The sequence below is a fragment of the Agrobacterium pusense genome, from assembly GCF_013285525.1.
Taxonomy (GTDB): Bacteria; Pseudomonadota; Alphaproteobacteria; order Rhizobiales; family Rhizobiaceae; genus Agrobacterium; species Agrobacterium pusense.
The window spans coordinates 2,400,949-2,457,812 of the sequence record NZ_CP053856.1; the positions used below are offsets into that span (position 1 = coordinate 2,400,949).

The following is a 56,864-nucleotide window of genomic DNA, read 5'->3' on the forward strand; positions in this document are numbered from 1 at the left end:
CGACATATGTCATGATGAACTCCAGAATATGCAGGCCGGGTCTTTGGGCTTCGGAACACAAGCCGTCGCCCGGAATTCAGACAGGGCAATTTCGCAAGTGACGTAATGCCTTTGCTTGCAGATAGCAAGGATAAACAATTCTGAAAAACGGTGCTGACTTGGAGGTTTATTCTAATCTGTACTGCCGTCGCTGTCGGACAGAAACCTGTCGAGCGCTCTGCGCTCCTTTTTCGTCGGGCGTCCGCTGCCCGGCTGGCGCATTGCCTGCTCAAGGAGTGTCAGCCTGTCGGAAGGCTCCTTCGGCGGCGTCTGATCGTCATAGAGAAGTCTGGCTTCTTCATAGGGGCCGCGCCGCGTCCCGCCCGACTTCACCACCACGACCCTGTCCATCCGCTCGAAGCTTATTTCCAGCCTGTCGCCGGGCTTCACCGCATGACTGGGCTGGCGGACGACGACGCCATTGATCTTCACCTGTCCCGACTGAACGTAGCTCTGGGCGAGCGAACGGGATTTAGCCATGCGGGCAAAGAACAGCCACTTGTCCAGACGCTGACGCGTGCTTTCCAGTGGCTGTTCGCTGTTTCCCATAGGCTTACTTCTTCAGCTGCTCCTTGAGGGCAGCGAGCTTTGCGAAAGGCGAATCCGGGTCCAGCGGCTTTTCCTTGCGCGGTGGCTTGGCCTCGAAACGCTGCTGGCCCTGCGGCTTTCCGCCACGGTCGCTGCGCTCCGGCCTGTCCTTGCGCTCGCCACGATCATGACGATCATTATTGCGGTTGTTGCCGCGATCGGGACGGCCGCCGTCACGCTTGCGCTCGCCCTCGCCGCCACGATTGGCTGCATCGCGGTTTGCCCCGTCGCGATTGTCACGGCGGCCTTCGCCGCGTCGCTCGCCTTGCTCGCGCGCTGCCTGCTCACGACCCTGGCCACGATTGCCGGGACGACGGTTTTCACCACGCTGGTTTTCATTGCGGCCACCCGGACGCCACAGAAGCACGGGCTTCGGCTCGGCGGCCTCACCGCTTTCCGCCGGAGCCGCTTCATTTGCAGCAGCCTCTTCACCGGCGGCTTCCGCGACCGGTGCCTCGGTAACGTCGCCTTCCACAACAGCAACCGCTTCGGAGGCCTGCTCTTCGGAAGCCGGCTCGTCCTGCTCGGTCTCAGCGCTATCCTCTTCGCCCGCCGTCGTTTCCGGGGCAGCCGGCGCGGTGGCGCCTGCCTGGCCGGCGAGGAAGGCCTGCGCCTCTTCCGCCGTCACCTGATCGGCACGGTAACCGAGGCCCTTGAGGATTTCTTCCATGTCATCGAGCGTTGCGCCGAGAATGGAAAGCATCGCGGTCGTCGTCGTGAAACGACGGCCATCATAAGCGCCTTCGGGGCGCGGCTGCTGGCCGGGCTTCCACTGCAGCAGCGGACGGATGAGATCCGCCAGGCGTTCGAGAATGTCGATACGCACCGCGCGCTTTCCGAGGAAACGGAAACCGGCAAGCTTGTAGAACATGCGCTCGTAGCTGGCATCCGTAACGACCGAGGTGCGGCCTGCAGCCAGGACGGGAATAAGGTCGCCATAACCCGGTTTGCCAAGACCATCATTCTTCAAGGCCCAGAGCAGCGTCACAAGTTCTGCCGGAGCAGGCTTCAGGAGCGCAGGCAAAAAGACATGATAGGCGCCGAAACGCACGCCGTAACGCCGCATGGAAGCACGCGCGTCCTGATCCAGCGACTTCACGTCTTCCGCGACGTCACGACGGAACAGCACGCCGAGATTTTCCACCAGCTGGAAAGCAAGACCCTTTGCGAGACCCTGAAGGTCTTCCGCGCGGGAGATATCATCCAGCGGCTTCAGCACGGTTGCGATCTGGTGGTTGACGAAACGCTCGATCCGCGCGAGCGCGTGATCACGGGCATTACCGCTCAACTGCTCGTCGGCCAGCAGGATCACCCGCGGCTTCATGATATTGTCGCCGGCCGAAAGACGGGCAACCGGCTCGCCCAGCCAGCGAACCAGACCATCAGAGCTCAAAGCGAGATCGCCATTTCCACTGGCGTGCAGACGCGCGGCACGCGCCTCGTATTCGAGCGCGAGCGCCTTCTGCGCCGCAGCCTGCACGGCCTTCTGATCCGGCCCTTCCATTCCCGGCACCGGCGTGAACCGGAACCCGGCCAATTGGCCGACGTGATGACCTTCTACGAAGACATCACCATTTACACTGATTTCAGCTTCAAGCATCGCATTCTCTCTCAGGCGCCTCATGAGCACAGATGTCCTGCGATCAACAAAGCGTTTCGTCAACCTTTCATGTAGCGCATCGGACAATCGATCCTCGATTTCCCGAGTCTTTTCTTGCCAGTGTGTCGGATCGGCAAGCCATCCTGGGCGGTTCGATACATAAGTCCATGTTCTGATCTGCGCAATCCTCGCAGACAAGGTATCGATCTCTCCATCCGTGCGGTCGGCGCGACGCACCTGTTCGGCCATGAAATCCTCGTTCACCGTACCGCGCTTGACGAGGTCGAAATAGAGCGTGGAGATCAGATCCGCATGCTGCGCCGGCGCGATACGGCGATAGTCCGGAAGCGCGCAGGCCTCCCAGAGCTTTTCCACCCGTGCATCGGTCGTCGTCACGTCGATAATTTCGGGATAACGGGACAGATACTCCAGCGCCTGCTGGTCGATGGCCGGCAGGGCGCGCGAAAGCCCCTGGATCGCCGGCGCAGCGTCAAGGCTCGCACGCAGATTGGCGATAGAGGAAAAATCGAAGTTTTTCGTCCGCCACTGCAACACCTTCACCGCATCGAACTGATGCGTCTCGATCCGCTCCACCAGTTCGTCATCGAACGGGTCGACACGGCCTGTCACCCCGAAGGTGCCGTCACGAAGATGGCGGCCGGCGCGGCCGGCGATCTGGCCGATTTCGCCCGGATTGAGATTGCGGAATTGATAACCGTCGAATTTTCGGTCCTGCGCGAAAGCGACGTGATCGACATCGAGGTTAAGGCCCATGCCGATAGCGTCCGTCGCGACCATATATTCGACATCGCCGGACTGATAGAGACCCACCTGCGCATTGCGCGTGCGGGGCGAAAGCGCGCCTAGCACAACGGCCGCGCCGCCCCGCTGGCGGCGCACCAGTTCGGCAATGGCATAGACCTCATCGGCGGAAAAAGCGACAATCGCCGTGCGCTGCGGCAGGCGGGTTATCTTCTTCTGGCCGGCATAAAAAAGCTGCGACAGACGCGGTCGCTCCACCACGGTAATTCCCGGCAGCAGCTTTTCGAGGATCGGGCGCATCGTGCCCGCCCCCAGCAGCAGCGTTTCCTCCCGACCGCGCAGATGCAGAACCCGGTCGGTAAAGATATGCCCGCGTTCGAGATCGCCTGCCAGCTGCACCTCATCGATTGCAACGAAGGCGGCCGTCGTTTCGCGCGGCATGGCTTCCACTGTGCAAACGGAATACTTGGCTTTTGGGGGTGAGATTTTTTCTTCGCCGGTTATCAGCGCCACATTGGGCGCCCCCACCTTTTCGACCAGACGGGTATAGACCTCGCGCGCCAAAAGGCGCAGCGGCAGGCCGATGACACCGCTGCCATGCGCCACCATACGCTCAATCGCGTAATGGGTCTTGCCGGTGTTGGTGGGGCCGAGAACGGCCGTGACACCGCGGCCGCTCAGGATCATGGGGCGAAAATTCAACGTACTATCCGCGAATCGACTTCATCTGCTTGGCGTGCCACCCACATCAACGGTATGGGCCGCACGCACCACACATGGCAACGCCTGCCGACAAAGGCAATAGGCCTCACCCGCAAAGTGCTACAAGGCAACCAGTCAACGAAATTTTCCATTTCGATTCAGATAGTTGAACAAGAAAAAAGAATCCGGCGAAAATGAAATCGATTCGGCTGCGGAACAGTCTGCGAACGAATCGAATACGAATCGCTGACTCCCCTTGATTCAGCTTTTGTTCTCCGCAATATCTGGTTGGCGAAGTCACGGCCTCTACCAGATTATGAATCCGGATAAGTCCTTGGCCGGATTCGGCATTACGGTAAAACCGCCGGTCGGAAAATCCGGGAATCGGCTGTCAAGCGCCAATCCCCGAAAAGCCGTTCCGAAGCCGGCTCCACAAGCCGAGATCAGAGTGCCTCACCGGTGAGCAAACGCGGCGCATTTGCATCCGTGGTACCGGCGGCCTGGCCAATGAAATAGGATTTGAGACCCGGCAAACGATCCACCACGCCGAGACCGAAATCGCGCATGATGCGAATGGGACCGACATCATTGGAGAACAGCCGGTTCAGCACATCCGTGGTCACCCCCATCCGCAAGGTGTCGAACCGGCGCCAGGACTGATACCGTTCCAGAACATTGAGGGAGCCGATGTCGAGGCCGAGACGGTCAGCTTCAACCACGGTTTCGGCCAGAGCCGCCACATCCTTGAAACCGAGATTGAGGCCTTGACCCGAGATCGGGTGAATACCGTGCGCCGCATCACCGGCGAGCGCGAAACGCGACGCGACGAAGGACCGTGCCAAAGTGAGACCCAGCGGAAAGGCGCGTCGGGGACCGACAGGGCGGATCGTGCCGAGCTTGTGGCCGAACCGGCGCTCAAGCTCCTCCTCGAACACCAGGTCGTCGGCGGCCACAAGCCTGTCGGCATCGGCGGTGCGTTCGGTCCAGACAAGCGAAGACCGGTTTCCCTTCAACGGCAGAATGGCGAAGGGTCCGGATGGCAGGAAATGCTCCTCGGCGCAGCCTTCGTGCGGTCGCTCATGCTCAACGGTCGTCACGATGCCTGACTGATCGTAAGCCCAGTGCACCGTCTTGATGCCAGCCATATCCCGAAGAGCCGAGCGAACACCATCACAGGCAATCAGCAATCGCGCTTCGAGCGTCGATCCGTCGGAAAGGTGAATAGCCGTCGACTGCGGTCCTGCGGTAAAATCGGAAACACTGAGGCCGTGGCGGATTTCTATGCCCAGGCGTGCGCAAAGGCCCCGCAACGCGCCTACCAGAGCGACGTTGGGAACCATATGGGCAAAGGGCCGGCCCTCTTCCACCGCGCCGTCAAACGTCAGGAACACGGGACGTACCGGATCGGCGGTTTTCGAATCGGTAACGATCATCTTGTGGATCGGCTGGGCTTCCGGCTCGATCTCGTTCCAGATGCCGAAAACATCGAGCATGCGGGTAGCCGCTGCGATAATGGCGGACGCGCGAACATCCTTCGCCCAGACATCCTCAGGAGCGGCTTCAATTACCTGCACATTCAGATGCGGGGCCGCCTGCTTGATTGCCACAGCAACGGAAAGACCGACATATCCGCCGCCTGCCACCACAACGTCCAGCATCGCGCTTCTCCTCAAATCTTGTGCACGCATCATCAGCGCACTATAGACCATGTGATGTCTTCCTACAGCCGGAGCAGGCCGAAAAAATGTCGCATCCCTTGCAATCGTCAGACCCGATGGCAAATCTCATCGCCACGCTCGATCTTGAGAAGCTGGAAGAGAACCTTTACCGGGGCGAAAGCCCTCAGATCGGCTGGCAACGGGTTTTTGGTGGTCAGGTCATTGCACAGGCCCTGATCGCAGCGCAAAGAACCGTGGATGACGATCGCTTCGTGCATTCGTTGCACGCCTATTTCATGCGTCCCGGCGACCCGCTGGTGCCCATCGTCTACCAGGTCGAGCGTATCCGCGATGGCGCCAGTTTCTGCACCCGTCGCGTGGTCGCCATCCAGCACGGCAAAGCCATTTTTTCCATGTCGGCGTCGTTCCAGATATTCGAGGACGGTTTTACCCATCAGATCAGGATGCCTGATGTGACGCCGCCTGAAAAACTGATGAGCGAGGAACAGATGCAGGCGGCTTTCCTCGCAAAGGCGCCCGCTTCAATCCGCAACTACTGGAGCAACAAGCGGCCGATCGAGATCAGGCCGGTCTCGCTGACCCACTACATCTCAAAAGAAAAGCTGGAGCCGCAGCAGGATATCTGGGTCCGTGCCGTTGGAAGCGTACCAGACGATCCGCGCCTGCAATCCGCCATTCTCGCCTATCTCTCCGACATGACGCTGCTGGACACCTCGCTCTATGCCCATGGCACGACGATCTTCGATCCTTCGATCCAGGTGGCAAGCCTGGACCACGCCATGTGGTTTCATCGTCCCTGCCGGCTGGATGACTGGCTGCTCTATACACAGGACAGCCCCAGCGCCTCGGGCGCGCGTGGTTTGACCCGTGGCAATATTTTCACCAGACAGGGTGAACTGGTCGCCTCCGTGGCGCAGGAAGGTTTGATCCGCAAACGGGCAAATGATTAAATAAAGTGCGTTTTCTAAAAATCGCACATTTTATAGACGCAAAATTCGCCGACAAATGCCCCTTTTTCAGACGTCCGTCATATAAACATTACATTTCAATAAGTTAGCTACACACTCAAAACTGGCACGCCCTTTGAATGTATGTCCGCAGTCGCTGTTACTGATCTGCCAGCGGCAGGAGAGTCGGCTCCGTGCCGAGGACAAACAAAGGATGGGAAACCAGATGAAAATTGTGATGGCCATTATCAAGCCGTTCAAGCTGGATGAAGTGCGCGAAGCACTCACCGGCGTCGGCATCCAGGGCCTGACCGTGACCGAAGTAAAGGGTTACGGGCGCCAGAAGGGACATACCGAGATTTATCGCGGCACGGAATATGCGGTGAGCTTCCTTCCCAAGCTAAAGATCGAGATCGCTGTTCCATCCGACGTCGTGGACAAGGCCGTCGAAGCGATCGCATCTGCGGCAAAGACCGGGCAGATCGGCGACGGCAAAATCTTCGTTTACTCAATTGAACAGGCCGTGCGCATCCGTACCGGCGAAACCAACACAGAAGCGCTTTGAAGCACGGCTGACAGGGGAGTTTTCTAGCTATGCAACTCAACAAGTTTTTGACGCTCGGCAAGCTGGGCGCAACAGCGACGGCCCTGATGGCCCCGGCCATCGCCTTTGCCCAGGATGCAGCGCCGGCCGCAGCCGCAGCGCCTGTTCCGGAAAAGGCCGACACAGCCTTCATGTATGTCGCCACAATCCTCGTGCTCTTCATGATCCTTCCGGGTCTGGCGCTGTTTTACGGCGGTCTCGTCCGCACGAAGAACATGCTCTCCGTTCTCATGCAGTGCACGGTCATCACCGCTGTCATGATGCTCATCTGGGTCATCTACGGTTACTCTTTCGCCTTCGGCGGCGGCACCGGCCCTTATTTCGGCGGCTTCGGCAAGCTTTTCCTGTCGGGCGTTTCGCTTGACAGCACCTCGGCAACCTTCTCGCAGGGCGTCGTGATCTACGAATACACCTTCATCGCCTTCCAGATGACCTTTGCGGCCATCACCCCGGCGCTGATCATCGGTGCCTTCGCGGAACGCGTGAAGTTCTCCGCCGTCATCCTCTTCACCATCCTGTGGGCCACCTTCGTGTATTTCCCGGTCGCCCATATGGTCTGGGACGCAAACGGCCTGATCTTCGGCATGGGCGCTCTCGACTTCGCCGGCGGCACGGTCGTCCACATCAATGCCGGTATCGCAGGCCTGATCGGCGCGATCATGGTCGGCAAGCGCACCGGCTTCGGCAAGGACATGATGGCTCCTCACTCCATGACACTGACACTCGTCGGTGCAGCCATGCTGTGGTTCGGCTGGTTCGGTTTCAACGCCGGCTCCAACCTCGAAGCATCGGGTGGTGCGGTTCTCGCGACCATGAACACCTTCCTCGCAACCGCAGCCGCCATTGTTTCCTGGTCGCTGGTTGAAAGCTTCACCCGTGGCAAGGCATCCATGCTGGGCGCCGCGTCGGGCATGATCGCCGGCCTCGTTGCCGTCACACCTGCTGCAGGCTCGGTTGGCCCGATGGGTGCCATCGTTCTCGGCCTCATCGTCTCGCCGATCTGCTACTTCTTCGTCTCCGTGGTGAAGAACAAGTTCGGTTACGACGATACCGCTGACGTCTTCGGCGTTCACGGCATTGGCGGCATCATCGGCGCACTCGGCACCGGCATCTTCACCTCGCCGCTACTCGGCGGCACCGGCAAGCCCGAATTCTCCATCGCCTCGCAGCTCTGGACGCAGTTCGTGGCCGTCGCCATCACCATCGTCTGGTGCGCCATCGTCTCGGCGATCCTTTACAAGATCGTCGATGTGATCGTCGGGCTCCGCGTCCCGGTCGAAGCCGAGCGCGAAGGTCTGGACCTCGCCACCCACGGCGAAGCCGCTTACCACTCCTGATATCGGGAAAATGGGGTTCTCCATCCCCATTCCCAAAAGAAAGGCCCGTTTCGACGGGCCTTTTTCTTTGCCGCCAATCTGCCGTAACGCAACCGCTTCAAAGCAGAAATTCGCTCAAACGCTCACCTTAAAACGCTCTGGCATCCTCAAAAAACCGCATGGTTAACACGACATTAACCAGCTGGCGGTTAGTTTTCCCTGTCAATCCGGGATCAGGCCGTGTGCCGGATCTCGCCGAAACCAAAAAATGACGGGTTCAGGGACATGGGCAGAATGCATTCTCCGACATTCGATGGTCGTCACACACGTTTTGTGCTGACGGCGTTTTTCGTGCGGCAGATTATGGCTCTGGCCGGTTTCGCTCTGCTTGCTACGATTGCACTCGGTATCGCCGCGCTCGCGACGTGGAATGTGGCGGATCCGAGCCTGTCCTATGCCACAGGAAACCAACCAACCAATCTCCTGGGCTACGGCGGCGCGATCTTCGCGGATATCGTTATGCAGTTCCTCGGGCTTTCGGCAATCATTTCCCTGCTGCCGGTCATTGCATGGGCGATCGCCCTGATCGCCGGCCGCAAGCTGCAGCGCATACCCGCCCGCCTCGTGGCCTGGATCGCGGGCGCGATCGTCTGCGCCGCCTCCCTCGGCTGCTTTCCGGCTCCCGTCACCTGGCCGCTGCCGAACGGTATCGGCGGCGTGATCGGCGACATGATCCTTCGTTTTCCCGCCCTATTCATCGGCGCTTATCCCACGGGCACCGTTGCGACGATACTTGGGGTAATATTCGCCGCGCCGGCTGCCTGGCTCATGCTGTTTGCCGCGGGCATTGTCGGCGGTCTGGACGATGAACTGGAGCGTGAAGAACCCGCACCGGCCGTCAGCAAGGCCCGCGCCGTCCGCGAGGCGGAAGAGGACGACGAGGATGATGGCGAGGGTTTCTTCGCCAATATTCTCGCCTTCGGCGCACTGACGCACTACTGGTACATCACCCAGGCCCGTTTTCGTCGCCTGTTCGGCCTGAAGTCGAAATCGTTGCATGACGAATTCGAACATCCCTATGATTTCAACGAGTATGAATTCGGCACGCTAAACGAGCCGTCTCGCCTCAAGACGGCGATCAACCGTCTCGACCAGCGCGCGGAACCCTCTTTCGAAGAACGAACTGCATCGCGTCGCCAGATGTCTCCTCCCTCCATCGCGCCCGGTCATGAAGACGATGGGGACGGCGAGCCGTCCTTCGGTACTGACGAGGCCCGCCTGCCAAGTGGCATCCTTTCCGATGACGACGTCGACCAGAAATTCACTGCCCGACAGGCGCCGGGACGCGGACAGACGAAAATAACCGCTCCTTCGGCACGCCCGAAGCCCAGTGAGCGTGTGGCACGCGAAGCACAGGCCTCTTTCATCGCTGCAGACGGTTTCCAGCTTCCTACCGTTCATCTTCTGGCGGAGCCCAAGAACATTGTTCGCGACAATACGCTAAGCGAAGAGGTGCTCGAGCAGAACGCCCGTCTTCTCGAGGGGGTTCTTGAAGACTTCGGCGTCAAGGGTGAAATCATTCATGTCCGCCCCGGCCCGGTCGTCACGCTTTACGAGCTGGAACCGGCCCCCGGCATCAAATCGTCGCGTGTCATCGGCCTCGCGGATGATATCGCCCGCTCCATGAGCGCGATCGCCGCCCGCGTGGCCGTTGTTCCCGGCCGCAATGCCATCGGCATCGAACTGCCGAACCAGACCCGCGAAACCGTGTTCCTGCGCGAACTGATCGGCAGCCGCGATTTCGAAAACAGCAAAGCCAAGCTTGCCATGGCGCTCGGCAAGACCATCGGCGGCGAACCCGTCATCGCCGATCTCGCCAAGATGCCGCACCTGCTCGTTGCAGGCACCACCGGTTCGGGCAAGTCCGTTGCCATCAACACCATGATCCTGTCGCTGCTTTACCGCATGTCGCCGGAACAGTGCCGCCTGATCATGATCGACCCGAAAATGCTGGAACTGTCGATCTATGACGGCATTCCGCACCTGCTTTCTCCCGTCGTCACGGATCCGAAAAAGGCGGTCGTCGCGCTCAAATGGACGGTGCGCGAGATGGAGGAACGCTACAAGAAGATGTCCAAGATCGGCGTGCGCAATATCGACGGCTTCAACAGCCGCGTGCAGCAGGCGCTCGACAAGGGCGAAATCCTCACCCGCACGGTGCAGACCGGTTTCGACCGCCAGACCGGCGAGGCAATCTACGAAACGGAAGAGTTCGATCTGAAGCCCCTGCCCTATATCGTCGTCATCATCGACGAGATGGCCGACCTGATGATGGTGGCCGGCAAGGATATCGAAGGCGCGGTGCAGCGTTTGGCGCAGATGGCGCGTGCTGCCGGCATCCATGTCATCATGGCCACCCAGCGTCCTTCGGTCGACGTCATCACCGGCACGATCAAGGCCAATTTCCCGACGCGCATCTCATTCCAGGTCACCTCGAAGATCGACAGCCGCACGATCCTTGGAGAGCAGGGCGCCGAACAGCTGCTCGGCATGGGTGATATGCTTTACATGGCGGGCGGCGGACGCATCCAGCGTGTGCACGGGCCCTTCGTTTCCGACAATGAAGTGGAAGAGATCGTTTCCTATCTGAAGACACAAGGGTCGCCGGAATATCTGGAAGCGATTACCGAGGAAGAAGACGAGGACGGCGCTGGCGCAAGCCCGGCCGGCGGCGGCAGCTTCTCGGATTCCGAGGACCCCTACGATCAGGCCGTGGCCGTCGTACTTCGCGATGGCAAAGCCTCCACCTCCTATGTGCAGCGTCGTCTCGGCATCGGTTACAACCGCGCGGCATCGCTGATCGAACGCATGGAGCAGGAAGGCATTATCGGCCCCGCCAACCACGCCGGAAAACGCGAAATCCTCGTTCCCACGGAAGCAGATATCATCGAGCGATAATCCGCAACCAAGCGGCGCCGAGAAGCGTTATTACACGCTTTCACGTCATGAAGCCGCCGCGTTTTTCGCGGACAATCGCTGCGATGAAGGAGAACAGAATGAACGACCTGACCACCGGCGAAACGGCCAATGCAAGCGCAGCGCAAAATGGCGTGACGCGGCGTGGGGTGCTGACGGCATTTTCCATGGCTGCCGTGATCGCTGGCATCTCGCCGCTCGACGCCTTTGCCCAGGCAGCCGGCAATACCGCAACGGCACAGAAGATCGCGAACCACTTCTCGTCGGTAAAAACCATGATGGGTGAATTCGTGCAGTTCGGCCCGCGCGGAGAACAGACCGGCGGCAAGTTCTACATCGAACGGCCAGGCAAGCTCCGCTTCAATTATGAAGACCCATCGCCGATGCGCGTCATCTCCGACGGCAAGAATGTCGTCATCGGCAATATGAAGCTGAAGACATGGGATCTCTATCCCCTGTCGAAGACTCCGCTCAGCCTGCTTCTCTCCGACAAGATCGATCTCAGCAACCAGAAGGTCCGGGATGTGAAGGAAGAATCTGACCTGACCACCATCATCCTCGGTGACAAGAGCGTGTTCGGCGATTCCACCATCACGCTGATGTTCGACCCGAAGACGTTCGATCTGCGGCAATGGACCACGACGGACGCCCAGAACAAGGACACGACCGTCATGATCTTCAACGTTCAGACCGGCGTGAACCTCGATGAACGTGTCTTCAACATCAATTATGAAGAAGTACGCAAGCGCGGCTGACGCTCCCTGTCGATGTATACTGTGTGAAGGCGGCTCTCAGGCCGCCTTTTTCATTTTGCCGCTAAAAGACATTCCCGTTTTCGTCACGATGTTATAAGCCTGCGCCCCGGAAACAGCCTTGAGGCCTTGCTTCGAGGCGATAAAGCGGAGCTCATTTATGTCGTTTTCGATAACCACCTGGAACATCAACTCGGTCAGGCTCAGAATGCCGATCGTCGAGCAGTTTCTGGTGCGTTACAAACCCGACATTCTCTGCCTGCAGGAAACCAAATGCCCGAATGGCGAGTTTCCAATGAAGCCGTTGAAGGCGCTGGGTTACGAGCACGTGATCATTCACGGCCAGAAGGGCTATCATGGTGTCGCCATCGCCTCGAAAATCCCGCTGACGGAAGATCATCGGCAGGATTACTGCGGAATTGGCGACGCGCGCCACATTTCCGCGATTGTCCAGGTGGGATCGCGCCGCATCCGGCTCCATAATTTTTATGTTCCGGCAGGCGGCGACGAACCTGATCGCTCAATCAATCCGAAATTCGGCCACAAGCTGGATTTCATTGAGGAAATGAAGACATTGCGTGCCGATGGCGTGCCGGGCACCTCTTCCATCCTCGTCGGCGACCTCAATATAGCGCCGCTCGAAAACGATGTCTGGTCGCACAAGCAGCTTCTCAAGATCGTCAGCCACACGCCGGTGGAAACCGAGGGTATGCTGGACATCATGAAGAAGGGCAACTGGCTTGATCTGATGCGGCTGAATGTGCCGGCGACGGAAAAAATCTATACGTGGTGGAGTTACCGCGCCAAGGACTGGGAAGCGGCTGATCGCGGCCGCCGCCTCGATCACATCTGGTCGTCTCAGGATCTCGGCCCGTCGCTTGACAGGATCGAGATATTGCGGGAAGCCCGCGGCTGGAACCGACCATCCGATCACGTTCCAGTCACCGCCCATTTCCGGTTTTGAACCAATGCCGGACGCGGTGATCTGGCGCGCGGTCACATGAAGCGGTTCTGCAAACGGGCGGCACCGGCGGCCAGAGACGCGATATTGTCGCGAATGCGCGCCGAAACGATGTCGGCGACCTCAGGAAACTCTTCCACCAGACGGTGAAAGAGAATGCGCGTTATCCGGATGACTTCGGAATCCTCCGCAGCCACGGCAGTAAATTTTCTTTCGCAAAGGGTAAAAAGCGCAAGTTCCGAAAGCAGGGCGCCCTTTCCGGGCGTTGCCTGCAGCACAGGCTTACCGTCCCGGCCGGCTGAAAAAAGCTCGAAATGACCTGACGTCACGGCAAAGGCGCATTCGGCGGGGGAGTGTTCGCGAAACAAGGTCTGTCCCGCCGCGACACGCCGGCGCTCTGCGCCGAAGGCGATGAGCCGCAGCTGATCATCACTGAAGCCCGCAAACAACGGCACTTGCCCCAGCAGCATGATATCGTCGGTCAAGGCCATGTCGATTGTTACTCCGGAAAACCGCCTGCGTTGCTATAGCGGTTTTCCAATATCGGCCTTCAAAACACAAGGTGCTAGAGCAATGCTCAACAACTCGGGGGGACCCCCCGGGGGTCTATCAGGGGACGATCTTGTAGCCGCCGTTCTCGGTTACGAGAATCTCGGCATTGGAAGGATCCCGCTCGATCTTCTGACGCAGGCGATAAACGTGCGTTTCGAGCGTGTGTGTCGTGACCCCGGAATTGTAACCCCAGACCTCTTCCAGCAGGACGTCGCGCGTCACGACCGTGCTGCCTGCCCGGTAGAGATAACGAATGATCGCGGCCTCTTTTTCCGTCAGCCGGATTTTCTTGCCGTCTTCGGTCGTCAAGAGCTTCTGGCTGGGCTTGAACTGATAAGGACCAACGGTGAAGACCGCATCCTCGCTCTGTTCATATTGACGCAACTGGGCCCGGATGCGGGCGAGAAGCACGGCGAAGCGGAAAGGCTTTGTCACATAGTCATTGGCGCCAGCCTCAAGGCCGAGGATCGTGTCCGAATCCGTATCGTGACCCGTGAGCATGATGATGGGCGCCTTGAAGCCGCCCTTGCGCAAAAGCTTCACGGCTTCGCGGCCATCCATGTCGGGAAGGCCGACATCCATGATGAGTAGATCGACCTGCGAAGTTTTGGCGGTCTGCATCGCCTGTGCGGCGTTTGCGCCGCTCAACAGCGAGAATTCCTCATAGGGAGACAATTGCTCGGTCAGCGTCTCCCGAAGATCGTCGTCATCGTCCACGAGAAGGATAGTGCGAGCCGTCATTCGGATTCTCAGCCTTTCTTACTTTAATCGTCAGCCAATTCAGCGGTTTGCCGGTAAAAGGTCAACCCATTGCCATCACATGATGAAGTGCTATGACTTCACGTTAAATAACCTGCAAAGCAAAATCTCGTGAAAAACATGAGCAAACGTCCCGTAGAACAACGTAAACGCGCATCAACGCTCATGGTTCGGCCAGCTCCTTTGAAAATCAACCGGGCCATCGTTCAGCTCGGCCATCTCACATTTCCGGCCGCCATCGGGCGCAATGGCCGGACCGCACGAAAACGGGAAGGTGATGGAAGGTCGCCGATTTCCGTGACCCGCCTGCTGCATGGCTTTTATCGCGGCGACCGCATGTCCGCCATCACGACTGCCCTACCGATGCAACGCACGCGGAAATCGATGCTGTGGTGTGATGAGCCCGGCAACCCCAATTATAACAGGCTGGTCAAGGCACCTTTCGCGCCGAGCCACGAGGACATGATGCGCACAGATGGCCTTTACGATGTCTGTCTCGTGCTGGACTGGAACGTCACCTCAAGAAGCCGCAACCGCGGCTCGGCAATCTTCATGCATATGATCAGGCCGGGATATGAACCGACAGCAGGTTGCGTCGCACTTCATCCCCGCGACATGCGGCGCGTCCTGCCGCATCTGCGCAAAGGCACGAAAATCCGCATCTTGTGAATTAAGCCGGCACTTTGACAACAAAAAACCCGCCATAAAGGCGGGTTTTTTTAGAAGGAAGAGGCCGGCGATTACGCGGCTTCGTCCTGAGAATCGTCTTCTTCGACAGCCTTGCCGCGCTTGGGGCCCTTGGCAAGGTTAACTTCCACCAGGCGAACAGCCTCGGTTTCGGACATCTTGTTGACAGCGGCGATTTCGCGCGCCATGCGGTCGAGAGCGGCTTCGTAAAGCTGGCGCTCGGAATAGGACTGCTCAGGCTGGTTTTCCGCGCGGTAGAGATCGCGAACGACTTCCGCGATCGCGATGAGATCGCCGGAGTTGATCTTCGCATCATATTCCTGCGCACGGCGCGACCACATGGTACGCTTCACACGTGCCTTGCCCTGCACCACTTTCAGCGCCCGCTCGACAAAATCGCCTTCGGAAAGCTTGCGCATGCCGATGCTGACGGCTTTGGCGACGGGAACTTTAAGACGCATCTTGTCTTTTTCGAAATCAATGACAAAAAGCTCAAGCTTCATGCCGGCGACTTCTTGTTCCTCGATGGCAGAAATGGTACCGACACCATGAGCGGGATACACAATCGCTTCACCGGTTTTAAAGCCGTGATGTGCTGGAGATTTCTTCTGCTGGGTCGTCATTCGTTCTAAAAACTCCCTGTTACATACCCGGGGATGCCGGGGTTGGGTCGGTCAGGCCCTGATGAGACGGGGGAACCGTCAGGTGATTCCGCACTGGTCCAGCCGTGCACGCAAAAATACACCTTCCCGCCTCGCGGGGTTCGATAACGTAAACGCTCGATATGTCACGGAAACCGCGTGCAAAAGAGGTGTTGCTTTCGTGGTGTTTTTGGGCACACAAATGCCGCGCTGTGGATCAGTGTTGTTGGTGTACCACAAAAATAGGCGCAAATCAATAATTTGCTTCAACCGTGGCCGCAACATCACATTGCGGCTCAAGAACCGCTTAAAAATTAGCCGCAAAAATACTGTCGTATGCTTCTAAACTGAGCCTCGCGAGAAAAGAAGCAAAAAAATTTCACTTACCGCCTGAAGAAACACGATAGCCTCTTAAACTCTTCGTAATTCCACGCCAATATCCGATTCGACTGAAAAGGCAAAATCCGCAAATTGGCGATGCTTTTTTATATTAAAGTGTGATTTTTGGAGGAATCCACGTCAAATGGGCTACAGAAACAATCCAAAACGCGAAAAACAGATCGAAAAAGCGCGCCAGCAGGCAATTGCCGAAAATGTCGAATTTCTTGATCCTGGTATTCTTTATGGAAGGGCAAGTGTCGACGATATAGAATATTATTCCGCCGAGATGCTGGCGGCGAGTGCCGCCCACAGTTTCCAGGCGCTTTCGCGATGGACCGGGGACACCCCTCATATCAGCATTTCCCAAGTCGAGGGTGTTTCCCCGCGGGACGTGCCGGTAACGGTTCTGACCATTATCGGCCGCAACATGCCCTTCCTCTACGATTCTGTTATGGGCGAAGTCACCAGCAGTTATCGTGGTCTTTATCTTGCCGTGCACCCGATCCTCGTCCGAGACGATGATGCGAAGGGTGGTTACCGCCTTGCCGAGCCCGATGATGATCCGGCCGGCAATATAAGTCTTATCCAGCTGCACATCGCACCGCTTTCGCAGCAGGGAGCCTCGGCTCTGGAGGAGCGGCTTCGCTTCGTGCTGAAGCAGGTGGAATCGGCCTATCGCGACTGGCGGCCCATGCTGGCGAAGCTAGACGAGGCGTTGGATGAACTGTCGAAACGCGGCTCGTCGCGGCGCAAGGCCGAACGGACGGAGGCGGTCGAATTCCTCAACTGGCTTCGCAACGACAATTTCACCTTCCTGGGCATGCGTGACTACACCTATTCGGGCAAGGGGAAGAACGCGAAGATCGAGCGCGGTGACGGCGTCGGCCTCGGCAGCCTCAGCGACCCGGATGTCCGCGTGCTGCGCCTCGGCAAGAATGCCGTGACGACGACACCGGAAATCCTTGCCTTCCTCGATGGCCCGGATTTCCTCATCGTTACCAAGGCTAATGTGAAGTCCATCGTGCATCGTCGCGCCTATATGGACTATATCGGTATCAAGCGCTTCGACGAGGACGGCAATGTCGTTGGTGAGCTGCGCATCGTCGGCCTTTTCACCGCCACCGCCTATACGCGTTCGGTCAAGCAAATTCCCTTGCTGCGCGCCAAGGTCTCGGAAGTCGAGCGGCATTTCGGCTTCGATCCAAACAGCCATTCGGGCCGCATCCTGCAGAACACGCTGGAAGCCTATCCGCGTGACGATCTTTTCCAGATCGAAACCGACCTTCTGATCCGCTTCATCGAGCAGATCATGGAGCTCAGCGACCGTCCGCGTGTGCGCGTGCTCGCACGTATAGACCGTTTCGACCGCTTCGTTTCGGCCATCATCTTCGTTCCGCGCGAGGAGTATAATTCCTATGTGCGCGAGAAGATCGGCGATTATCTGAGCAGGGTCTATGACGGGCATATCTCTGCCTATTATCCTGCCTTCCCCGAAGGCGCCGTTGCCCGCGTCCATTTCATTGTCGGCCGCACGGAAGGCAAGACGCCCCGCATCGCCCAGGACAAGCTCGAAGATGCCGTCAGCGATATTGCGGCACGCTGGATAGATCACTTCGTCTCCTTGTCCGAACCGGGCGCACCGGTGCTGGAAGTGGATCAGGCCTATCAGGAAGCTTTCACGCCCGAAGACGCGATCGGCGACATGCCTGATATTCTGGCCGCTGTGAAAGGCGACCCGGTCCGCATTGAATTCTATCAGCAGGAAGGCCAGCCGGCGGGAACGCTATCCCTGAAGATTTTCCACCGCGAAGGCCATCTTCCGCTTTCACGACGTGTTCCGCTGCTCGAAAATCTTGGTTTTAATGTCATCAGCGAGCGCACTTTCGATATCGGCGTCGTGGCGGATGGCGAAAAGCACGACATCGTGCTGCACGACATGGAACTATCGGTCGCGGCCAGCACGACACTCGACCTGCCGCATTACGGACAGAAACTCGAAGAAGCTTTCCTTGCTGCTTTTTCAGGAAAGGTGGACAATGACAACTTCAACCGACTGATCCTTGCCTGCGGTCTCACAGTGCGCGAAGTCTCGGTGCTGCGCGCCTACGCGCGGTACCTGCGCCAGACCGGAATCGTCTATTCGCAGGAACATATCTCCGAAACGCTCTATAAATATCCTGACATCTCCAGGAATATTTTCGCACTGTTCAAGGCCGGCTTCGATCCATCCATCGAAGAGAAGAAGCGGCTGAAGAAACTCGCGGAAATTCATAAGGCAATCGAAGCAGCCCTGAGCGGCGTTCCCAATCTCGATGAGGACCGCACCCTCCGGCGTTACGTCAACGCCATCGATGCAACCCTGCGCACCAATTACTTCCAGAAAAATGCCGACGGCACGCCGCGTGACATTCTGGCATTCAAATTCGATCCCAAACATCTGGACGGCCTGCCCGATCCGCGCCCCTTCCGCGAAATCTTCGTTTACGGAACGGAGGTCGAAGGCGTGCATCTGCGCTTCGGTAAGGTTGCACGCGGTGGTCTGCGCTGGTCGGATCGCGGCCAGGATTACCGCACGGAGGTGCTCGGTCTTGTCAAGGCGCAGCAGGTGAAGAACGCGGTCATCGTGCCAGTCGGCGCCAAGGGCGGTTTCTTCCCGAAGAACCTGCCCGCCGGCGGCTCCCGCGACGAGGTCTTTAATGCCGGCCGCGAGGCCTATAAGACCTATATCCGCACACTGCTGTCCATCACCGATAATATTGTCGACGACGCCATCGTGCCGCCGGCTGACACATTGCGGCTCGATGGTGACGACCCCTATTTCGTCGTCGCCGCCGACAAGGGAACGGCCACCTTCTCCGATACGGCAAACGGCCTTGCCCATGAAGCCAGCTTCTGGCTGGACGATGCCTTTGCATCGGGCGGTTCGGCCGGTTACGACCACAAGAAGATGGGCATCACCGCGCGTGGCGCATGGGAGACGGTGAAGCGCCATTTCCGGGAGATGAACACCGACATCCAGACCACACCCTTCACGGTGGCGGGTGTGGGCGATATGTCCGGCGACGTCTTCGGTAACGGCATGCTGCTGTCGGAGAAGATCAGGCTTATCGCCGCCTTCGACCACCGCGATATCTTCATTGATCCGGATCCCGATACCGACAAATCCTTCGTCGAGCGCAGGCGGCTGTTCGAATTGCCGCGTTCCAGCTGGCAGGATTATGACCGTTCGGCTCTCTCTGCCGGTGCGATGATCATTTCGCGCTCAGAAAAATCGGTGACGCTGACTCCGGAAGCCGTGGCGGCCATCGGCATCGACAAGTCAGTCGCCACACCGTTCGAAATCATGACCGCCATCCTGAAGGCCCCGGCCGATCTCCTCTGGTTCGGCGGCATCGGCACCTACATCAAGGCGGCGGTGGAAACCAATGCCGAGGTGGGCGACAGGGCAAACGACCCCATCCGCGTCAACGCCACGGAGGTGCGCGCCAAGGTCATCGGCGAAGGCGCCAATCTCGGTATCACCCAGAAGGGGCGCATCGCCTATGCGCTTTCGGGCGGGCGCTGCAATTCCGACGCCATCGACAACTCGGCAGGCGTGAACTCCTCAGACGTCGAGGTCAATATCAAGATCGCACTCGCCTCCGCCGTCAATAGCGGTCGCCTGACGATGCCGAAGCGTAACCAGCTTCTCGCCTCCATGACGCCTGAGGTGGCGCAGCTGGTATTGCGCAACAACTACCTGCAATCGCTGGCGATCTCGCTGACCGAGCGGCTGGGCCTTTCAAACCGGGAAGAACTTGGCCGCCTGATGAGCGCACTGGAGGCAACCGGGCAACTGAACCGAAAGGTCGAAACCCTGCCCAACAATGCCGAGTTCAGCGAGAGATACGCCACCGGCAAACCGCTGACCCGGCCAGAGATCGGGGTGCTCCTGTCCTATGCCAAGCTCACTTTGTTTGATGCACTGGTGGCAAGCACGCTTCCCGACGAACCCTATCTCCAGCATCTGCTGGTCGATTATTTTCCGGCCAAGATGCAGAAGAACTATGCCGATGATATCAAATCGCATCGCCTGCATCGCGAAATCGTCGCGACCGCACTTGCCAATGCCGTGGTCAATCGCGGCGGCCCCGGCTTCGTGCAGAAACTTGCCGATGCAAGTGGTCTGCTTGCGGCCGATGTCGTCAAGGCAGCGGTAATCGTTGAAGATGGCTTCGGTCTCAAACGACTGTGGAGCGAGGTCGATGCGCTTGACGGCCAGATCGGGGGCGAAGTTCAGAATGGGCTTTATGCCACGATCACGCGTATCTTCACGGATGCGAGCAGGCTCTATCTGCAAACCGGGAGCGCGGGTGCGACCCCGGGCGACATGGCGACGGAAATCGAGCGTCTGAAAACCGCGATCAAGACGCTGTCACCGGCAGCGGCGAAATATCGCCGCGAACTCGGCATCACGGAAATCGACGGGGTTCCTTCCGCTCTTCTGGAGGAACTCGATACGCTCTCGCTGCTCGTCTATGTGCCTGAAATCATGCGCATCGCCGAGAGTGCGGGCACAACGCTCGCGCGCGCCGCTGAAAGCTACGCCACCGTCTCCTCGACCTTCCGTGTCGCGCGCCTGCTGGATGCCAGCCAGCGCATCACACCGGCGGATCACTACGAGAGCCTGGCTCTCCTGCGCAGCCAGGACCAGATTTCCTCATCGAGACGCCGGATCGTTATCTCCGCCCTGACAGAATATGCCAGGGAGAAGGATCCGGTTCAGGCCTGGTATGCGGCGGATCGCGTGCGGGTCAATCGTATCGTCTCCGAACTCGGCGCGCTCAGCGAGAGCGGCGATACAAACCTCGCGCGGCTCACCGTGGCGGCGGGCCTGCTTGGCGATATCGTTCAGGCACGCTGATTGGCCGCCTTAAAAACGCCATCCGGGTCACCACCCGGATGGCGCCAGACAAGACGATGCACCGGCATCGCGCCGTATTTCCCAATTTCCGATAGGACGATGAATGACTAGCCCTGCCCCAAATGCGCAAGCAGTCGTTACCAAACGCGGCATCTGGGGCTGGGTGATGTTCGACTGGGCGGCGCAACCCTTCTTCACGGTTGTCACGACCTTCGTTTTCGGGCCCTATTTCGTCGCCCGCCTCACCGACGATCCCATTGCGGCGCAGGCGACGTGGAGCAATGTGGCGACGGTATCGTCGATCATCATCGCCCTCTTCTCCCCTATCCTCGGCTCCATTGCCGACCAGTCCGGCGCACGCAAGCCGTGGATCGCCTTTTTTGCCGCCATCAAGATCGTCAGCCTGTGTCTCCTTTGGTACGCGGCACCGGGATCGCCGGTCATTCTGCCCGTTATCTGCATGATCCTCGCCTCCATCGCGGCGGAATTCTCGATCGTCTTCAACGATTCCATGATGCCGCGGCTCACCAACCCGCAAAATGTCGGGCGCATTTCCAATCTCGCCTGGGGGCTCGGTTATCTCGGCGGTATGGTGGTGCTGATCGCCGTGGTGACGCTGCTGGCGGCCAATCCACAAACCGGTGTAACCATCGCCGGCATCAAGCCTCTGTTCGGCCTCGATCCCGCAACCGGTGAGGATGCGAGAATAACCGGTCCGCTCGCTGCGCTCTGGTATCTCATCTTCATCCTGCCGATGTTTCTGCTGACCCCCGATGCTGAAAAAGGTCTGCCCTTTGCAGCGGCAATCCGCTCGGGATTGGGGGAACTGAAGACCACGTTGCGCGAATTGCGCCACCGCCCGATGCTGTCGCGGTTTCTGATCGCACGCATGCTTTATCAGGATGGCGTCAACGGCGTTCTCATTCTCGGCGGCGCCTTCGCCGCCGGCATGTTCGGCTGGGCGACGATGGAAATCGGCCTCTTTGGAATTCTGCTCAACGTCGTCGCCATCGCGGGGTGCTTTGCCGCCGGGCGAGTTGACCAGAGACTTGGATCGCGCGTCACCATCCTCATCAGCCTCGTGCTTCTGCTCGCAGCCACGCTCGGCATCGTCTCCACCGAAAAGGGCTCCACCCTGTTCGGCCTGATACACTTGTCGACGGCGGACGATGGCAGTATTTTCGCGACCGGCGCCGAAAAAGCCTATCTGTTGTATGGAGTAATGATCGGCCTTGCCTTCGGCCCGGTTCAGGCGTCGTCCCGCTCTTATCTCGCCCGCAATATCACCGTGGCGGAGGCAGGCCGCTACTTCGGAATTTACGCGCTCTCCGGACGCGCGACCAGCTTCATGGCGACGCTGTCGTTTTCCATGGCAACCTATATGAGCGGCTCTGCTCACATTGGCATGGCATCGCTCATCCTGTTTCTGGGGTCCGGATTTCTGCTTTTGCTGCGCGTGCCGGAAAGAACGGCAAGCTGAAAGCGCGAGGCAGCAGCCGATGCGGTCTGGTCAATCCGGCATCGGCGCACAGAGGATAGCGTCAGAGCTGGTCGAGCTTTTGCTGCAATGCGCGCAGCTGCGCCTTCAGCTCATCGATTTCGGATGCATTCGGCTTGCGGGCCTCTTTCGGCGCCTGTGGCATTGCAAAAGGCGTGAAACCCTGCATTGCCTGCCGGAACAGTTCCGTATTACGGCGGATCTGCTCTTCCATCATCTGCAATGGCGCCTGAAAATTGCGGGCGAGCGAGCCGTCACCGAAAGCCTTGGCCATATGCTCCTGCATCTGGCTCTGCTGGTCGGAAAAGGTCTTCATGGAATGTTCGAGAAATGTCGGCACGACCATCTGCATCTGGTCGCCATAATAGGAGATCAATTGACGCAGAAACGCCGTCGGCAACAGCGTATTGCCGGTTTTGGCCTCCTGTTCGACGATGATCTGCGTCAGCACGGCGTGCGTGATGTCTTCGGATGACTTCGCGTCCTGAACCTTGAAGTCTTCACCACGCTTGACCATCTGCGCCAGATCATCAAGCGTTACATAGGTGCTGGTGCCGGTATTGTAGAGCCGCCGATTGGCGTATTTTTTAATGATCGTTTCGCCGTCGTGTTTCGCCATGCCCGCCTCCTCGCGATGATGGTATTTTTTTTGTTTTTTGGTGTTATTGCTCTTCCCGGCGCAAAGTGTATGCGCAAAATGCGCTGTCTGACAAATGTTTTGTGCATCGCAACAGTTTGTTTTTTGCGCAGCAATTTTTAGCAAGATTCCAACGTGATTTAGCAATATCTTTTAAAGCAACTTTCGTCATTTGACTTGGATTGAAAGCTTTGCCAGTCTCCGCCCGCAAGTGAGGAGAAAACAAATGACCCTGCCTTCAATCGTGATTGCCAGCGCTGCGCGCACCGCCGTCGGTTCTTTCAATGGCCACTTTGCCAATACGCCAGCCCACGAACTCGGCGCGACCGTTATCAGTGCCGTGCTTGAACGTGCCGGCGTTGCGGCGAACGAAATTGATGAAGTCATTCTCGGTCAGGTGCTCACCGCGGGCGAAGGGCAGAACCCGGCGCGGCAAGCGGCAATGAAGGCAGGCATTCCGCAGGAAGCGACCGCTTTCGGCCTCAACCAGCTCTGCGGCTCGGGACTGCGCGCCGTGGCCCTCGGCATGCAGCAAATCTTGACGGGTGATGCGGGCATTGTCATCGCCGGCGGTCAGGAATCCATGTCCATGGCACCTCACTGCGCCCATTTGCGTGGCGGCGTGAAAATGGGCGACTTCAAGATGATCGACACCATGCTGAAGGACGGCCTGACCGACGCCTTTTACGGCTATCACATGGGCATCACCGCTGAAAACATAGCCCGCCAGTGGCAACTCTCCCGGGATGAGCAGGACCAGTTTGCGGTCTCATCGCAAAACAAGGCTGAAGCCGCACAGGCTGCCGGACGTTTCGTGGACGAAATCGTCGCTTTCACCGTGAAGGGCCGCAAGGCCGATATCGTCATCGACGCCGATGAACATATCCGCGCCGGCGCCTCGCTGGAAACGATGGCCAAGTTGCGCCCTGCCTTCGACAAGGACGGCACCGTGACGGCGGGGAACGCCTCAGGTCTGAACGACGGCGCAGCCGCCACGCTTTTGATGTCGGAACAGGAAGCAGAAAAGCGCGGCATCAAGCCACTAGCCCGTATTGCCTCCTGGGCGACGGCGGGCGTCGATCCGCAGATCATGGGCACCGGCCCCATTCCCGCCTCCCGCAAGGCCTTGGCCAAGGCCGGCTGGTCGGTAGGCGATATCGGCCTCGTCGAAGCCAACGAAGCGTTTGCAGCCCAGTCCTGTGCCGTCGTGCGCGGGCTTGGCCTTGATCCTGATATCGTCAACGTCAACGGCGGAGCGATTGCCATCGGCCATCCGATCGGCGCTTCGGGCGCCCGCGTCCTGAACACCCTGATTTACGAGATGCGCCGCCGTAACGTGTCCAAGGGTCTTGCGACACTCTGCATCGGCGGCGGCATGGGTGTAGCCATGTGCATCGAGGCGCTCTGACGCGCGGGCCGCCCGCACTTGCCAAAAAGCAATTCCGGTTCAGCGGACAATAGGATAGAAGCGGCCTCCCATTGGCCGCATTTCTGTGGCGGTTGAGCACGACGAACAAGCACCTGCACAACTGCAGGCGCTTCAATGACAGGTCATGGAGGCCTAGATGAGCCGGGTTGCTTTGATTTCCGGCGGGACGAGCGGTATAGGTGCCGCCATCGCCCGCGCCCTGCAGGCAGCCGGCTATCGGGTGGCCGTCAACTATGCATTCACGACGGACCGGGCCGAGACATTCCAGACGGAGACAGGCATTCCTGCGTTCCAGTGGGACGTGCGCGACTACGGCGCGTGCGTCAACGGTATCGCGAAGGTGGAGGAAACCCTCGGGCCGGTCGAAATCCTCGTCAACAATGCCGGCATCACCCGTGACGCCATGTTTCACAAGATGACACCGCAGCAGTGGCGTGACGTCATCGACACGAACCTCACCGGCGTCTTCAACATGACCCACCCCGTCTGGCCGGGCATGCGGGAGCGCGGTTTCGGCCGCATCGTCAATATTTCCTCCATCAATGGACAGAAGGGTCAGGCGGGCCAGGTCAATTACTCCGCGTCGAAAGCCGGCGATATCGGCTTCACCAAGGCGCTCGCGCAGGAGGGCGCAAGCCGCAATATCACCGTCAACGCCATCTGCCCCGGCTATATCGGTACGGAAATGGTGAGAGCGATCCCGGAGAAGGTTCTGGCCGAGCGGATCGTGCCACAAATCCCCATCGGACGGCTTGGGGAACCGGAGGAGATCGCGCGTTGCGTCCTGTTTCTCGTCTCGGACGAGGCTGGCTTTATCACCGGTTCCACAATGACGGCCAATGGCGGTCAATATTTCGCCTGACATTTACACGCCTGCTGCTCCGGCCGGTTCAGATCAGTAAACTTCTCGTGATGTCGTGACAGCACATTTTGGCGCGCACGAAAACTTGAGCAAAACAGGACGTAAAAAAGAAGCAGCTAAACCAATGAAAATACGACATTTTTCGTATAGTTTAGAACGAGTCTAGAAATCGTTATGAATTTGAAAAGAGGTTTTTCTTGACATTCGCTGTCCTGTTTTGGTTTAAGAATGAAAACAACGTGTTGCGTCATACAGGCAGTCCATCATGCTGGTTTGCAGCTGCAATTACATCACCGATCATGAGATCAAGGACGTTATCAACGAGCTCCTCGATGAGGACTGTTGGCAGCTTATCGTTCCCGCAAAAGTGTATCATGCCATGGAAAAGCGCGGTCGCTGCTGTGGCTGTTTTCCGACCGTTGTCGACCTGATTATCAAAACCACGGAAGAATATCACGCCCGTCGGCACTCGACTGAGGCCGATGTTTTTGATTTTATGTCCCGCCTGAAGCGATTCCACGAAGAGAACAGGAGAGCGGACATTGAAAGGCGACAAAAGAGTCATCGAGCGGCTTAACGAAGCCCTTTTTCTCGAACTCGGTGCAGTAAACCAGTATTGGCTTCATTACCGGCTTCTGAATGACTGGGGTTACACCAAGCTTGCCAAGAAGGAGCGTGCGGAATCCATCGAAGAGATGCAGCACGCAGACAAGCTTATCGACCGGATCATCTTCCTGGAGGGCCATCCCAACCTCCAGACCGTTGCTCCCCTGCGTATCGGACAGAATGTCAAGGAAGTGCTCGAAGCCGACCTTGCTGGTGAATATGATGCACGGGCGTCTTATAAGAAATCCCGCGATATCTGTCATGAGGCCGGCGACTACGTTTCGATGAAGCTGTTCGAAACGCTGCTGATCGACGAGGAGGGTCATATCGACTTCCTCGAGACCCAACTCGAACTGCTCGGCAAGATCGGCGAAGAAAAATACGGCCAGCTCAATGCGGATTCCGCCAACGAAGCGGAAGACCACTGAAATACGGAAAAGGCGGCCGCCGGCCGCCTTTTTTATTTATCGGAAAGGTGCCGGAATTCGGCAACCACTTTCTCGTAGACGCCGCGCTTGAACGGAACGATGAGTTCAGGCAGGCTCTCCATCGGCTTCCAGTCCCAGGCATCGAATTCGGCTACGTGCCCCGTCGGTGGCGGATCGATCTGGATTTCGCTTTCGTCGCCTTCGAACCGGAATGCGAACCAGCGCTGTGCCTGGCCGCGATATTTACCCCTCAATCCGATGCCGATCAGTTCCGGCGGAAGATCGTAGTGGATCCAGTCGCTCGCTTCCGCCAGCAGCCGCACCGTTTTCATTCCCGTCTCTTCGTGAAGCTCGCGAATGGCCGCGGCCAGAGGCCGCTCGCCCTCATCAATGCCCCCCTGTGGCATCTGCCACAAATGCGGCGAGCCATCATATTCGGAATTGCCTTCCTTGATGCGCCGGCCGGCCCACACCAGGCCTTCGGCGTTCAGAACCATCATCCCCGCACAGGGACGATAGGGCAAATCTTCTGCTTTGATTGTCATGGGTTTCCCGCATTGTCTGAGCGCCACAAGGGCGCGGAAATGGCCGCAGGCAAGGTTTACTGCCCCGCCGGCTCCGAAACAAGGGCGGAAACGCCGACGATCTCGATACCGCGGCCCGCCGCTTCCCGGGACCACCGCGAGATCGCCGCAATGCTTTCATCAAAAGCAGAAGCCACCCCGATCGCCTGACCATTGCGGCGCGCGACCCGCTCCAATTCGTCCAACTTCCGCAAGATGGAAGCTTCGGTCACTTCGCCGTCGAGCAGAATATCGGCAAAACCCTGAGGGGCAGAGATGGCCTTTGCAATCCCGCCACTCAGGGACTGCGCTGACGAACCATCGTCCAGAAATAGCAGACCACGTTTGCCGATATCACGCATCACCGGCTCCAGCGCCGCCTGCTCGGCGAGAAAGCGCCCGCCGAGATAATTCATGATGCCGGTATAATTGGTGATTTTGGCCATGGATCGATGCAGCCGGTCGAGGTTTACCTTGGCGGGATCGGCGGCAATCAATGTATCCGGGCCGGGATTGGTGCCGGGATAACCAAAGGGCTCCAGCGGTATCTGGAGAAGAATTTCGTGCCCCTCACGGCGTGCTTCCTGCATCCAGCGTTGCAGGCTGTTGCCGCTGGCGGCAAAGCCAAGCGTCACCTCCGGCGGCAGTTCCCGTATCGCCTTTTGCGAGCCTGTCTGGCTGAGGCCGAGACCACCGACCACGATCGCCACCCGCGTGCCCCGCGCTCCCGACCAGGGCCGCGCATATTGCTCCATCGGTCGCAATCCGTCGGCACCCACCACTGGCAACCTGCCAAAGGCCGTATCCTCAAGCAATTCCTCGTTGGGCCGCGTGGCCATCCGCGGGTCCTGGCCATAGGTCTGGCCGCTCATCAACACAGGCCCGTCATTATCACGGGGCCGAGGAGAATAGACTGAGACAACGTTACCATCGGGCATGGTCGCACGATTGATGTTCGCGCCAGATCGGCCACTTTCCGGTTGCAGACCAGCCGTTTCGGCCTCCTCGGCCGGTACGGATGGTTCAGCTTTGTTTTGCGCAGGCTGCAGTTCAAGGTCCGGCCCGGCCGCCGTCCTCTGCAGATTGCCGGGCGAGAGCGCCGTGTAGACGGACAGTCCGCCGATGGAAAGAACCGCAAGCGCCGCCAGAACCATAATGACGGAAAAGCGCCGGTTGATACCGGCGCTTTTTTTCTGACGACCCAGAAGCGGTTTTCGCAGGTCCGAAGGCAATGAACGATCCGTCCAGAGGGTTTGTCAATCGAGATGGAGTGCCGGAAGCCGGCACAACGCTCTTATTGCTTGTTGACCACAGCCTTTTCCGGGTTGGGCGGGAAAGACGGATCCGTCTTGACGCCACGCAACAGGTCAAGCGCATAGTTAAGCTGGATGTCGTCCTTGGCCTCCGGCGGAACATAGGCCGAAGAACCCGAACCTTCGTCCGTTTCGCTCTGACCCTTGATGTGCCCGGAGAGACTGGATTCGCCTTCTGCCGTAACGCGACCCTGCAATTCCGGCGGCAAAGGCTGCTCTACCTTGATATCGGGCTCGATACCTGTTCCCTGGATCGATTTGCCAGACGGCGTGTAATAGAGCGCGGTGGTCAGACGCAGCGCACCGGCCTCGCCGAGCGGAATGATCGTCTGAACCGAACCCTTGCCGAAGGAGCGCGTGCCGACAACGGTCGCGCGACGCAAATCCTGCAGAGCGCCGGCAACGATCTCAGACGCCGAAGCCGAACCGCCGTTGACGAGCACGATCACCGGCTTGCCGTCGGTCAGATCGCCGGCCGTTGCGTTGAAGCGGCGGGTCTCGTCGGGGTTACGGCCACGGGTTGAAACGACCTCACCACGCTCAAGGAAGGCGTCGGAGACATTGATCGCCTGATCGAGCAGACCGCCCGGGTTGAGGCGCAGGTCGAGCACGTAACCCTTCAGCTTGTCGGCAGGAACATCCGCCTTGATCTTCTTGATCGCCTTTTCGAGATCGTCGTAGGTCTTCTCGGTAAAGGAGATGACGCGCAAATAACCGACATTATCGCCCTCGACACGCGACTTGACCGCGCGAACGGCAATCACGTCGCGCACAACGGTAATTTCAAGCGGCTTGTCGGCGCCCTGGCGGATGACGGTCAGCTTGATGGGCGTCTTGACTGCGCCGCGCATCTTTTCGACCGCCTGCTCCAGCTTCAGTCCGCGAACCGGCGTACCATCGATTTCGGAGATGAAGTCGCCGGCAAGAATGCCCGCGCGGGATGCTGGCGTATCATCCATCGGAGAGATGACTTTGACCAGTTCGTTTTCCATCGTCACTTCAATGCCGAGGCCGCCGAACTCACCCTTGGTCTGGGTGCGCATGTCGTTGGCGTCCTTCGCATTCATGAAGCTTGAATGCGGGTCGAGCGAGCTGAGCATGCCGTTAATGGCATTTTCCACCAGCTTCTCGTCATCCGGCGGCGTCACATATTGCGCACGCACGCGTTCGAACACGTCGCCAAAGATCGACAGCTCCTTATAGGTCGAAGGCCCGGCCGCCTGTGCCGGCATGCTCGCCGAATAAATCACGCTCATCGCCGTGGCGCCCATAAGCCCACCGATAAGGAGAAGCGAAACCTTACGAATCATTGTGCGCCCTTCCGGTATTTTTTGCGGTCCACCACGGTTGGGAATCAACCGGTACACCATCTTTCCTGAACTCAATGTAGAGCGTTGGCCTGTCGGTTTCCAGCGCCAATGCTGCTGCACTCGCTACTCTTTTTGCCCCCATGGAGGCGATCGGCTCTCCGGAGAACACGAACATGCCCTGCCGGGTTCTTACATTATCCATGCCCGTCATGACCACGTGATACCCATCGCCGGTATTGAGGATGACCATGCGACCGTAGCTGCGAAAATCGCCGGCAAATACCACGAAACCGTCCGCAGGCGCCGTCACGATGGCCTCCGGCCCGCTCGCGACGACAACTCCCTTGGAAAAATGGCCCGTACCATCCGCATCGCCGAAGCGCCGCAGCACTTCGCCCGCCACCGGAAACTCCAGCTTTCCCTTCAAACTCGCGAAGGGATATGCGGGCGCAATACGGTTTTTATCGGGCATTCCAGCCTCGGCCGCGGCGCGCTGCTTTTCGCGTTCCGCCTCCGAAAGACGGGCCAGACGCTGCTCTTCCGCACGCGCCTTTTCCATCGCCTCCCGTACCGAGGTAATTTCGCCTTCAAGCGAACTGACCAGCCCTTCGAGGCTCGTCGCCTTGCTCGCAAGTTCTTCGGACCGCTTGCGCTCCGCCTCCAGTTCCGCCGCCGTCTGGGAATTCTTGCGGTCGTTTTCGGCAATCAGCAGGTCGAGGCGTTTTTCCTCTTCAAGACTTGCCGTCATCATACCCGTAAGATCGTCCTTTTCGCGAGCGATTGCCTGTCTGAGATCGGTCAATTCTTTGAGAGCGGCGACCAGCTTGTCCGTTTCACCGCGAATGCCGGGCACAACGGCGCCAAGAAGAATGGCGCTGCGAACGGAAGCAAGTGCATCCTCCGGCGAAACGAGCAGGGCGGGCGGCGGATTTCTGCCCATGCGCTGCAACGCGGCCAGAACCTCAGCCAGTACACCGCGCCTCTCCCGTAGAGACGCCTTGACGCCGTCCTCGCGCACCGAAAGCTTGGCCAGGCGATCCTCACCATCGCTGATCTTGGTTTCCAGCGCCTTGCGTCTCGCAGCCGACGCAATCAACTCTTCCCGGATACGGGCGCTGTCCTGATTGAGGGATGCAATGCTCTCCTCGAGCTTCCTTGTTTTGTCCTCGGAAAGTCCGATACTGTCGACCAGCTCCTCCAGATCCTGACGGTTCTGGTCACGACGCTTCTCCAGCGACTGCAACTCATCTGGAGATAAATCGCCATTCTCGGTGGGAACGGCGCCTGCATCATCGCGCGAATAGGTCGGACCGATCCCCACAACGAAAGCAGCGAGAACCGCGCCCGCAAGGGCCGCGTGCCGTTTTCCTGGAGACTTCTTGTCCATCTGAACTTTCTTTGATGCCGAAGCAGGGAGCGCCGATATTAGGGATTTTACCGCGATCTTCCAAGAGGCCTTTAAGGCGGCCGACGACCATCCCCATGTCAGCCGTGTCGCCGAGTTTCATGTTGAAATTGCGACGGCACCCGCATCCGTCCCCGCGTCATACCCGGTGATAGGGGTGACCGGATAGGATGGTAACGGCGCGGTAAAGCTGCTCGGCAATCAGGATGCGGACAATCTGATGCGGCCATGTCAGTTTGCCGAGATTGAGAACGGCTGTCGCCCTGTCATAAAGGCCGGGATCGAGACCATCGGCCCCGCCGATGGCGATAACAAGTTCGCGCTTGCCGCTGTCGCGCAGATCACCGAAAAAGGACGCGAAGGCCGGGCTGTCCAGCGCCTTGCCACGCTCATCGAGTAAGATGAGCACTGCGCCATCGGAAAGATGCTTTTCCAGCATCGCCGCCTCTTCGCGCTTGCGGGTTTCTGCGTTTGATGCACGACTTTCCGCGACTTCGATGACCCGCGAAAATTCCAGCCCGACCGCCGGGCCAGTCTTGGCGAGGCGCTCGATATAACGGGTCGCAAGATCCTTTTCGGGGCCGGATTTCAGCCGTCCCACCGCAAAAATTGAAATCCGCATCGCAAACCTGCACGTGTCGTAGCCCAATGGGCCACGCTCTTAACAGCATAGCGCGCGGATTCCTATGCGGCCGAACTGATTTCCGGCCAGAAGCATCGCTCCGAAGTCACAGGCGATCTTCGGCAAAAACGATGCCTTCGCTCAAAGGCTCACCGCATCAATGCAGCGTCTCTTCCGGCATGTCCGGCGTCGCCCACATTTTTTCGATGTTGTAGAAAGCGCGGATTTCCGGTCGGAATACATGAACGATGATATCGCCGGTATCGATGAGAACCCAGTCGCCGGTCTCAAGACCTTCGACGCGGGCGTTTCCGAACCCTTCATCCTTCATGTCTTTCAGAAGATGCTCGCAAATCGCCGAGACATGCCTGTTCGACCGCCCGGAAACCACAACCATGTAGTCCGCAAGCGCCGATTTTCCGGCAATGTTGAGAGAGACGATATCTTCAGCCTTGGAGTCCCCGAGGCTCGCGAGGACGGTGTCGAGGGCATGGCCGGCGGCATCGGCGCCACTGTCCTGGCCCTTCGGGATAGCAACGAATGCTCTTCCCTTGGCGTGTACTGTTGTCAGAGGTTTTCCTTTCCAAGAATGACAAAACAGGCACTGCGCGACGCGATTCTCTGCGTCACACAATGAAGGTGGCATCAAAGCATTAACTTTTCAAGATATGGAGCCTTAGACGGCGGCCACATACATCATTTGTGATCGGCCGTGTCATTTGCGGCCGTTACGTAGCGCAGTGGAGCTGAGCGTGGAACGCGGTCCATGAATGAAAACCCAGGCGGGCGCTGGTTTTTTCCATAAAACACCGGCATCGTCCTCATCGATCCGCGCCTGGCTGAAGGCCTGCGCCATGGTGGAGGAGAGGTAGGAAAGCGTCGAACCCGGCCTGTCGATCACCGCAATCGGGAAAGTCTCAGCAATCGTGCGCCATTTCTGCCAGTGATGGAAACTCTTGAGATTATCGGCACCCATAATCCAGATGAAGCGCACGTGCGGATTTTTCGCCTTCACCTTGGCGAGCGTATTAGCGGTATAGCTTATGCCTAGCGATTTTTCGAAAGCCGTGACCTTGATGCGAGGATCGTGAACGAGCTTTTCGCAGGCAGCGATGCGATCTTCGAGAGAGGCCAGTTCTGAGCGGCTTTTCAACGGATTGCCTGGCGTCACCATCCACCACAGCTGATCGAGACCGAGCCTGCGCAACGCAATCTCTGCAACAAGCGCGTGACCGGCATGCGGCGGATTAAAAGAACCGCCGAACAGCCCGACAACCATGCCGCGCTCCACATGCGGCATGGTGAGATAACGTCTGTCGAGGCGCTTATCGGCCGGCAAATATCAGGTCCGTGTCTGGCCGGTGCCATGCACACGGTATTTGAACGAGGTAAGCTGCTCGACGCCGACGGGGCCTCGCGCATGCATCTTGCCGGTGGCGATGCCGATTTCAGCGCCCATGCCGAATTCACCGCCATCGGCAAATTGGGTCGAGGCATTGTGCAGCAGAATGGCCGAATCAAGTTCGTTGAAGAATCGCGCCACCACCTCGGCATCCTCGGCGATAACGGCCTCGGTATGGTTGGAAGAGTAGGTGCCGATATGTTCGATCGCACCGGAAATGCCATCCACCACGGCGACCGAAATGATTGCATCGAGATATTCGGTGCGCCAGTCCTCTTCCGTTGCCGGCGCGAGACCCGCCATCACTTCGCGTACGGCCTGCGAACCGCGCACTTCACAACCGACTTCCATAAGAGCCTTGACGAGCGGCTGCAAATGAGTGGAAACGGCAGCAGCATCCACCAGCAGCGTTTCGGCCGCCCCGCAAATGCCGGTACGGCGCATTTTGGCGTTGACAACGATGCGTTTCGCCATGTCGAGATCAGCGGATTTATCGACATAGATGTGGCAGATCCCCTCAAGATGCGCGAAAACCGGTACGCGGGCCTCCGACTGTACCCGGGCCACGAGGCTCTTGCCGCCGCGCGGCACGATAACGTCAACCGTGCCATTCAGGCCGCTGAGAAGCGCGCCGACGGCGGCGCGGTCGGTCACCGGTACCAGTTGAATGGCATGCTCGGGAAGACCCGCGATCTTCAGACCTTCCACGAGGCAGGCATGGATAGCACGCGATGAATGTTGCGAATCCGAGCCGCCGCGCAGGATCACGGCATTACCCGCCTTGAGACATAGCGCGCCGGCATCCGCCGTCACGTTCGGGCGGCTTTCGTAAATCACACCGATGACGCCAAGCGGCGTGCGCACGCGCTCGATCTTCAGGCCATTGGGCCTGTCCCATGCGGCGATGACTTCGCCGACCGGATCGGGCAGCGCCGCGACGGAACGAATGCCTTCAGCGATACCGGCAATCCGGTCATCATTGAGCGTCAGCCTGTCGATGAAGGAGGGCGCAAGACCAGCCTGATCCGCCGCGGCTAGATCTTTGCGGTTAGCAGCAAGGATCGCCTCTTTCGAGGCTTCAATGGCGGAGGCCATGGCGAGCAGCGCACGGTTCTTCTGGTCCGCGCCAGCGATGGACAACGGTCGTGAAGCAGCTTTCGCCTGAGCGCCGATGGTCATCATCAGCGCGTCAATATCATGGCTCTGCTTCACGGCCTGTTCAGGCATGGACCTCATCCTTCTCTGCACTCTTAACTTTCACGGCGGCCCCGGTCATGACGAGGTCGTCGCGATGGATCATCGCCGCCCGTCCGACATAACCGAGGATCGCCTCGATCTCATTGGACTTGTGGCCGATGATGAGACGTGCCTCTTCCGCATCGTAACCCGCGAGACCGCGCGCGACCTCACGGCCTTCCGAGCCGATGATCGCAACGGCATCGCCGCGCCCGAAATTGCCCTTGACCTGCCGCACGCCAGCGGGAAGCAGGCTTTTACCGGCATAAAGGGCCTTTTCCGCGCCGGCATCCACATGGATTTCGCCAGCGGGCTGCAACTGCCCGGCAATCCAGGTCTTGCGTGCCGTCACCGGAGTCCCGGATGGCGCGAACCATGAGGAGCGCGCACCGTTTTCGATTGCCTTGAGCGGGTTGAGCGTCTTGCCTGACGCGATGATCATGCCACAGCCGGCAGCGGTGGCAATCTTGCCCGCATCGATCTTGGTGCGCATGCCGCCGCGCGAAAGCTCGGAAGCTGCACCGCCCGCCATGGCTTCGATTTCGGGGGTGATGTCCGCAATCGTGTCAAGGAATTTGGCGTCTGGATCGAGATGCGGCGGAGCTGTGTACAAGCCGTCAATATCCGACAGCAGAACCAGCAAATCGGCGCCCGTCATGGTCGCCACGCGCGCCGCCAGACGATCATTATCGCCATAACGAATTTCGGTAGTCGCAACCGTGTCGTTTTCATTGATGATCGGAATAGCGCCGATCTTCAGAAGCTGGTTGATGGTGGCGCGCGCATTGAGATAACGGCGACGCTCTTCGGTGTCGGACAGCGTCAGCAAAATCTGGCCGGCAACAATGTCATGCCGCGACAGGCTTTCCGACCATGCCCGCGCCAGCGCAATCTGGCCGACAGCGGCCGCCGCCTGACTTTCCTCCAGCTTCAACGCGCCCGAAGGCAGGCCGAGGACAGTGCGGCCAAGAGCGATAGCGCCCGAAGACACCACCTGAACATCCGCACCGTTTTTCTTCAGCGCCGCGATGTCCTCGCAGATAGCATCCAACCAGTCTTTCTTCAGGCCGCTTTTGCGGTCCACCAGAAGCGCCGATCCGATCTTGATGACGATCCGGTGGTGGCTACCCAGCGGCTTGCGTGTCAGGCTCATAGGCGGTCGTCCTCTTCCTCGACCTCGCTCTCATGCGGCATGGACCGATCGGGAAGGGCGGTTTCGCCGCCATTGCTTGCCGACACGATGATGTCGCGAAGGGCGCGAAGGGCTTCCGTCATGCCGATATGCGCGGCAGCGGACAGAAGAAGCGGCGGACGGCCGCAGGCCTTTTCCAGTTCCTTGGCCTTCTTTTTCAGTTCCTTTTCATCCAGCACGTCGATCTGTGACAGCGCGACGATTTCCGGCTTGTCTGTCAGTCCGCCACCATAGGCATCGAGTTCAGCTTTGACGGTCTTGTAGGCCTTGCCGACCTTCTCTTCCTGCGCGGAAACGAGATGCAGAAGCACGCGGGTGCGCTCGACATGGCCGAGGAAACGGTCACCGATGCCGACCCCCTCATGCGCGCCTTCAATCAACCCGGGAATATCCGCCAGCACGAATTCACGGCCATCGATGGTCGCGACACCAAGGTTCGGATGCAGCGTCGTGAACGGATAGTTGGCAATCTTTGGCCGCGCGCGCGTCACGGTTGCAAGGAATGTAGACTTGCCCGCATTAGGCAGGCCAACGAGACCAGCGTCGGCAATCAGCTTCAAACGAAGCCAGACCGTCTTTTCTTCACCCGGAAGACCCGGATTGGCATGAGTGGGCGCCTGATTGGTGGATGACTTGAAATAGGCATTGCCGAAACCGCCATTGCCGCCCGCGGCCAGGCGAAAGCGCTGGCCCTCCTTGGTGAGGTCGACGATCAGCGTCTCGTTGTCTTCTTCAAAAATCTGCGTGCCAACAGGCACCCGCAGCACCACGTCGGAACCCTTGGCGCCGGTGCGGGTCTTGCCCATGCCGTGCTGGCCGATCGAGGCCTTGAAATGCTGCTGGAAACGGAAGTCGATCAGCGTGTTGAGACCGTTGACCACCTCAACCCAGACGTCGCCGCCGCGTCCGCCATCGCCACCATCGGGGCCGCCGAATTCGATGAATTTTTCACGCCGGAACGACACGGCACCCGCGCCGCCATCACCGGACTTGATATAGACTTTTGCTTCATCGAGAAATTTCATCGGACTGCCGTTCTGTCGGTTTGCGGGCACAACAACCAATCGTGCTGCGCCAAACAAAAATATCGTCGTTTCGAATACAAGCGCTTCTTCACAAGGTCAAAGACTATCGTGCGGGAAGCTCATGCGCGAGACAAGGCCGGTCTGGATCAAACCGGCCTTGTAATGCTCCTCAAATGCGATGCGGCTTAATGAAATCTTCAGCCGTGACCATCGTGTCGATATGCGCCACCATGGCGGCACGCGCCGTGGCGTAGATCTGGTGACAACCGGTCACCCGGAAGCCGAGCTTCTCCTGCACACGCAGCGAGGCGGGGTTATCCGCAAACACGCCGGAGTGAAGGGTCACTCCCGGCATGCGGCGAAAGAACCGCTCGACGACGGCGGCCACCGCCTCGGTCATGTAACCCTTGCCCCAGTAGAAGCGGTTGAGCCAGTAGCCCAAATGCCACTCGCCATGCCGCAATTCCACCGAGACGACGCCAATCAGCGTGTCGTCACCGCTGGTGATGGCGAAATCCCAGTCAGGCAGGGTGCCGGAGGTGCGCAACACCAGCCACTCCAGCGCATCCTGCTTGTGGTAAGGCGCGGGAACGCGGGCCAGCATTTTCGTTACCGCAAAATCGCCAAGCGATTCCGCAATGCTGCCGGCATCGGAAAGGCGCTGTGGGCGCAGCACCAGACGCGATGTCTCGATGACGGGGCAGGGGCCTGGCGGCGCTATCGCAGGGGCCGCCCGGCGGCGGCTCAGTTCGAGCGTGCTCATCCCATGTCCCCCCAGCTCTTCAGAGAAACCCAGGTCTTGCGGTCCAGCCTGTACCATTCGACCGGCACCATGCCACCGAGCGCCAGCGAACCGACCATGCCGGATCCCTGAAACTGGAAACCGCACTTCTGGATGACACGGCGCGACGGGATGTTGGTGACCCGGCAACGGGCATCGATCTGGTCGATCTCACGCGTACGAAAGGCCATGTCGATCAGCGCATGCGCCGCTTCGGTCATGTATCCCCGGTTCCAGTAGGGTTCCCCCAGCCAGTAACCGATCTCCAGCGTCTTTTCGTCTTCCTGGGGTTCGAGCGCGCAGCAGCCCAGAAACTCGCCATTGTCCATGCGGGTAATCGCATAGACGCACTTGCCAATCTCGCCAGCTTTGGAGCGTCGCACAAAATCCGCGGCGTCTTTGGCCGTGTAGGGGTGCGGCATACGCGATACCATGGTCGCGATATTGGCATTGTTGGCAAGATGGGCAAGGGCGTCGATGTCTTCTTCGTGAGGCTTGCGCAAAACCAGCCTCTGCGACAGTAAAACGGGGCAATCGCTCCTCGACCGATCGGGCCTCGGCCGTTCCTCGGGTGACCGTGATTGGTCAACCCTCAACAATTCAGCTTGCATGGTTCAGTCCCTCCTTGGGGTTAAAGAAAAAGGGGAGTTGGGTGGTGCCCCATCTCCCCTGTTTTCTTGACTGAACCTGATACGCCTCAGCCGGGTCGATGGGACACCGGCTGCATATGACGCTTACCGGCTTATTCTGCGGCTTCCGCTTTCGGTGCCACGGATACGAATACGCGGCCATTGGCCTTCGTACGGAAGTTCACGTTACCTGCGGTCAGTGCGAAAATCGTGTGGTCCTTGCCCATGCCAACATTGGCGCCGGGATGCCACTGCGTGCCGCGCTGACGCAGAATAATGTTGCCTGGAATGACAGCTTCGCCGCCGAACTTCTTTACGCCAAGGCGCTTGGATTCGGAATCGCGACCGTTACGCGAGGAACCGCCAGCTTTTTTGTGTGCCATTGGAGTTCTCCTTTAAACCTTGTTTCCCGTGTCGCGCCGATCAGGCAGCAACGATGTCCGTGATGCGGACGACAGTGTGATGCTGACGATGGCCGCGCGAACGCTTGGAGTTCTGACGACGACGCTTCTTGAAGGCGATGACCTTCTTGCCGCGGTTGTGCTCGACAACTTCCGCCTTGACGATGGCACCCTTGACGAAGGGAGCACCGAACTTGGCGTCGGCACCTTCGCCAACAACGAGAACTTCGGTGAATTCTACAGTTGCGCCTGCCTCTGCTTCCAGCTTTTCGATGGTCAGCACGGCGTCGGCCGCTACGCGGTACTGCTTACCGCCGGTCTTGATGACTGCGAACATTTTTTATCCTTTCATGTTCGTTCCGGCTCTGCCCGCCTTAAGCAAGCTGGCCGTCTTTTTATCAGTCGGAATTTGGTAGAAACCCGTCGGGACAGGATGTCCCTTTGAATGTCTGCCGGTGAAGCCGCCTTTTTGAGGGCGGTATTTAAAAGAAGGCGCACTACGCCATCAATTTGGGTGCCGATTACGCGAGACGCCGGTTTATGTCAAGATGAAGACGGCTTGAAAAGTAACTGTAACGCCAAGAATTTCATGCTTTTTCGGCAGGCGCGGCAGTCAGGTCTCGAAATTTGCCCAGCAAGTGTTTATATGGGCCTTCCAACAAGGAGCAGAAATGGCCCGCATAGACCAGACCGACGATTGGCGGGACCGCCATGCGCCGACACTTTCCGCCTTCGAATCGCTTGCGATCGAGGCCTATGGCCACCTGCCGGAAGAATTTCGCGCACTGACGAAAGATCTCATCATCGAGATCGCCGATTTCCCGACCGACGATGTCTTCGAAGACATGGCGCTCGAAACCCCTTTCGATCTCCTGGGGCTTTTCGAGGGCCGGGGCATCTCCGAACGTTTCACCATGGAAACGGGCGAGATGGTAAACCGTATCACGCTTTATCGACGTCCCATTTTAGACTACTGGGCCGAGAACGAGGAAACACTGGGTGATATCATCACTCATGTCCTCATCCACGAGATTGGCCATCATTTCGGCCTGTCTGATGACGACATGGAGCGGATTGAAGAAAGCGCCGACGAGGCCGCCGCCGATCGCTGATCGGGGCGGCCATGACTGCTTACTGCTCGCCGAGCTTCATGTCGGGATGGTATTCCTTGCCCTCGACCACCTTGGTCACGGCCTGGCCGCAATGCATGACGCCACTTGCCGCATTAAAGGCATAGCTTGGCGAACCCGCGAGTTCCCAGCCTTTGTTCAGCGCCTCGGTAACCCGGTGACAGAATTTCGCGTCGTCCGGTCCGGTGATGAAACGATAGACCTTCACGTCGTTTTTACCTTTCTTTGCGCGATGATATCGGCCATGGCGACCAGCCTTTCGGCCTGGTTTACATGCAGCCGTTCTATCATCCGACCATTCATGTTGATGACATTCAATTTCGCATATTCCGGTTTTGCGAAAGCCGCAATGATCTCACGCGCTTCCGCGACCGCAGTCTCGTCCGGGGCGAAACGCCGGTTAGCCGGCTCGATCTGAGCAGGATGGATCAACATCTTGCCATCGAACCCCATGGCGCGCCCCTGTTCGCATTCAGCTTCGAAGGCCTCGATGTCACGAAAGTCGTTTGAAACGCTGTCGATGACTTCCAGACGGTACGCACGGGCGGCGAGCACAACCTGCATCATCCAGGGTACGAGATACATGCGGTCTGTCAGCGCTGGAACGCGCGTTTCCTTGCGGAGGTCGTTCAGCCCGATGACAAAAGCCGCCAGCCGTGCATCCGGCGTGTGGGCCGCGTCTGCAATCGAGGCGGCGTTCAGGACACCGAGCGGCGTCTCGATCATCGCCCAGATTTTCAGGGCTTCGGGCGCATCTGCTTCGGCCAGAAGATCAGCCACGTCATTGATATTCGCCGGCTGTTCCACCTTCGGCAGCAGGACTGCGTTCGGCCGACAGGAAAGAACAAGCTGCAGATCCGCCCTCCCCTCAGATGTGGAGAGGGGATTGATGCGAATAATGGTCTCGCCGCCGAAAAAAGGGGCTTGCGAAAACAAGGTTTTCAGATTCTCCCGCGCCTTGCCCTTCATGTCGGGCGCTACCGAATCTTCCAGATCGAGGATCACCCCGTCACAATCGAGATCTCGAATTTTTTCCAGTGCCCGGACGTTGATCGCGGGGACAGACAGCAGCGAACGGCGCGGTCGGACAGGAATATTTTCGGAAAAACTGACCATGCCGCACTTGTGTCAAGCTTTTGTGACATCTGCAAGCCGACAATCCACTGAATCCTCTTGCAAGCTGGAAGAAGAAGGCCCACATTCGTCTGGAAAGAAAGGTTTGGATCATGCAAGGCATACGTTCGTTTTTCATCGCCGCATCCGGCATTGCAATTCTGGCCATGGCCGCTCTTTTCACGGCGTCGCTTACGGTCGCTTTCATTGGCGTGCTCGCGGTTCTTAGCGCAGCCCGCCTCCTGTCCGCGCGTCTGAAGCCGGCTCCGATCCCTGTGAAGCCCCGCAGCCAGCGCGACATGCGCGTCTGGAACGACGGCAAGGGTACGATTATCGATCTCTGAGGTCGATGAATTCGGAAAAAGCACCGGCGGTGCGCGCAAGGCGTACCGATGAATGCGGGTTTGCGCTTCTAAAGCGACCCTTTTTGCAGTATTTCCCCAGTTAACTCCGGCCGGCTTTAGCCAGCGCCAGATTTTGTTCAGGGAAACACGGGAAGCGACAGATGGAAAAATTCACCAAGCTGACAGGCGTTGCCGCGCCCATGCCGGTCGTCAATATCGACACGGATATGATCATTCCGAAAGATTATCTGAAGACCATCAAGCGCACCGGTCTCGGCAAGGGCCTTTTTGCTGAATCCCGGTATCTCGAAGACGGTTCGCCCAATCCCGATTTCGTGTTGAACAAGCCCGCCTACCAGAACGCCCAGATCCTCGTCGCTGGCGATAATTTCGGCTGCGGCTCATCGCGCGAACACGCACCCTGGGCGCTGCTCGATTTTGGCATCCGCTGCGTGATCTCCACCAGCTTTGCGGATATTTTTTACAATAACTGTTTCAAGAACGGCATTCTTCCGGTTGTCGTCAGCCCGGAGAACCTGGAAAAGCTGCTGGACGACGCATCGCGCGGATCAAACGCCGTTCTTTCCATCGATCTTGAACGTCAGGAGATCAGCGGTCCCGACGGCGGTACGATCAGTTTTGAAATCGATGAGTTCAAGCGTCACTGCATGCTGAATGGCCTCGACGATATTGGCCTGACGCTGGAACATCGCGGCGCAATCGATACCTTCGAAAAGACCAACGCCTCCGCGCGGCCCTGGGCCTGATCCCACTTTCTACGCCGGGCATTCGCACAAGCGGGGCCTGTCAGGAAATGCGTCACGGTAAAAGACTAAAAAGCCGATCCCGTACAAAACCGTACCGGATCGGCTTTTGCTTTGCTTGAAAAGCCCCTGAGGCAGAGATAAGAAGCCCCCGATCCCGTCCGGTTGCAATAAGACCTTGCAGATGCAGGACGGAATGAGTTTGACGCCGCGCTCGCCATCATCCCTTCTGGATGTTTTCCGGCGCGCCGCCCAAGGAGGGTTCCTATGACAGTTCGTTCGCTTTTCCTTCTGCCCGGTGATGGTATCGGCCCTGAGGCCATGGCCGAAGTCCGCAAGCTGATCGACTATATGAACAGCGCTGAAGGTGCCGGTTTCACAGTCTCCGAAGGCTTGGTCGGGGGTTCCGCCTATGACGCCCATGGCGTTGCGATTTCCGATGCGGACATGGAAAAGGCGCTCGCTGCCGATGCTATCCTGTTCGGCGCCGTAGGCGGCCCGAAATGGGATGGCGTTCCCTATGAGCATCGCCCGGAAGCCGGCCTTCTTCGCCTGCGCAAGGATCTTGAACTTTTCGCCAATCTGCGCCCCGCCATCTGCTACCCGGCACTCGCCGCCGCTTCCTCGCTGAAGCCGGAACTTGTCGAAGGTCTCGATATCCTCATCGTTCGCGAGCTGACCGGCGGCGTTTATTTCGGTGAACCAAAGCAGATCATCGACCTCGGCAACGGCCAGAAGCGCGGTATCGACACCCAGATCTATGACACCTTCGAGATCGAGCGTATCGCCAGTGTCGCTTTCGAGCTGGCCCGCACCCGCGACAACCGCGTCTGCTCGATGGAAAAGCGCAACGTGATGAAGTCGGGCGTGCTGTGGAACCAGGTGGTCACCGAAACCCATGCCGCAAAGTACAGGGATGTTCAGCTGGAGCATATGCTGGCGGATGCCGGCGGCATGCAGCTGGTGCGCAAACCCAAGCAGTTCGACGTTATCGTCACCGACAATCTCTTCGGCGACATGCTTTCCGACGTCGCCGCCATGCTCACTGGCTCGCTTGGCATGCTGCCTTCTGCCTCGCTTGGCGCACCGGACGCCAAGACCGGCAAACGCAAGGCGATGTACGAGCCGGTCCACGGCTCGGCGCCTGACATTGCCGGCAAGGGCATCGCTAACCCCATCGCCATGATCGCGTCCTTCGCCATGTGCCTTCGCTACTCGTTCAACATGGTGGATGAGGCAACGAAACTCGAGACAGCAATTGCAAACGTGCTCGACCAGGGCATCCGCACCGCCGACATCATGGCAGAAGGCAGCCGCCAGGTCGGCACGTCCGAAATGGGTGATGCGGTTCTTGCCGAATTCAAGGCGCTTTCGGCGTAAGGCTTGATACAGGCTGGGCAGGCGGCATAGCCGTCTGCCCGTTTTCCTTCGTAAGAAGATGCTCGTAGCGCCTGTCGGTCAGTGTCATCAGAAACGCGACAATGGCGTCGACCCGCTTGTCGTCCAGCGCCGGCGCTGATGTCAGTTCCGCCATGGCGATATTCTCAGGCACCTCAGGCGCGTCCCAGGCTCTGCCGGTTTCAGGATTGATCTGACGGCTCGGCTTCTTGCTCTTATATTTCACGTAAAACAGCACGACCGTGCGCAGATCCTTGAACACGCCATTGTGCATGTAAGGGCCGGTCACGGCGACGTTGCGCAGCGTCGGCACCTTGAATTTGCCGCGCTCAGCCGGATCACCGGCGACGATCGGATTCTGCGCAAGACCGAGATCGACTGCGCCCGGCTTCGAGCCATTTACGGCCCGGACAGGAGTATTGGCGGGCACACCGATGTTGAAATATTTGTGGTTGGTGAAGAGGCCGTCTTCCAGACCCTTGGCGCCCCGGATTTCGTGGCAGGTATTGCAATTGGTGAATTGCGTCGAGGAGATAAGAACCCGCCCCAGCTCTTCCTGATCAGTCAGCTTTTCCTCGCCACGCAGGAAGCGGTCATATCTGGAATCGAAGGTCGAGAACTCGTCCGATCGCTCAAAGCTCGCCAGCGCCTTCGTCATTGCGGCATAGGCGGTGTCGTCGTTCTCAAAAACATCCTTGCCAAACTGCGTGCCGAACGCCGCGACATAATCCGGATTCTCCTTGAGTCGCTTCACGACCGAGGGCTTGTTCGGCATACCCATTTCGACGGGGTTGAGCGGCGGTCCACCTGCCTGATCCTCCAGCAGCGAGGCGCGGCCGTCCCAGAACTGGCCACCCACATACTCTCCCGCCGCATTCCTGCCGAAAGGCGGTGAGAACCGGGCGTAGGCCGCGGTCGGCGCGTTGCGGTCGCCCAGTGAGAAACCGTCATCGCCGAGCGAAACATCGCGCCCAACCTTGTCGTTTTCCCGTCCATCGGAAAAACCGGCCGCCTGCATATGGCAGGTGGAACAGGCCATCGTTCGGTTCATGGAAAGATTGGGATCGTCAAAGAGCGCCGCACCGAGCTTTTCCAGCGTCGCATAATCTTCGCCGCCATGAGCAGCCACACCATCGAACCCGACACCGAAAGGAGCGAGCAGAACGGATGCAGCCAGAGCGGCGGAGAGAAAAAATCCGGGTTTCATCATCGGTAGGCACGCTCGAGATAAATGCGCGATAGCAGATCCGGGCCGCGGCAGACAGAACGGCTTCCGGCCCGGACTTCACGGAACATGGAGCCGGAAGTATTTCCGTCTTTCCATGCCCTCTGAGAGGACCCTATAACACTTTCTAACGGTCGGAGCCTACAAACTTTCACAGCTTGCTCCACTTTGCCGCACCGGGATCAAACGCCCCGGGCAATGGCGTGGAAAAACGTGCCCGAAACGAGGCCTCGCCTGCCGCCCGATGGCCCGAGCGGGCGACCCTGCCCGTCGGCTATCTCAGCAAAAGGCGCGTCTTGGCCGGGGTCGATGACCCGCGCATAATGGAATTCATGGCCGCGCAGAACTTCCCCTGCCGATCCGAGCGGACCATTCACCGCAATTGTTGCCTGCCGGTAGCCGAGATTCATCTTGCGCGTGGCAAAGCTGGTGGCATGCGACAACAGCCCTGTCATGGCATGGGTCACCCCATCGGCATCCTCCAGCGCCGCCCCCATCACCATGTAACCACCGCACTCGCCATGCACGGGCTTTGTCGCGGCAAAGCGGGTAATGCCGGCCTTGAAAACAGCGGCATTCGCGAGTTTTCCGGCAAAAAGCTCGGGATACCCGCCGGGCAGCCAGCAGATATCACAGCTCCCGTCCGGAGCCTCATCGGCGAGCGGAGAAAAAGGCACGATTTCGGCGCCGGATGCATGCCAGTGCTTCTTGAGATGCGGGTAAAGGAAGGTGAAAGCTGCATCTTCCGCCAGCGCAATGCGCTGGCCGGGCGGCGCGATGGCTGCTGTTTTCAAACCCGGAGACAGCTCAACCGGTGCGGCAAGTGACAACACGGCATCAAGATCGATGGATTTTTCCATTGCGTCCGCGAGCCTTTCGATATGTGCATCGATTTCCGGATGTTCGCTCGCCTGCACGAGACCCAGGTGACGTTCCGGCAGGATGAGGGAGGGATCGCGCAGCACGCATCCGGCAACCGGCAATCCGATTTTTTCGATGGCTTCCGTACACAGGAGCCTGTGCCTTTCGCTGCCGGCCCGGTTCAGCACCACCGCCGCCATGGTTACGGCGGGATCGTAATGGGCAAAACCGTGAGCAACGGCGGCGGCGGTCTGCGACTGACCGGACACATCGAGTACCAGCAGCACGGGAATGCCGAATAGCCGTGCCAGATCCGCAGCCGAACCGGTACGGTTTTCCGCCACCGAAATGCCGTCGAACAGGCCCATCGCGCTCTCGATCAGAATGAGATCGGCGTCCTGCGTGTGCTGTGAAAACAGGTGCCGCAGCAGCTCTGGCCTCATTGCCCAGCTATCCAGATTAAGACCTGATGAGCCGGTGGCGAAGGCATGGAAACCCGGGTCTATGTAATCGGGTCCCGTCTTGATGCCGCGTACCTTGATGCCGCGTCGGGCAAAAGCCCGCAGCAGGCCGATGGTCACGCTGGTTTTGCCGGATCCCGAGCGCGGCGCGCCGATGATGATCGCCCGCGCCGTCATGCCTGCGAAACTCCCAGCCGCTCGCGCATCGACACAATCTCTCCGATGACGATCAAGGCCGGCGCTTCGAAATTTTCCCGCATTGCATCGCCAGCTATACTTTCCAGCTTGCTAATAAAGATGCGCTCTTGTTCAGTTGTCGCCGACATGATGACAGCGACCGGCGTCGTCGCCGAACGTCCGCCCTGCATCAGAAGCTTTGCAATTGCGCCGATATTCTTCAGACCCATATAAACGACGATAGGCTCCTGTGTTTTTGCCAGCGCCAGCCAGTCCAGGTCCTCCTCCGTGCCAGCCGCATGACCGGTGGCGAGCGTCACGGCGCGACTGATCCCACGCATCGTGGCTGGAATACGCGCAGAAGCCAGCGCCGCCAGCGAAGATGTCATGCCCGGCAATATGCGAAACGGAACGCCGGCACGGACCAGCGCCTCCGCTTCTTCGCCGCCACGGCCAAAAATAAAGGGATCGCCGCCCTTCAGCCGCAGCACCTTTTTTCCCTGCCGGGCGAAATCGATCAGCGAGGCGGTAATATCGTCCTGCGTCGCAGAGGGCTTGCCACCGCGCTTGCCGGCAAAGACGATCTCCGCCTGGGGACCGAGCGCCACGACATCGTCACTCACCAGCGCATCACGCACGATGATCTCGGCCTGGGAGAGTGCCAGCGCCACTTCGAGCGTCAGATAACGCACATCGCCCGGCCCTGCGCCCGCGAGCCAGACGTGCCCCGCTTCGAAGGCCGGACTTTTTGCGGCAATACTGTTCAAAATCTGCGGTATCGACATTCTCTTGGCTGCTTTTTAACGATGACGGAAAAAGCCGTCCCGGCTATAGGAATTCATATGGAAACGGATGGAAAGACCCTTCGCCGCGGCTGGACCACGGGCACCTGCGCGGCAGCCGCCACGAAGGCGGCCTGCGCCGCCCTTCTCACCGGCGAGTTTCCTTACCCTGTCGAGGTCGAACTTCCAAGCGGCGCGAGGCCCGCATTTTCCCTCGCGACCGAGGAAAAGGGTGAAAACTTCGCCCGCGCAGGTGTCATCAAGGATGCGGGCGATGACCCTGATGTTACCCACGGCGCGCTGATCGAAAGCACGGTGCGGCGCGGTCAGCCGGGAAGCGGTATCACCTTCAAGGCCGGCATGGGCGTCGGCACCGTCACGCGGCCCGGACTGCCCCTGCCGCCAGGAGAACCCGCCATCAATCCCGTGCCACGCAAGATGATCGAAACCGCCATTCACGAGGTGGCTGGTGCGGAGGCTGATTTCGAAGTCGAAATTTCCGTTCGAGACGGCGAGAAACTTGCGGAAAAAACCCTCAACGGCAGACTCGGCATTCTCGGGGGTATCTCCATTCTCGGCACCACGGGCGTCGTTATCCCTTTTTCCTGCTCGGCCTGGATCCACTCCATCTGGCGAGGCATTGACGTGGCGCGTGCGACCGGCTGCACTCACGTGCTCGGCGCTACCGGGAACACCTCTGAAAAAGCGGGACAGGCGCTGTATGAACTGCCCGAGACCGCGTTGATCGACATGGGGGATTTCATCGGCGGCATGTTGAAATATCTGCGCAGCCACCCGGTCGAACGGGTAACGATTGCTGGTGGCGTCGCCAAGATGACGAAGCTCGCCCAGGGGATGCTCGACGTGCACTCCAAAAAAGGTCTTGCCGATCTCGATGCGCTGGCGGCGCTGGCAGGGGAGGCAGGTGGCGATGGGGAAATCGCTGACGCCATTCGCAGCGCCAACACCGTCGCCCATGCCTTCCAGCTGGCCGATCGCAACGCTATCGATCTTGGCGCGATCGTTGCTGAAAAAGCCTGGGTGACCGCCGCGGCGGCGCTGAGGACGCCGACCATAGCACTGGATATCCTGGTTTTCGATCGTCAGGGCGCGTTGAAGGGACGCACCGCCTCCACCCCGTCGCATCAGCCCGCCGCATCCTCCTTTGGAGACCGGAAGCGGCGTACATAGTCTGCACTGTAGAGTGCGCTTTCACGAAAATCCGTCGAGGCCAAACCACGACCGACGAAGATCAGCGCCGTGCGCTCGACAGGCTCGGCCGCAAGCTTGCCTTCGATATCGAACAGGCTACCGCGAATGACCCGCTCATCCGGCCAGGACGCCCGCACGACAATGGCGACGGGGCAATCGGAACCATAAAGCGGCGTCAATTCTTCCACGACCCTGCCGATGGCATGAATGGCAAGATGGATGGCAAGCGTCGCGCCCGTCGCGCCGAAAGCCTGCAGCGTCTCACCATCGGGCATCTTCGATGCACGCCCGGAAATCCGCGTCAGCACAAGACTCTGTGCCACTTCCGGCACCGTCAGTTCGCGTTGCAAGGCTGCCGCGGCGGCGGCGAAGGAAGGAACCCCGGGCGTCACGCTGTAATCGAGCCCCAGCTGCTCCAGCCGGCGGATCTGTTCGCCCATTGCGCTCCAGACGGAAAGGTCGCCGGAGTGTAACCGTGCAACGTCCTTACCTTCCCTTGCTGCCGCGATGAATTCCGCCTCGATCTCATCCAGCGAAAGTGCGGCCGTATCGACAATACGCGCGCCCGGCGGGCAATAGTCGATCAGCGCCTTCGGAACCAGCGAGCCGGCATAAAGGCAGACCGGGCACGCCGCGATAAGATCGCGCCCGCGCACCGTAATGAGATCGGCGGCGCCCGGACCGGCACCGATGAAATGAACCGTCATTCGTGTTCTCCATGTTCGATCGCGCAGCCGCCATCCTCTGGGGCGGCACCGTCAGCGGTTGCGATGGCCACCGTCACATCGCCGTGTACGAGCCGCGGCGCAACCAGTCTTGCATTCTCTCCCGCTGCCGCAAGCGCCGCGGTTTCGCTCACGCTCGGCAAACCGGACCGCTCGAAACTTGCGCGTGAAAACGTCAGTGTTTTCGAGATAACCGCGTCAAGCCGGTGCTGCGCGACGATTTCGAGCGACAGGGAAAGGGTTTTCGCCGCTTCCGCAAGGCCGGCTTCCCGCGATTTAAGTGGCGCAGTTGCCAGACGGTCGGCCTTGACGCCAAAATCCTGCTCGGCAGCGCGCAAGGCAGCGATGATCATCCCCGCCGTCGCTCCCTTGCGGCAGCCTATGCCAGCCACGATCACCATGGCTTCACCCAGCTCCACTGGGTCACCGGCATGGCCGGACGCCACCCCGACATTGAACCGACAGCCGCCGCCCGCGACACATCCAGCCTTACGATCGAACCGCCGAGCCTCGCATGCGCGGCCAGCAGAACTGCCTCCATTTCCAACGTCACGGCATTGGCGACCAGACGCCCCCCGGATTTCAATGCCCCCACGGCCCCATCGAATACACCCGCTTGACTGCCGCCGCCGCCAATGAAGATTGCGTCCGGACGGGGTAACCCTTCAAAAGCGTCGGGAGCGGAACCGATCATGACCTCAAGCCCGGGAACACCGCAGACGTCGGCATTAAACGTTATGCGTTCCGCCCTTGCCGGGTGCTGCTCTATGGCAATGGCACGGAGCGAAGGGTGCGACAGCATCCATTCAATACCGATCGAGCCGGAACCCGCACCGATATCCCAAAGCAGTTCGCCGCGGCGTGGCCCCAGCGAGGACAGGGTCACAGCCCGGATTTCGCGTTTGGTAATCTGACCGTCATGTTCGAACAGGCCATCGTCAAGTCCGTGCGCAAAGGGCAGGATACGTGCGCCTTGATCCGCAACAACGTCAATTGCCACGACATTCAGAGCATTGACGTCCTCAACGGCGAAATCGCTCGCCGGGAGGCGGCGCGATCTTTCCCGTTCTCCTCCCAAAGCCTCGAGCAGAGTAAATTCCGACCGGCCGAAACCGGAGGCAGACAGCAATTTTGCGATCAAAACCGGGTCACGCTCGTGCGACGTCAGCGCTATGATGCGGGTGCCGGGATGGAGATGCGGCCGCAAAAGGTCGATGGGTCGGCCGTGCAGCGAAACGCACTCGACCGATTGCAGCGGCCAGCCGAGCCGGGAAGCCGCGAGAGAAAAGGCCGAAGGCGAAGGATACGATGCAACCTCTCGGACAGGGACGTTTCTCAGAAGCGTGACGCCCACACCGTAGAAGAATGGATCACCGGATGCCAGCACGCAAACCCTCCTGCCGCGCAGCGCCAGAACGTCCCTCATCTCCACGTCGAATGGCACGGGCCAGGCCCGCGCCTCGCCCTGAATGGCCGCAGCTGCCAGGTCCAGATGACGTTTGCCGCCAAAGACAATTTCGGCGGCCTCGATTGCCCGCAGCGCATTTTTACCGAGCCCGTCAAGCCCGTCCTCGCCGATGCCGACGATGGAAAGCCAGCGCGTTGCTTCCTTTTCGGTGGAAGCCTTGCCCGTTCCGGAATATTCAGAGGTCATGACACGCTCCATACTCATTCTTGGCGGCACGACCGATGCCCGCCTCCTGGCCGGCCGGCTGGGCGAAGATTCCAGCTATCGTATCCTGCTCTCCATGGCGGGGCGCACGATCTCCCCGGTGGAACAGCCCGTACCCATGCGCAGTGGCGGCTTCGGCGGTGCGGCGGGGCTGACGGATTTCATCCGCGCCGGGAATTTCGATATTCTGGTGGATGCGACCCATCCCTATGCCGCCAGAATTTCCGCCAATGCCGTGGAGGCGTCGAAGCGCGCCGGCGTTCCGCTCATCAGGCTTTCGCGTCCCGCCTGGCAGCTTCAGCCGGGCGATAACTGGCAAAGTGTCGAGAGCATCGATCAGGCGGTCGTCGCGCTTGGCGGCCAAGGCAGATGCGTGTTTCTGGCGCTCGGTCGACAGGAGCTTCTTCCTTTTGAGGCCGCGCCCCAGCACAACTATCTCATCCGCAGCGTCGATCCCGTGGAACCGCCGCTGAAGTTGCCGGATGCGCGTTACATCACTGCACGCGGTCCTTTCGCAACGGAGGACGAAATCCGTATGCTGGAAGAAAACCGCATTGAGGTCGTGATATCGAAGAACTCGGGTGGCGCAGCAAGTTACGGCAAGATCGAAGCGGCCAGACAACTCCATCTGCCGGTTATCATGATCGAGCGGCCGAGGCAGTCGCACGACACGGCCGCCACAAGCGTAACGGTGCCGGATATAGCGACTGCGCTCACCGCCATCCACCATCAGTTTTCTCTTTTCGAAAAACGAGGCGAATAAACGATCGGTTCTTTTCCGGGACGTTCGATCAAACGCGTTTCTTCCGAACCGACAATGACACAGGTCGCCATGTCTGCCATGTCGCTCGACGCCTCCGATAGCGGCACGACCCGTATGCGCTCATCCAGGCGGCCTGCCGCCCTGCCGAAGATCACCGGCACCGATCCGGGCAGATGCACCCGCAACAGGTCAAACGCCGTGCCGAGCTGATGCGGCCGCGCCTTGCTGACAGGATTATAGAAGGCCATCACGAAACCCGCCTGCGCCGCTGCGATCAGTCGTTTCTCGATGATTCCCCAGGGTTTGAGATTGTCCGACAGTGAAATGGCGCAAAAATCATGCCCAAGCGGCGCACCAGCTCTTGCCGCCACCGCCAGCATCGCCGTCACGCCCGGCACGACGGAAACATCGATATCGCGCCATTCGGATGGACCATTTTCGATTGCCTCGCAGATGGCCGCCGCCATGGCGAAAACACCGGGATCACCACCGGAAACCACGCAGACCCTGCCACCTTCGGCCGCAAGCCGAAGAGCCTGTTCAGCGCGGGAGATCTCCTCACGATTATCGGAGGCATGGCGGCGCTGATGGGGACCAAGCGAGAGCCGGTCGAGATAAGGAATATAGCCGAAAAAATCGTCGGATGCCGCGACAGCCGCAAGCGCCTCCGGCGTCACCTGTGCAGCATTACCGGGACCCAGTCCGACGACGACGAGCTTGCCGGTCATGGTGCTTCACCCGCGCCGGGCCTCGTTTTCCAGCCAGGTACAAGAACCAGCGAAAAGTAAGGCGCAGGCGAAGCATCCCGCTCGATGAGCCGCACTGCATGGCTGTTGGCCATGGTGCCGCGCTCGACATAAAGCGCCTGTTCGAGCTTGCCGACCTTTTCCAGTGCACGGCGGATTTTGGGCAGGTTGCGCCCGACTTTCATGATGACCGCCCCGTCCGTGCCGGAAAGACGGTCAGAAAGAACATCTTCTGCAAGCGTTCCAGGAAGCACGCTCAGAATATCGTCTCCCTGCACCAGCGGCAGCCCAGCCATGGACCAGCAGCCGGACATGGCGGTGATGCCGGCTACGACTTCCGCCTGATAGGACGGCGCAAGCCGCAGATGCAGATGCATATAGGAGCCATAGAACAGCGGATCGCCTTCCGAGAGCACGGCAACATTCCTGCCGGCTTCGAGATGTGCTGCAATGTCCTTCGCCGACTGATCGAAAAATCGGGCGATCGCATCGCGATAATCCTCACCGTTCTTGTCGCTTTCGACCGTGACGGGGTAAACCAACGGCATTTCAAGCGTGCCCGGACGGATAAAGGCCTCGACGATACCACGGCCGTTGCCGCTGCTGCCCTTTTTGCAGAAGAAAGCCAGAACGTCGGCTGCCTCGATGGCGCGCACCGCTTTCAGCGTCAGCAGTTCAGGATCGCCGGGACCGGTGCCGACGCCGACGAGTTTCCCCTTACGATGTTCAAAAAGAGCCGCGCTCACAGGCCCGCCCTCGCAACCGCGTTGACGGCGGCAGCCGTCATGGCCGAGCCGCCCATGCGTCCCTTGACGATGGCATAGGGAATGCCGAGCGTACTGACTTCCAACGCATCCTTTGATTCCGCTGCGCCGACGAAACCGACCGGCATGCCGATGATGGCGGCGGGGCGAGGCGCGCCCTTTTCGAGCATCTCCAGAAGATAGAACAGGGCTGTTGGCGCGTTGCCGATCGCCACCAGAGCACCGTTCATGTGCTCCGCCCAGAGATCAAGCGCGGCGGCCGAACGTGTATTGCCGATGGACCTCGCAATGTCGGGCGTGCGCGGATCACGAAGTGTGCAGATGACCGCATTGGCGGCTGGCAGGCGCGCGCGCGTCACACCATGGGCGACCATTTCCGCATCGCAAAGGATGGGCTTGCCCGCAAGGAGTGCGCCGCGCGCGGCAGAGACAAAATCCGGGGAGAAACGGAAATGGGCGGCGGCCTCAACCAGCCCGCAGGCATGAATCATGCGAATGGCGATGTCCGCCTGATCCTCGGCAAAAGCGGACAAATCCGCTTCCTCGCGTATTATGGCGAAGGAGCGCTCATAGATCGCATTGCCATCGCGAATATAGTCATAGTCGGTCATCGGTCATCCTGTCGAAGCGCCGCGACAATTGCCTGCCTGCCCAGACGGGCAAACAGGCCAGCGGCGTTTTCCCCGGGCTTATGTTCTTTTTCATAAAGACGGGCAAGCCGCGAAAGCGCCGCTCTTTGTTGTGCAAAGGGTAAAATGCCGTCCGGCGAATCACCGGCGCGGCCAAAAATCGAAAAAGCCATGCCATTATCGGAACCTGAAAAGGTCAGAAGCGACGGCGCGGGATGGGCGCAGCCTTTGCCACATCCGGAAATATGCAGGGTCACGGAACCGTCGAGCAGCGGGGCGCAAGTGCCTGCCGCAAAGGAAGCCAGTTCGTGAGTAGGATAAAAGGCCGACGCGCAACCGGGAGCGCCGGGACAGACTGCTATGGAAGATCGCCCGTCGCCGGCAGCCGTGACGAAACCCGACGTTCCGGCACTCGCAAGCAGTGCGCCGCACGCGCGCTGGGAACCGAAAAACAGCAGGCTATGATTTATCGCTGGCCGAAGAGACTGAATACCGAGCACGGCGGCCGCTTCGCAGAGACGCGCTATATCAGCGGCTTTGATCTGACTGAAGGCAGGCGCGACGCCTGCAGCAAAACCGGCCCCGCCTGCGGCCATCAAACCCAAAGGCACCAAGGACGGGGATGCCTCGCTTCCGGCCCAATCCACTAGATGATCACCGCAGATCGCTTCAATCATCTTCCGATCCAGATCGCGACCGCGGGCGAGCGGACCTTTTTTTGCCAGAAGCGCGAGCAATTCAAGGACGACACCAGCTGCGGCGCCGGCGCCAACCAGCCCCGCATCCACCGAGCTGCTTTCCGGACCGCCCACAAACAGGCGCCAGAAGACCTGCCCTTCCACACGCTGTGCTTTCAGGCGGATGTCAGCGAGCAAATCTCCCATGGAGATATATCCGCCACCGTCGATCACCACAGACATTTTGGCGGCGAGTTTTTCAGCAAGCCCCAGCGCTTTTGCCTCCCGGCGAATCTCGTCTGCAAGAGAACGGCCATCGGCAATTTCCGTCTCGTCGCGACCGGATAAGGGCGAAACCTCAACCGCCAGCCCATCGCGAAGCGGTAGACCAAGCGCCAGAACCTCTTTTTCCAGAAAGCGCGCGCTCTCGGGCGACAGACCGCGAAATTGCAGGCTGCCCCGGGCGGTAATGTCCATCAAGCCATTGCCATGGAAATCCGAAAGATCGCAAAGCCTCTTCATCTCAAGGGGCGTGATATCCTCTTCGAATGCGATCCGTGACAGGAGACCATCGCCGGTGGGCATGGGTGCAGAGAGAGCCGGGCATGCGCCGCGGCGGCTGACTGGCTGAACGGGATTGAATAAGGCCGTCATCACGCGCCGACCCTTTCCGGACGGGGCAAAAGCAGCATTTCAAGCTCCGCATCCACCGCGTTTCGGCGACTGTGCCACAGGCCGCGGCGGCGGGCGGACAAGAATCGTTCCGCCATCACCCGCGCCGCCTTCGGGTTTTCCCGCAGGATGAAATCGCGCACCGCTTCATTGCCGAAATAGGCATCGTAAAGGGCTTCGATCAACGATGACGACACCGCATTGGTGGTTTCGGCAAAGCCGACCAGCCGGTCCACCGTCTCGGCAAACTCCGCCGCACCGCGTGGGCCGTGTCGCATCTGGCCTTCGATGAAGCGCGGATTGACGGCGCGGGCCCGCACCACCCGCGTCAGGGCCTGTGTCATCGATCTTGCCCGTGGGCGCGCCGGATCGGTCGTATCCAGCGCCACGATATCGGCAACGCCTCCAAGTACAGCCTTGGCAGCGGAAAAGCCGCCAATGAAAGCGACATCGGAAGAACCGTCCAGAAGATCGCGGCCGGGATCATCGCCGGTGTGAACCAGAAGATCAGCCCGGCGCACCGCCTGCGCAAATCCGGCATCCTCGAAAATCTCCAGCCCGTCCGCACCTCCGAATGCGTAACTTGCCGCATCTAAGTAGGCTTTACCCAGTTCCTCGCGTTCGTCCCATTTGCCGCTGGCGAGCTTCTCCTCAATACCGGCACCATAGGTGCCGGGCGCAGAGCCGAAAATCCGCGGTGGTATATGACCGAGCAGAGCCGCCTCTTCCGCAAGCGGATTGTCGCCCGGCGCTTCTTCACGCCGCGCCACGGCCTTGGCGGCAGCATCGAGAAGCGCGATCAGCGCAGGAAACATATCCCGAAACAGGCCGGAAATGCGGAACGTCACATCAACGCGTGGACGGCCGAGGCTGGCCGGCGGCAGCACCTCGATGCCGGTCACGCGGCCGGTGCCGGCGTCGTAAATTGGCCGCGCTCCCATCAGGTGCAGCGCCTGCGCCACATCCTCGCCGCCGTTGCGAAGACTGGCACTTCCCCAGAGATCGAACACCAGATGTTTCGGCCAATCCCCGTGGCTCTGCAGATGATGACGGAGCACCTCTTCGCCGGCCATGCGCCCGAGTTCAAAAGCGGTGGGCGTCGGCATCGTGCGCGGATCCGCTGCATAAAGATTGCGGCCCGTGGGAAGTACATCGATCCGGCCCCGTGCCGGTGCGCCGGAAGGACCGGGAGCAACGTGCCGGCCATCGAGTGCGGCAAGCAAGGCCGCCTTCTCGGCCCGGGCGCTTTGAAGTCTCAGAGGATCAGCCTCACCTTCGGCGCATCGGCCGAAAATGTGTTGGCCGTCCTTGATCGCAAAATCCTTGAGATCACAGAGAAAGGCGTCGATGCGTGAGAGGGCGGCGTCGGCATCGTCCTTCGTATTCACGCCGGCCTCGGTTGCAAGCCCGGTGTCCTGCGCTTTTTCAATGATCAGCTTCGCCAGCCGGTCGCGCCGTCGCCGATCGAGCCCATCGGCCTGCGCATATTCGTCGACCAGCTGTTCAAGCGCCATTTGTTCCGCCGAAAGCCCGGCATTAACCAGCACCGGCGGAATATGACCGATGGTGACGGCTGCAATACGCCGTTTCGCCACCGCCGCCTCACCGGGATTGGAAACGATAAACGGATAAATCACCGGCAGCGGACCAGTGACAATTTCCGGAAAGCACTTGCGGGAAAGCGCCACTGTCTTGCCCGGCAGCCATTCCAGCGTACCGTGCGCGCCCACATGCACGATGGCATGGGCGGATGCCACGCGCTGCATCCATGCGCCGAAGGCAACAAGCGCGTGGCGCGGTGGCAGGGCGGGATCGTGATAGTCAACCCGGCGGTCCTCATTGCGCCCCCTGTCCGGCGCAAGCGCCACGAAGACCTGGCCGAAACGCGCGACGCGAAAACGAAACCCGCCATCGGCAAAAGCTTCATCACTTTCCGCAGCTCCCCATGTCGCACTCAAGGAGGCCGCGGCATCGTCAGGCAAACCCGAAAGAAAACCTCGATAATCGGCAAGATCGATCGTCGCTTCCTGCTGCTCAAGGCGATCGAGCAGCGCCCTTGCCGTTTCGGGAATATCTTCGACGCAATAGCCGGCATCTGCAAGATCTCGCAGCATTTCGAGCACGCTTTGCGGCACATCCAGACCAACGGCATAACCGGTTCGCCCCGGGGCTGCACCCGGATAATCCGGCATCAGAACGACAATGCGCCGCTCCTCCGGCGAGGTATTTTTCAGACGCAGGAAGGCCGCGATGCGGCTTGCCACCTGTTCGACACGATCCGCCTCCGGCATGTTTACGAGACTGATACCGCCATCGGTCCAAGGCTGTTTGAATGAAATCACGCCTGCGAAAATCCGGCCATCCAGTTCAGGCAGCACAATATGCATGGCTAGATCGGACGGGTTTAGTCCACGCGCATTCGCCGCCCAGCCGTCGTGGCGGGTCGTCGCCATGGCGACCTGGAAAACGGGAACGCCAAGCCGATCGAACAGCGTATGGCCATCGGCATCGCTCTGACTGGCAAAGGCCGTCGCAGCAAGGATGGCAGCGGGCTGAATATC

At 59.4% G+C, this 56,864-nt stretch carries 54 protein-coding genes (2 of these 54 only partly in view); 19 read left to right on the forward strand and 35 right to left on the reverse strand.

The genetic code is table 11. The annotated features are described in order from the left end of the window. The 4 genes from fdxA to HQN82_RS11685 all read right to left on the reverse strand — a co-directional run. Positions 1–13 carry the 5' end (the start) of a ferredoxin FdxA gene (fdxA, locus tag HQN82_RS11670; RefSeq protein WP_004444038.1) on the reverse strand. Its footprint begins 326 nt before the window's first position, so 13 of the gene's 339 nt are visible here — the first part of the coding sequence; it begins with the start codon at positions 11–13; its stop codon lies beyond the left edge, outside the window. 158 nt (positions 14–171) lie between these two features. Further along, positions 172–588 (reverse strand): RNA-binding S4 domain-containing protein, encoded by a 417-nt coding sequence (locus tag HQN82_RS11675; RefSeq protein ID WP_004444041.1) that lies wholly within the window; start codon positions 586–588, stop codon positions 172–174. A gap of 4 nt (positions 589–592) precedes the next feature. Continuing rightward, positions 593–3,676, reverse strand: a complete 3,084-nt coding sequence (locus HQN82_RS11680; protein WP_173615017.1) for a helicase-related protein — start codon at positions 3,674–3,676, stop codon at positions 593–595. A 458-nt stretch (positions 3,677–4,134) separates the two neighbouring features. Beyond that, complete coding sequence (locus tag HQN82_RS11685) at positions 4,135–5,349, reverse strand: ubiquinone biosynthesis hydroxylase (protein WP_004444046.1); 1,215 nt, start codon at positions 5,347–5,349, stop codon at positions 4,135–4,137. An 86-nt stretch (positions 5,350–5,435) separates the two neighbouring features. On the opposite strand from HQN82_RS11685, the gene tesB reads away from it, so the two are divergent. From tesB to HQN82_RS11715, 6 genes are all read left to right on the forward strand, one after another. After that, positions 5,436–6,320, forward strand: a complete 885-nt coding sequence (gene tesB, locus HQN82_RS11690) for an acyl-CoA thioesterase II (protein WP_004444049.1) — start codon at positions 5,436–5,438, stop codon at positions 6,318–6,320. 211 nt (positions 6,321–6,531) lie between these two features. After that, positions 6,532–6,882, forward strand: coding sequence for a P-II family nitrogen regulator (locus HQN82_RS11695; protein WP_004444057.1), 351 nt, complete (start codon positions 6,532–6,534; stop codon positions 6,880–6,882). Positions 6,883–6,911: 29 nt separating this feature from the next. Continuing rightward, the gene (locus HQN82_RS11700) at positions 6,912–8,258 is read left to right on the forward strand and encodes an ammonium transporter (RefSeq protein ID WP_004444059.1); all 1,347 of its coding nucleotides are present in this window, start codon (positions 6,912–6,914) and stop codon (positions 8,256–8,258) included. A 273-nt stretch (positions 8,259–8,531) separates the two neighbouring features. Then, positions 8,532–11,195 carry a DNA translocase FtsK gene (locus tag HQN82_RS11705; RefSeq protein WP_037090121.1) on the forward strand — a complete coding sequence of 888 codons (2,664 nt, stop codon included), beginning with the start codon at positions 8,532–8,534 and terminating at the stop codon, positions 11,193–11,195. A 47-nt stretch (positions 11,196–11,242) separates the two neighbouring features. Then, on the forward strand, positions 11,243–11,968 hold the full coding sequence (locus HQN82_RS11710) for a LolA family protein (protein WP_162699296.1): 726 nt from the start codon (positions 11,243–11,245) through the stop codon (positions 11,966–11,968). Positions 11,969–12,125: 157 nt separating this feature from the next. Next, positions 12,126–12,929 carry an exodeoxyribonuclease III gene (locus HQN82_RS11715; RefSeq protein WP_112765657.1) on the forward strand — a complete coding sequence of 268 codons (804 nt, stop codon included), beginning with the start codon at positions 12,126–12,128 and terminating at the stop codon, positions 12,927–12,929. Between the two features lie 32 nt (positions 12,930–12,961). Here the strand turns inward: HQN82_RS11715 and HQN82_RS11720 are convergent, their stop codons facing one another. Together HQN82_RS11720 and HQN82_RS11725 are read right to left on the reverse strand one after the other, a co-directional pair. After that, positions 12,962–13,417 carry a cyclic nucleotide-binding domain-containing protein gene (locus tag HQN82_RS11720; RefSeq protein ID WP_004444071.1) on the reverse strand — a complete coding sequence of 152 codons (456 nt, stop codon included), beginning with the start codon at positions 13,415–13,417 and terminating at the stop codon, positions 12,962–12,964. 118 nt (positions 13,418–13,535) lie between these two features. After that, on the reverse strand, positions 13,536–14,219 hold the full coding sequence (locus tag HQN82_RS11725; protein ID WP_004444073.1) for a response regulator transcription factor: 684 nt from the start codon (positions 14,217–14,219) through the stop codon (positions 13,536–13,538). Between the two features lie 183 nt (positions 14,220–14,402). Between HQN82_RS11725 and HQN82_RS11730 the strand changes: the two genes are divergently transcribed. After that, positions 14,403–14,906: a L,D-transpeptidase family protein gene (locus tag HQN82_RS11730; RefSeq protein ID WP_107340696.1), complete on the forward strand. Its 504-nt coding sequence runs from the start codon at positions 14,403–14,405 to the stop codon at positions 14,904–14,906. Between the two features lie 71 nt (positions 14,907–14,977). Here the strand turns inward: HQN82_RS11730 and HQN82_RS11735 are convergent, their stop codons facing one another. Next, positions 14,978–15,547, reverse strand: coding sequence for a CarD family transcriptional regulator (locus tag HQN82_RS11735; RefSeq protein ID WP_004444078.1), 570 nt, complete (start codon positions 15,545–15,547; stop codon positions 14,978–14,980). 541 nt (positions 15,548–16,088) lie between these two features. Between HQN82_RS11735 and HQN82_RS11740 the strand changes: the two genes are divergently transcribed. Together HQN82_RS11740 and HQN82_RS11745 are read left to right on the forward strand one after the other, a co-directional pair. Continuing rightward, entirely contained in the window at positions 16,089–20,849 is a 4,761-nt protein-coding gene (locus HQN82_RS11740) for an NAD-glutamate dehydrogenase (RefSeq protein ID WP_112765658.1), read from the forward strand. A 103-nt stretch (positions 20,850–20,952) separates the two neighbouring features. Next, entirely contained in the window at positions 20,953–22,329 is a 1,377-nt protein-coding gene (locus HQN82_RS11745; protein ID WP_112765659.1) for an MFS transporter, read from the forward strand. Between the two features lie 61 nt (positions 22,330–22,390). Here the strand turns inward: HQN82_RS11745 and phaR are convergent, their stop codons facing one another. Further along, positions 22,391–22,966, reverse strand: a complete 576-nt coding sequence (gene phaR / locus HQN82_RS11750) for a polyhydroxyalkanoate synthesis repressor PhaR (RefSeq protein WP_004444083.1) — start codon at positions 22,964–22,966, stop codon at positions 22,391–22,393. Between the two features lie 244 nt (positions 22,967–23,210). On the opposite strand from phaR, the gene HQN82_RS11755 reads away from it, so the two are divergent. The 4 genes from HQN82_RS11755 (at position 23,211) to bfr (ending at position 26,309) form a co-directional block, all read left to right on the forward strand. Then, positions 23,211–24,392, forward strand: a complete 1,182-nt coding sequence (locus HQN82_RS11755; protein WP_112765660.1) for an acetyl-CoA C-acetyltransferase — start codon at positions 23,211–23,213, stop codon at positions 24,390–24,392. A gap of 157 nt (positions 24,393–24,549) precedes the next feature. Further along, a complete protein-coding gene (phbB, locus tag HQN82_RS11760; RefSeq protein WP_112765661.1) occupies positions 24,550–25,275 on the forward strand; it encodes an acetoacetyl-CoA reductase in 726 nt (241 codons plus the stop codon). A gap of 265 nt (positions 25,276–25,540) precedes the next feature. Next, complete coding sequence (locus tag HQN82_RS11765; protein ID WP_004444092.1) at positions 25,541–25,852, forward strand: (2Fe-2S)-binding protein; 312 nt, start codon at positions 25,541–25,543, stop codon at positions 25,850–25,852. Next, on the forward strand, positions 25,818–26,309 hold the full coding sequence (gene bfr / locus HQN82_RS11770; protein WP_004444094.1) for a bacterioferritin: 492 nt from the start codon (positions 25,818–25,820) through the stop codon (positions 26,307–26,309). The genes HQN82_RS11765 and bfr overlap by 35 nt, the downstream gene beginning before the upstream one ends. A gap of 32 nt (positions 26,310–26,341) precedes the next feature. On the opposite strand, the gene HQN82_RS11775 is transcribed toward bfr, so the two are convergent. The 14 genes from HQN82_RS11775 to rplU all read right to left on the reverse strand — a co-directional run bounded on the left by HQN82_RS11775 (position 26,342) and on the right by rplU (position 38,525). Beyond that, entirely contained in the window at positions 26,342–26,854 is a 513-nt protein-coding gene (locus HQN82_RS11775) for an RNA pyrophosphohydrolase (protein ID WP_112765662.1), read from the reverse strand. Positions 26,855–26,910: 56 nt separating this feature from the next. Next, entirely contained in the window at positions 26,911–28,104 is a 1,194-nt protein-coding gene (locus HQN82_RS11780; protein ID WP_112765663.1) for a divergent polysaccharide deacetylase family protein, read from the reverse strand. Between the two features lie 62 nt (positions 28,105–28,166). Further along, the gene (locus HQN82_RS11785; RefSeq protein WP_004444102.1) at positions 28,167–29,495 is read right to left on the reverse strand and encodes a S41 family peptidase; all 1,329 of its coding nucleotides are present in this window, start codon (positions 29,493–29,495) and stop codon (positions 28,167–28,169) included. Continuing rightward, positions 29,485–30,882, reverse strand: a complete 1,398-nt coding sequence (locus tag HQN82_RS11790; RefSeq protein ID WP_034500115.1) for a murein hydrolase activator EnvC family protein — start codon at positions 30,880–30,882, stop codon at positions 29,485–29,487. The genes HQN82_RS11785 and HQN82_RS11790 overlap by 11 nt, the downstream gene beginning before the upstream one ends. A gap of 157 nt (positions 30,883–31,039) precedes the next feature. Continuing rightward, complete coding sequence (gene rlmH, locus HQN82_RS11795) at positions 31,040–31,522, reverse strand: 23S rRNA (pseudouridine(1915)-N(3))-methyltransferase RlmH (protein WP_004444109.1); 483 nt, start codon at positions 31,520–31,522, stop codon at positions 31,040–31,042. A 157-nt stretch (positions 31,523–31,679) separates the two neighbouring features. Then, positions 31,680–32,168, reverse strand: coding sequence for a ribosome silencing factor (rsfS, locus tag HQN82_RS11800; protein WP_112765664.1), 489 nt, complete (start codon positions 32,166–32,168; stop codon positions 31,680–31,682). Positions 32,169–32,237: 69 nt separating this feature from the next. Next, entirely contained in the window at positions 32,238–32,822 is a 585-nt protein-coding gene (locus HQN82_RS11805; protein WP_077987177.1) for a nicotinate-nucleotide adenylyltransferase, read from the reverse strand. Positions 32,823–32,864: 42 nt separating this feature from the next. Beyond that, positions 32,865–34,151 (reverse strand): glutamate-5-semialdehyde dehydrogenase, encoded by a 1,287-nt coding sequence (locus HQN82_RS11810; protein WP_042936043.1) that lies wholly within the window; start codon positions 34,149–34,151, stop codon positions 32,865–32,867. Next, a complete protein-coding gene (gene proB, locus HQN82_RS11815) occupies positions 34,144–35,313 on the reverse strand; it encodes a glutamate 5-kinase (protein WP_004444120.1) in 1,170 nt (389 codons plus the stop codon). The genes HQN82_RS11810 and proB overlap by 8 nt, the downstream gene beginning before the upstream one ends. Continuing rightward, the gene (obgE, locus tag HQN82_RS11820; protein WP_004444121.1) at positions 35,310–36,377 is read right to left on the reverse strand and encodes a GTPase ObgE; all 1,068 of its coding nucleotides are present in this window, start codon (positions 36,375–36,377) and stop codon (positions 35,310–35,312) included. The genes proB and obgE overlap by 4 nt, the downstream gene beginning before the upstream one ends. Before the next feature lie 169 nt (positions 36,378–36,546). Next, a complete protein-coding gene (locus tag HQN82_RS11825; protein WP_004444123.1) occupies positions 36,547–37,140 on the reverse strand; it encodes a GNAT family N-acetyltransferase in 594 nt (197 codons plus the stop codon). Then, on the reverse strand, positions 37,137–37,769 hold the full coding sequence (locus HQN82_RS11830; protein WP_004444125.1) for a GNAT family N-acetyltransferase: 633 nt from the start codon (positions 37,767–37,769) through the stop codon (positions 37,137–37,139). The genes HQN82_RS11825 and HQN82_RS11830 overlap by 4 nt, the downstream gene beginning before the upstream one ends. A gap of 131 nt (positions 37,770–37,900) precedes the next feature. Beyond that, a complete protein-coding gene (gene rpmA, locus HQN82_RS11835; RefSeq protein ID WP_004444127.1) occupies positions 37,901–38,170 on the reverse strand; it encodes a 50S ribosomal protein L27 in 270 nt (89 codons plus the stop codon). Between the two features lie 40 nt (positions 38,171–38,210). Further along, complete coding sequence (gene rplU, locus HQN82_RS11840) at positions 38,211–38,525, reverse strand: 50S ribosomal protein L21 (protein ID WP_003492690.1); 315 nt, start codon at positions 38,523–38,525, stop codon at positions 38,211–38,213. Between the two features lie 334 nt (positions 38,526–38,859). Here rplU and HQN82_RS11845 point away from each other — a divergent pair, with 334 nt between their 5' ends. Continuing rightward, the gene (locus HQN82_RS11845; protein WP_003520258.1) at positions 38,860–39,300 is read left to right on the forward strand and encodes a metallopeptidase family protein; all 441 of its coding nucleotides are present in this window, start codon (positions 38,860–38,862) and stop codon (positions 39,298–39,300) included. A 19-nt stretch (positions 39,301–39,319) separates the two neighbouring features. On the opposite strand, the gene HQN82_RS11850 is transcribed toward HQN82_RS11845, so the two are convergent. Together HQN82_RS11850 and HQN82_RS11855 are read right to left on the reverse strand one after the other, a co-directional pair. Then, positions 39,320–39,526: a DUF1737 domain-containing protein gene (locus HQN82_RS11850; protein ID WP_003505258.1), complete on the reverse strand. Its 207-nt coding sequence runs from the start codon at positions 39,524–39,526 to the stop codon at positions 39,320–39,322. Next, positions 39,523–40,434: an HpcH/HpaI aldolase/citrate lyase family protein gene (locus tag HQN82_RS11855; protein WP_173614909.1), complete on the reverse strand. Its 912-nt coding sequence runs from the start codon at positions 40,432–40,434 to the stop codon at positions 39,523–39,525. Before HQN82_RS11855 ends, HQN82_RS11850 begins: the two co-directional genes overlap by 4 nt. 110 nt (positions 40,435–40,544) lie before the next feature. Between HQN82_RS11855 and HQN82_RS11860 the strand changes: the two genes are divergently transcribed. The 3 genes from HQN82_RS11860 to leuB all read left to right on the forward strand — a co-directional run bounded on the left by HQN82_RS11860 (position 40,545) and on the right by leuB (position 42,919). Further along, entirely contained in the window at positions 40,545–40,775 is a 231-nt protein-coding gene (locus tag HQN82_RS11860; RefSeq protein WP_006698322.1) for a hypothetical protein, read from the forward strand. A gap of 161 nt (positions 40,776–40,936) precedes the next feature. Continuing rightward, positions 40,937–41,542: a 3-isopropylmalate dehydratase small subunit gene (leuD, locus tag HQN82_RS11865; protein ID WP_006698323.1), complete on the forward strand. Its 606-nt coding sequence runs from the start codon at positions 40,937–40,939 to the stop codon at positions 41,540–41,542. A gap of 264 nt (positions 41,543–41,806) precedes the next feature. After that, entirely contained in the window at positions 41,807–42,919 is a 1,113-nt protein-coding gene (leuB, locus tag HQN82_RS11870; protein WP_035208013.1) for a 3-isopropylmalate dehydrogenase, read from the forward strand. On the opposite strand, the gene HQN82_RS11875 is transcribed toward leuB, so the two are convergent. The 3 genes from HQN82_RS11875 to cobA all read right to left on the reverse strand — a co-directional run bounded on the left by HQN82_RS11875 (position 42,900) and on the right by cobA (position 46,446). Next, positions 42,900–44,147, reverse strand: a complete 1,248-nt coding sequence (locus HQN82_RS11875; protein WP_112765666.1) for a cytochrome-c peroxidase — start codon at positions 44,145–44,147, stop codon at positions 42,900–42,902. The genes leuB and HQN82_RS11875 overlap by 20 nt on opposite strands. Positions 44,148–44,344: 197 nt before the next feature. Beyond that, the gene (locus tag HQN82_RS11880) at positions 44,345–45,661 is read right to left on the reverse strand and encodes a cobyrinic acid a,c-diamide synthase CobB (protein ID WP_173614910.1); all 1,317 of its coding nucleotides are present in this window, start codon (positions 45,659–45,661) and stop codon (positions 44,345–44,347) included. Further along, positions 45,658–46,446 (reverse strand): uroporphyrinogen-III C-methyltransferase, encoded by a 789-nt coding sequence (cobA, locus tag HQN82_RS11885; RefSeq protein ID WP_112765668.1) that lies wholly within the window; start codon positions 46,444–46,446, stop codon positions 45,658–45,660. The genes HQN82_RS11880 and cobA overlap by 4 nt, the downstream gene beginning before the upstream one ends. A 57-nt stretch (positions 46,447–46,503) precedes the next feature. On the opposite strand from cobA, the gene HQN82_RS11890 reads away from it, so the two are divergent. Continuing rightward, positions 46,504–47,634, forward strand: a complete 1,131-nt coding sequence (locus HQN82_RS11890; protein ID WP_162699299.1) for a cobalt-precorrin-5B (C(1))-methyltransferase — start codon at positions 46,504–46,506, stop codon at positions 47,632–47,634. On the opposite strand, the gene cobM is transcribed toward HQN82_RS11890, so the two are convergent. The 3 genes from cobM to cbiE are packed head-to-tail and all read right to left on the reverse strand — an operon-like array spanning position 47,589 to position 50,034. Beyond that, positions 47,589–48,362: a precorrin-4 C(11)-methyltransferase gene (gene cobM / locus HQN82_RS11895; protein ID WP_004444155.1), complete on the reverse strand. Its 774-nt coding sequence runs from the start codon at positions 48,360–48,362 to the stop codon at positions 47,589–47,591. The genes HQN82_RS11890 and cobM overlap by 46 nt on opposite strands. Next, entirely contained in the window at positions 48,359–48,781 is a 423-nt protein-coding gene (locus tag HQN82_RS11900; protein ID WP_004444156.1) for a cobalamin biosynthesis protein, read from the reverse strand. Before HQN82_RS11900 ends, cobM begins: the two co-directional genes overlap by 4 nt. Beyond that, positions 48,775–50,034 carry a precorrin-6y C5,15-methyltransferase (decarboxylating) subunit CbiE gene (cbiE, locus tag HQN82_RS11905; RefSeq protein WP_112765669.1) on the reverse strand — a complete coding sequence of 420 codons (1,260 nt, stop codon included), beginning with the start codon at positions 50,032–50,034 and terminating at the stop codon, positions 48,775–48,777. The genes HQN82_RS11900 and cbiE overlap by 7 nt, the downstream gene beginning before the upstream one ends. Between cbiE and HQN82_RS11910 the strand changes: the two genes are divergently transcribed. Beyond that, positions 50,033–50,815 carry a cobalt-precorrin-6A reductase gene (locus HQN82_RS11910; protein ID WP_112765670.1) on the forward strand — a complete coding sequence of 261 codons (783 nt, stop codon included), beginning with the start codon at positions 50,033–50,035 and terminating at the stop codon, positions 50,813–50,815. The two genes, cbiE and HQN82_RS11910, sit on opposite strands and share 2 nt — an antisense overlap. On the opposite strand, the gene HQN82_RS11915 is transcribed toward HQN82_RS11910, so the two are convergent. The 5 genes in view from HQN82_RS11915 to cobN are tightly spaced (each overlapping or abutting the next) and all read right to left on the reverse strand, a layout consistent with a single transcriptional unit that may run on beyond the window. Continuing rightward, entirely contained in the window at positions 50,782–51,543 is a 762-nt protein-coding gene (locus HQN82_RS11915; RefSeq protein WP_004444163.1) for a precorrin-3B C(17)-methyltransferase, read from the reverse strand. The two genes, HQN82_RS11910 and HQN82_RS11915, sit on opposite strands and share 34 nt — an antisense overlap. Beyond that, the gene (locus HQN82_RS11920) at positions 51,540–52,307 is read right to left on the reverse strand and encodes a precorrin-2 C(20)-methyltransferase (RefSeq protein WP_112765671.1); all 768 of its coding nucleotides are present in this window, start codon (positions 52,305–52,307) and stop codon (positions 51,540–51,542) included. The genes HQN82_RS11915 and HQN82_RS11920 overlap by 4 nt, the downstream gene beginning before the upstream one ends. Next, positions 52,304–52,936: a precorrin-8X methylmutase gene (locus tag HQN82_RS11925; RefSeq protein ID WP_006700275.1), complete on the reverse strand. Its 633-nt coding sequence runs from the start codon at positions 52,934–52,936 to the stop codon at positions 52,304–52,306. The genes HQN82_RS11920 and HQN82_RS11925 overlap by 4 nt, the downstream gene beginning before the upstream one ends. Further along, positions 52,933–54,285 (reverse strand): precorrin-3B synthase, encoded by a 1,353-nt coding sequence (gene cobG / locus HQN82_RS11930; protein WP_173614911.1) that lies wholly within the window; start codon positions 54,283–54,285, stop codon positions 52,933–52,935. The genes HQN82_RS11925 and cobG overlap by 4 nt, the downstream gene beginning before the upstream one ends. Next, positions 54,285–56,864, reverse strand: partial view of a cobaltochelatase subunit CobN gene (gene cobN, locus HQN82_RS11935; RefSeq protein ID WP_173614912.1) — the 3' portion only. The gene runs 771 nt beyond the window's last position; the window shows 2,580 of its 3,351 coding nt (coding positions 772–3,351); the start codon falls outside the window, past its right edge; it ends in the stop codon at positions 54,285–54,287. Before cobN ends, cobG begins: the two co-directional genes overlap by 1 nt.

Excerpts from the sequence above, each read along its gene's own strand:
- HQN82_RS11695 (WP_004444057.1), top strand. The coding sequence starts at position 6,532 with ATGGGAAACCAGATGAAAATTGTGATGGCCATTATCAAGCCGTTCAAG.
- HQN82_RS11910 (WP_112765670.1), top strand. The coding sequence starts at position 50,033 with ATGACACGCTCCATACTCATTCTTGGCGGCACGACCGATGCCCGCCTC.
- HQN82_RS11825 (WP_004444123.1), bottom strand. The coding sequence starts at position 37,140 with ATGAGCACGCTCGAACTGAGCCGCCGCCGGGCGGCCCCTGCGATAGCG.
- cobA (WP_112765668.1), bottom strand. The coding sequence starts at position 46,446 with ATGTCGATACCGCAGATTTTGAACAGTATTGCCGCAAAAAGTCCGGCC.
- HQN82_RS11745 (WP_112765659.1), top strand. The coding sequence starts at position 20,953 with ATGACTAGCCCTGCCCCAAATGCGCAAGCAGTCGTTACCAAACGCGGC.
- HQN82_RS11810 (WP_042936043.1), bottom strand. The coding sequence starts at position 34,151 with ATGCCTGAACAGGCCGTGAAGCAGAGCCATGATATTGACGCGCTGATG.
- HQN82_RS11880 (WP_173614910.1), bottom strand. The coding sequence starts at position 45,661 with ATGACGGCGCGGGCGATCATCATCGGCGCGCCGCGCTCGGGATCCGGC.
- HQN82_RS11925 (WP_006700275.1), bottom strand. The coding sequence starts at position 52,936 with ATGACCGACTATGACTATATTCGCGATGGCAATGCGATCTATGAGCGC.
- HQN82_RS11765 (WP_004444092.1), top strand. The coding sequence starts at position 25,541 with ATGCTGGTTTGCAGCTGCAATTACATCACCGATCATGAGATCAAGGAC.
- HQN82_RS11730 (WP_107340696.1), top strand. The coding sequence starts at position 14,403 with ATGGTTCGGCCAGCTCCTTTGAAAATCAACCGGGCCATCGTTCAGCTC.
- HQN82_RS11900 (WP_004444156.1), bottom strand. The coding sequence starts at position 48,781 with ATGGTGATCGTGGCTGGCATAGGCTGCCGCAAGGGAGCGACGGCGGGG.
- HQN82_RS11740 (WP_112765658.1), top strand. The coding sequence starts at position 16,089 with ATGGGCTACAGAAACAATCCAAAACGCGAAAAACAGATCGAAAAAGCG.
- rsfS (WP_112765664.1), bottom strand. The coding sequence starts at position 32,168 with ATGCCACCTTCATTGTGTGACGCAGAGAATCGCGTCGCGCAGTGCCTG.
- HQN82_RS11855 (WP_173614909.1), bottom strand. The coding sequence starts at position 40,434 with ATGGTCAGTTTTTCCGAAAATATTCCTGTCCGACCGCGCCGTTCGCTG.
- HQN82_RS11860 (WP_006698322.1), top strand. The coding sequence starts at position 40,545 with ATGCAAGGCATACGTTCGTTTTTCATCGCCGCATCCGGCATTGCAATT.
- HQN82_RS11735 (WP_004444078.1), bottom strand. The coding sequence starts at position 15,547 with ATGACGACCCAGCAGAAGAAATCTCCAGCACATCACGGCTTTAAAACC.
- HQN82_RS11785 (WP_004444102.1), bottom strand. The coding sequence starts at position 29,495 with ATGATTCGTAAGGTTTCGCTTCTCCTTATCGGTGGGCTTATGGGCGCC.
- HQN82_RS11675 (WP_004444041.1), bottom strand. The coding sequence starts at position 588 with ATGGGAAACAGCGAACAGCCACTGGAAAGCACGCGTCAGCGTCTGGAC.
- HQN82_RS11875 (WP_112765666.1), bottom strand. The coding sequence starts at position 44,147 with ATGATGAAACCCGGATTTTTTCTCTCCGCCGCTCTGGCTGCATCCGTT.
- HQN82_RS11805 (WP_077987177.1), bottom strand. The coding sequence starts at position 32,822 with ATGCCGCATGTGGAGCGCGGCATGGTTGTCGGGCTGTTCGGCGGTTCT.
- HQN82_RS11705 (WP_037090121.1), top strand. The coding sequence starts at position 8,532 with ATGCATTCTCCGACATTCGATGGTCGTCACACACGTTTTGTGCTGACG.
- HQN82_RS11700 (WP_004444059.1), top strand. The coding sequence starts at position 6,912 with ATGCAACTCAACAAGTTTTTGACGCTCGGCAAGCTGGGCGCAACAGCG.
- HQN82_RS11720 (WP_004444071.1), bottom strand. The coding sequence starts at position 13,417 with ATGGCCTTGACCGACGATATCATGCTGCTGGGGCAAGTGCCGTTGTTT.
- HQN82_RS11890 (WP_162699299.1), top strand. The coding sequence starts at position 46,504 with ATGGAAACGGATGGAAAGACCCTTCGCCGCGGCTGGACCACGGGCACC.
- HQN82_RS11830 (WP_004444125.1), bottom strand. The coding sequence starts at position 37,769 with ATGCAAGCTGAATTGTTGAGGGTTGACCAATCACGGTCACCCGAGGAA.
- phaR (WP_004444083.1), bottom strand. The coding sequence starts at position 22,966 with ATGGCGAAACACGACGGCGAAACGATCATTAAAAAATACGCCAATCGG.
- HQN82_RS11715 (WP_112765657.1), top strand. The coding sequence starts at position 12,126 with ATGTCGTTTTCGATAACCACCTGGAACATCAACTCGGTCAGGCTCAGA.
- phbB (WP_112765661.1), top strand. The coding sequence starts at position 24,550 with ATGAGCCGGGTTGCTTTGATTTCCGGCGGGACGAGCGGTATAGGTGCC.
- proB (WP_004444120.1), bottom strand. The coding sequence starts at position 35,313 with ATGAGCCTGACACGCAAGCCGCTGGGTAGCCACCACCGGATCGTCATC.
- tesB (WP_004444049.1), top strand. The coding sequence starts at position 5,436 with ATGTCGCATCCCTTGCAATCGTCAGACCCGATGGCAAATCTCATCGCC.
- leuD (WP_006698323.1), top strand. The coding sequence starts at position 40,937 with ATGGAAAAATTCACCAAGCTGACAGGCGTTGCCGCGCCCATGCCGGTC.
- HQN82_RS11775 (WP_112765662.1), bottom strand. The coding sequence starts at position 26,854 with ATGACAATCAAAGCAGAAGATTTGCCCTATCGTCCCTGTGCGGGGATG.
- rlmH (WP_004444109.1), bottom strand. The coding sequence starts at position 31,522 with ATGCGGATTTCAATTTTTGCGGTGGGACGGCTGAAATCCGGCCCCGAA.
- HQN82_RS11790 (WP_034500115.1), bottom strand. The coding sequence starts at position 30,882 with ATGGACAAGAAGTCTCCAGGAAAACGGCACGCGGCCCTTGCGGGCGCG.
- cbiE (WP_112765669.1), bottom strand. The coding sequence starts at position 50,034 with ATGACCTCTGAATATTCCGGAACGGGCAAGGCTTCCACCGAAAAGGAA.
- obgE (WP_004444121.1), bottom strand. The coding sequence starts at position 36,377 with ATGAAATTTCTCGATGAAGCAAAAGTCTATATCAAGTCCGGTGATGGC.
- cobM (WP_004444155.1), bottom strand. The coding sequence starts at position 48,362 with ATGACGGTTCATTTCATCGGTGCCGGTCCGGGCGCCGCCGATCTCATT.
- rpmA (WP_004444127.1), bottom strand. The coding sequence starts at position 38,170 with ATGGCACACAAAAAAGCTGGCGGTTCCTCGCGTAACGGTCGCGATTCC.
- HQN82_RS11710 (WP_162699296.1), top strand. The coding sequence starts at position 11,243 with ATGAAGCCGCCGCGTTTTTCGCGGACAATCGCTGCGATGAAGGAGAAC.
- rplU (WP_003492690.1), bottom strand. The coding sequence starts at position 38,525 with ATGTTCGCAGTCATCAAGACCGGCGGTAAGCAGTACCGCGTAGCGGCC.
- HQN82_RS11915 (WP_004444163.1), bottom strand. The coding sequence starts at position 51,543 with ATGACCGGCAAGCTCGTCGTCGTCGGACTGGGTCCCGGTAATGCTGCA.
- HQN82_RS11845 (WP_003520258.1), top strand. The coding sequence starts at position 38,860 with ATGGCCCGCATAGACCAGACCGACGATTGGCGGGACCGCCATGCGCCG.
- cobG (WP_173614911.1), bottom strand. The coding sequence starts at position 54,285 with ATGACGGCCTTATTCAATCCCGTTCAGCCAGTCAGCCGCCGCGGCGCA.
- HQN82_RS11725 (WP_004444073.1), bottom strand. The coding sequence starts at position 14,219 with ATGACGGCTCGCACTATCCTTCTCGTGGACGATGACGACGATCTTCGG.
- HQN82_RS11755 (WP_112765660.1), top strand. The coding sequence starts at position 23,211 with ATGACCCTGCCTTCAATCGTGATTGCCAGCGCTGCGCGCACCGCCGTC.
- leuB (WP_035208013.1), top strand. The coding sequence starts at position 41,807 with ATGACAGTTCGTTCGCTTTTCCTTCTGCCCGGTGATGGTATCGGCCCT.
- HQN82_RS11680 (WP_173615017.1), bottom strand. The coding sequence starts at position 3,676 with ATGATCCTGAGCGGCCGCGGTGTCACGGCCGTTCTCGGCCCCACCAAC.
- HQN82_RS11685 (WP_004444046.1), bottom strand. The coding sequence starts at position 5,349 with ATGCTGGACGTTGTGGTGGCAGGCGGCGGATATGTCGGTCTTTCCGTT.